We start from the raw sequence: 57,671 nt of genomic DNA, 5'->3' as shown, positions 1-57,671 counted from the left end.
TGTCGAAGGTTTAGCCCAAAAAATTGTCGATGGCGATGTGCCCCAAAAATTATTGGACAAAGAAGTCATTCGTTTAGATGTGGTTTCACTTGTTCAAGGAACTGGTATTCGCGGACAATTTGAAGAACGGATGCAAAAATTGATTGAAGAAATCACTGAAGCTGAAAATGTCATTTTATTTATTGATGAAGTCCATGAAATTGTGGGTGCTGGTGCTGCTGGTGATGGCAATATGGATGCTGGCAATATTTTAAAACCAGCCTTAGCACGTGGTGAATTACAATTAGTCGGTGCCACAACTTTAAATGAGTACCGTATTATTGAAAAAGACGCTGCCTTAGAACGTCGGATGCAACCAGTCCAAGTAGATGAGCCAACCGTTGCCGAAACCATAACGATTTTACATGGTTTGCAAAAACGTTATGAAGATTATCATCATGTTAAATATACAGATGAAGCGATTAACGCAGCAGCAAACTTATCCAACCGTTACATTCAAGATCGCTTTTTACCAGATAAAGCGATTGACTTGTTAGATGAATCTGGTTCAAAAATGAATCTAACTATTCAACTCGTCGATCCAAAAACAATTGATAAAAAATTAGCAGAAGCGGAACAACAAAAACAACAAGCTTCCGCAGAAGAAGATTTTGAAAAAGCGGCTTACTATCGTGATCAAATCAATAAATTACAAGCAATGAAAGAAAAACAAATCAGCGATGAAGAAACACCCGTCATCACTGAAAAAGATATTGAAGCCATTGTGGAACAAAAAACTGGCATTCCTGTCGGTGACTTAAAAGAAAAAGAACAAACCCAATTGAAAAATTTAGCTGTTGACTTAAAAGCTCATGTTGTCGGACAAGATGATGCCGTCGATAAAGTAGCTAAAGCGATTCGTCGCAATCGTGTAGGCCTAGGCAAACAAAACCGCCCAATTGGTTCCTTCTTATTTGTAGGGCCAACAGGCGTTGGTAAAACAGAATTAGCAAAACAATTAGCCTTTGAGCTATTCGGTTCAGAAGATTCGATGGTTCGTTTTGATATGAGTGAGTATATGGAAAAACACAGTGTTTCTAAACTGATTGGTTCTCCTCCAGGCTATGTTGGGTATGACGAAGCTGGACAACTCACAGAAAAAGTCCGTCGTAATCCTTATAGTTTAATTTTATTGGATGAAATTGAAAAAGCACATCCTGATGTTTTACACATGTTTTTACAAATTCTCGACGATGGTCGTTTAACAGATGCACAAGGTCGTACAGTCAGCTTTAAAGATACCATCATTATCATGACAAGTAATGCTGGAACAGGAGCTGTGGAAGCTAACGTTGGCTTTGGCGCTGCCCGTGAAGGTGTGACTAAATCTGTTTTAGGTCAATTGAACAACTTCTTCACCCCCGAATTCCTTAACCGTTTCGATGGTATTATCGAATTCAAAGCATTAAGCAAAGAAAACCTGATGAACATTGTCAGCTTGATGTTAGAAGAAGTAAATGGCTTATTAGCTAAACAAAAATTACACATTGAGGTTCCAACAGAAGTCAAAGAGAAACTCGTTGATTTAGGCTATGATCCTGCAATGGGCGCTCGTCCTTTACGTCGAACAATTCAAGAACAAATTGAAGACGGCATTGCTGAATACTATCTAGATCATCCTGAAAATCATCAATTAGTCGCAGCGTTAGATAACGAAGGTAAAATTATCGTAACTGGCGCACAAGAAGTGACTAAAACAGAAACTTCAACATCTGACCAAGCAGAATAATCAAAAATCCGCACGCATTAATAACAATGCGTGCGGATTTTTTTATGCTTTTCACTTTTTATTTTCATCAAAAAAAACTATAATAGAAGAAAGATATTCGTATACTTGTTCCTCATAGAAAAAATTCAATCTGGAACTCCTGTACATAATTGGAAACGCTCTTTTGCAGCACACAACTATAATGAGGTGATAAAATGAAATTAGTGAATGTGACCAATAGCTACAAACAATTAGTAAATAAACAATTGGAAAACACGGATGCTTACTTTGTAAAAGTCTACTCAGCAGGAAACACGACCGCTGTCTATTCAGAAGCAGCTCACCATGTGGAAGTTCTGATTATGAATAAAAATCGTCGCATTCGTCCGACAGAAGTAAAAGAAATTTTAGCAAAACTGTTAAAACGATTACCTAAAGAGGCTTATGACCCAGATGAAATTTCTATCATTGAATTAAACCATGTGACCGAAGTGTCTGTTCCATTAAAAGTTTCCCTCATGGAAAACTAAAAAAAAACTGCCGAAGTTTCCCCACTTCGGCAGTTTTTTCAATTTATTGTGACGTTATTTTTTTTACAAGACTTTGATAATTTTCCGACCAGGCTTCCTCATTTGTCGGACTGACTAATTTATTTTCCTCGATTGCTTTTTTTCTTAAGTCATCTACTTCTTTTTTGAAATTTTCCCCCGATTTTTGAGCATAATCTTTTGAAAAATATTTTGATTGGCGAGAATAAGCCTTCAGTTTCGCATCTTTAATCTCTTCTTCTGTATCTGCAAAATATTCATCATAACGAAGATCGGTTATTTTCCCTGAATCTTTTAACGTAATAACCGTTAAACGTCCAGAAAGCCCCTCCCCAAAATCTTCTGTTAGACTTGTATAATGTTCTTTTGAGGGTTCTTTGATTTCCTTGGCTAAAGCCCTAGCAGCAGGAAGATAGCCATTATTAGCGCTATTGGATTGACCTTTGGCTGTCTGGAAGGCGCCATCTAGACGATTTTCAGTAACCATTTGATTTTCTAAAAAAGTCATCGTATTAACAACGGTCACTAACGATTGATCAGTTCGGGCGTTGTTCGCTTGAAAATTTGCATAGCCGGATAAACGTTTTGTCACTCCTGCCCATTCTTCAGAATAATAGTTTTTAGGTCCACGTTCATCAAATTCCACTAACTGAATTTGTTGATCCTTAACAACGACATCAATTAAAGCCGTATAGCCGCCATCAAACACGACTTCATGATGATAATAATCTCCTTGAACTTCCCCGATTTCTGGACGACCTGACCAATACATCTTCTGGGCTTTTTCTTCTGGACTAATTACTGATTGTCCATTATTAGCTTCTACTGTAGCGCCAGAAACAGCATCAACTTCAAAGGTATGTCCATTACGCTCATAACTCACTTTGGCAGCACTCTCTTTCGATTGATTATTCGTGTTTGCCTGCTCCTCCTGCTTTACAGAAGTGTCATTAGTGGCTTCCGAGGCACCACTCGTTACTTGGCCTGCTTCTGCTTCAGTACTTTCTTTCATTTTTTCAGTTCGTTGATCTGGTTGGCACCCCATTAAAATAAGCATTGAACAAAATAACCCGACAACTATCTTTTTAGTTTTCATTTTTCCTCCTTTTAAAGCTCATTGAATTACCATCCAATTCTAATATAAGTAGGATAAAAAGTATAGCTAAGCAATCGTTTTTTCTTCATATGGCGATAAACTTAACTGCCCAGATAAATACTCACCTAGATAGATTTCCTGTAATCTTTGGAATCCTTGTTCTTGGATTTGCGTTAATAGCCAGTGCTCATCCTTTTTGATTAACTCTAGGACATCCATGTTGGCTTGACCGTCCACAATAATCGGGTAACGAATACTTTCATCGCCATATTCGACGATTGTTAATTGACCATTTTGTTCTAAAACCGCCCGTTTAACAAGCTGGACTTCATAAATACCATTTGCTCGTAATTTAAACATCAGATCATTTGCAGAAATACCATTTTTCAAACATTCCTTCACCACAACCTGTCCATCCTTGATTAAAGTAATGGGTTTACCATCCACAATTTGCTTCACATAGCGATTGTGTTCTTTTGCAAATTTTAAAATTAAGACTAATAATGTCCACAAAATTAACACTAATACAAATTGGAGCACCGTAATTGAATCATTATAAATAACACCACCAATAATGCCCCCCAATACATAGTTTTGCACTTGGTCCATAGCCGATGTGGGCGCCAAATTCCCTTTTCCCATCAAATTAATTTGGACAATTAAACAAATAATACCTAAAGCAAATTTAATAATAATTGGACTATAAAACTGCATTAATTTTCCCTCACTTTACTTTATGATTTCAATCGTTGGTGTTAATAAATACGTTTCTTGTAATGTATAAGACTGCTGATCCGTACTTAAACTCATTTTATAAAAGACTTCGTCAATTTTAACTATGGTTCCGTCAGCCAATTGTGTACCATTGACATAAACTTTTTCTGGAGAAACCTTTTTTTCCTGTGCCACTTGTTCGACAAAATGTACCATTTGTGAAGATTGTGAATGCTGATTTTGGTTCAGTTGATAATTGGAATATTGAACCCCTAAAACAAATAATAATGATAAAAAAATAATAATACTTAATTCACGATATTTCGTTTGAATTTGATGTCGCACATAAAAACTAAACACAATGACTAGCCCGATTAACAAAGCAAAAATAAAAAAATACTTTAAGTAATCATTTAAATTAGATTGGCTTTTTAAATACTCGATGCCATAAAAATTCATGTTCTTGTCCACTCCTTGATAGGTTCGTTATAGTAAGTATTCTATCTCAAAAAAACAATCACGCCTACTTTAATACCTTATAACAAGAAAAAGCTCAGCGCAATCATCTTGAGAATGATTGCGCCGAGCTTCAATCTTCTAAAGATTCAGCTACCGATTGATTACAAATTAATTTTACATCAAACTTTTCAGTTCAACATCTGGATATTTATCCGCAAACCAGCGTTCCGCAAATTGGTTTTCAAATAAGAACAATGGTTGATCGAAACGGTCCCGTGCCAAAATATTTCGGCTAGAGCTCATGCGTTCATCTAAATCTTCTGGATTAATCCAGCGGGCAATTTTAGAACCCATTGGCGTCATTACTACTTCAGCATTGTATTCATTAGACATTCGGTATTGGAAAACTTCAAACTGCAATTGACCTACTGCGCCAATGATATATTCTTCTGTTAAATATGTTTTGTATAATTGAATGGCTCCTTCTTGAACCAGTTGGTAAATTCCTTTATGGAAAGATTTTTGTTTCATCACGTTTTTGGCAGTCACTTTCATGAATAATTCAGGGGTAAATGACGGCAACTCTTCATATTGAACATTCATTTTCCCTTCATACAAAGTATCGCCAATTTGGTAATTTCCTGTGTCATACACACCGATAATATCGCCTGCAACAGCTTCTGTGACGTTTTCGCGGGCATCCGCCATAAATTGTGTCACGTTACTTAATTTGACTTTTTTGCCTGTTCTACCTAAAGTCACGTCCATGCCTCTTTCAAAAACACCTGAACAAATTCGAACAAAGGCAATTCGATCACGATGGGCTGGGTTCATATTCGCTTGAATTTTAAAGACAAAGCCTGAAAATTCTTTTTCGTAAGGACTTACTTCGCCACCCTCTTCTGTTTTATGCGCATGTGGCGCAGGCGCAAATTGTAAGAAGGTTTCTAAAAATGTTTGAACCCCAAAGTTTGTCAAAGCAGAACCGAAGAAGACTGGCGTTTGATCACCACGAGCGATTTTTTCCTCGCTAAATTCATCGCCTGCTTCTACCAACAACTCAACATCTTCCAACACTTGTTGATAAACGCTGTTATTGTGCAATGGTAAATCGCTTGGGATATCGCCATCTTTTAAAGGAATAAAACGCTCCCCGCCATTATTTTCTGGACGATATAATTCCACACGTTCATTATAAATATCGTATAGACCTTCTAGGCCTTTTCCCATACCAATTGGCCAGTTCATTGGATAAGATTCAATATCCAATAGTTCTTCCAATTCTTCTAAAAGTTCCAATGGTTCCCGTCCGTCACGGTCCAATTTGTTAATAAAAGTAAAAATTGGAATACCACGTTTTTTAACAACTTGGAAAAGTTTTTTCGTTTGTGCTTCAATCCCTTTGGCACTGTCAATAACCATCACAGCACTATCCACGGCCATTAAGGTCCGATACGTATCCTCTGAGAAATCCTCATGCCCTGGGGTGTCTAAGATATTAATCCGTTTGTCTTGATAGTCAAATTGCATCACAGAACTCGTTACCGAAATTCCCCGTTGTTTTTCAATTTCCATCCAGTCAGATTTGGCAAAGTTCCCTGTTTTTTTCCCTTTGACTGTTCCAGCTTGGCGGATGGCGCCCCCAAATAATAATAATTGTTCAGTAATCGTTGTTTTCCCAGCATCCGGATGGGAAATAATCGCAAACGTACGGCGACTATCGACTGCTTCTTTTTGATTGATCGTCATAAAAATCTCCTTATCACTTGTGATGTTTATTTATTTATTTTCTTCAGCATAATTTTTGATTAACCTTTGCTAGTATATCATGTCAAGCCTTGAGAATAAAGAGCTGCTGTTGGCTGTTTTTTAAAAGGAAAACCTGCGACATTAGTCAAAACGACTGATGTCACAGGTTATTTTTAACGTCTTGGTTCGTCATCTTCCATTTCTTTACGGAAAAAACGACGATTTTCTTCTGGTTCTTCATCGACAGTTTCTTCATCGTAGAAATGAACGCGTAAGACTAGCAAACGTGTGCCTTCCATTTCTTCAGCAGTTAACTTAATATTGCCCACTTCAAAAGAAGGTTTTTCCCCTTCATCAGGAATGGTTCCTAATGCTGTAATTAAGTAACCTGCCATTGTATCAACATCGCTCATGTGTAAATCTGTTTCAAATACTTCATTAAATTCGTCAATTAACATGCGTCCTTGAACCAAATATTCATTGTCAGCCACTTGTGTATATAAATTTTCTACTTCATCTGTTTCATCGTCAATTTCACCAACGATTTCTTCTAGTAAATCTTCCAGTGTTGCTAAACCGACAACACCGCCATATTCATCTAGTAAAATCGCCATTTGGTTTTGTGTTCGTTTTAACTCATAAAGTAAATCATCAATAAAAATGGTTTCTGGGACAAATAATGGTTCTTGGATAATCGCGCCTAATTCAATGTTTTCAAAGCCTAAATTACGTGCAGCTTTTAGTAACGTTTTGGTATGTAAAATACCAACAATTTTATCTTTGTCTTCACTATAAACAGGAATCCGAGAATAATTTTCTCCTAAAATTAAATTGATGTTTTCTTGGACATCATCTTGGATATCAACCATGAATGCGTCTGTCCGAGGAACCATTACTTCTCGTGCCACTTTTGTATCTAATGAAAAGACACCTTGTAACATTTCTAGTTCTTCGTTTTCCAAAACACCTTCTGTTTCAAGCATGTAGCGCATTTCATCTCGTGTCATCTTCGAATCGGCATCATCGAAAGTCATTGGTGTGATTTTGGATAATAAATCGGTCGAAGCCGATAGCAACCAAACGAAGGGACGCGCGATAACTCCTAAAAAGCGGACTGCACCAGAAGTCAATTGAGCGACTTCTTCTGATTTATTCATGGCAATTCGTTTAGGATATAATTCACCAAATACAATAGAAACGTACGTTAACAACGCTAAGATAATGATACTGGCAAGACTCTTAGCTGCGGCGCCGCCACCTAATACAGGGGCCAAACGACTAGATAAAGTCTCTGCTAATGAAGCACCAGATAGGATATTAACCAAAGTAATCCCTACTTGGATTGTGGATAAAAAGTTATTGGGGTCTTGCAATACCTTAAGCAATTTTTGAGCTTTTGCGTCGCCGTCTTCCGCTTTTTGTTCCACACGATTCTTGTTAACAGATACGACTGCAATTTCCGCCGCTGCCAAAAAGGCATTGATAAACGTCAACACGACTAATAATAGAAGTTGCGCAATTAGCGACTGACTCTCAGGGTCAGCATTATTCATAATGTTCTCTCTCTCCTTAATTGTTGATAATTCCGAGGCTGTACTTTCGTACTCTTTTAACGTTCTTCCTCTTTTTATGGTTAGGCTTAGAAACAGACACAATCAGTATTATGACAGGTTATTTTCTATCCTAATCCATAAAATCATAGCACGAAAGATTAGCGGATTCAATCATTAACCGTTATTTTCTTTCGTATTTGTTTCATTCCCTAAAAGAACGGCATTGGTAACTTTTTCACTACGACCCGCTTTGACCATATCAATAACATAGTAGATAATGGTCCGGCAGATTGCGTAAAATGGAACGCCAAGGAAAATACCTAGCAAACCTGCTAAATTTCCTGCCACCAATAAAATTAAAATAATCGTTAACGGATGGATTTTTAGAGATTTTCCGATAACGTTTGGATAAATAATATTTCCGTCCAATTGTTGAACCACTAGCACCACTAAACAACATAAGGCTGCTTTGACGGGTTCATTAAAGATGGTCACTAAGACAGCGGGCGCTAATCCTAGATAAGGGCCTAGATAGGGAATCAAATTCGTAAAGCCGGCAATGACACCAAATAAAAAGGCATAACGAACGCCAAGCAATGAATACCCAATAATCGTAAATGTACCGACAAATAAACATTCAATCGCTTGTCCACTAATATAACTGGATAAGGTTTGGTTCAATTGTCCTAAAAGATCCACAATATCATCTTTTCTTTTTTCAGGTAAAAAACGTTGAATCGCTGGTACTAGCTTGTCTCCATCTTTTAACATATAAAATAAAATAAATGGCGCAGTGACCAAAACAATGGTGGTTGACGCCACCGTTGATACGATTGAACCTAAGCTACTTGATAAACTACTTAAAAATTGTTGGATAATATTTGCATAAGAAATATCCATTTTTTCAATATAGCTTGTTAAATCAATTTGTTTAAAAATAGGTAACTCCGCAATCTCATAAATCCAGGTCTCCACTTGTTTAAAGAAATCAGGCATACTTGATGCTAAACTAGCTAGCTGATCTGCCAACTTAGGGATAATTGTTAATAAGATCAGAACTAATGCGATGATTAGTAATAAAAATACCAGTAAGACGGCATAAATTCGTTTCATTTTCGTCTTCATTAGTAGATTGACCACAGGATTTAGTAAATAATACAAAAAGCCTGCTACTAAGACTGGGGCAAACAACGTTGAAAAGAATGTCCCAATCGGTGCAAATAAGAAATTAATTTTCGAAGCAATAAATAATAGCATGGCCACGACAAGTAATTCAACTGACCAGAAAAATAATTTCGATTCTTTAAATCGATTAATCACAGCGGCTCCTCCTTTATTTTTATTCAATTGTTGCTGTTTTATTTTATCACACCTTCCCCCCTCAGTCATTGAGAATACTTCATTGCTAGAACTTTTTCGTGGTATAATAAAATAGAAACAGATTCTGAACTTGGGGGTTTTTCTATGCATGTAGCTCAAACAAAAGATACCATGAGTGATCTTTATTTAGATGCTGTCCGGCTTCGTCAACGCGTATTCGTAGCGGAACAAGGGGTACCAGAAGAGATGGAAATCGATGAATATGAAGCACATTGTATTCACTTTGTTTTGTACACGAACCATGTAGCTGTCGCAACTTGTCGCTTGCTTCCACTAGAAAATGGCGTTATGAAATTACAACGAATGGCCGTTGAAAAAGCTTACCGTGGCGCCGACTATGGACGAGTGATTATGGAAGCGGCGGAAAATTTTGCCAAAGAACAAGGCTACCACAAGATTACTCTAGGAGCACAAGTCACCGCTGTAGGCTTCTATGAACGTTTAGGTTATCAAAAAACAGGAGCACCTTTTATGGATGCTGGCATTGAACACTACGAAATGAATAAAGAACTATAACACCAATTAAATCGGAAAATTTAGAGCTTGGAGCATTAGCCATTTTGGCTAATGCTCCAAGCTCCTTTTGTGGGCTGTTTACATCGGCTATTTTTTTGATAGCTGTTGATAACGTTGATACCAGATATCTACATACTCGGGCGAGAAGGGGCCTTTTTCGTTATTAATCCAATCCACTAAAGTCTTGACATTTTCTTTTAAAATGAAGTCAATATCTTCTGGATAATCCATTAGTTTGCTATGAAATTCATATTCATCAACGTCTAGTAAACGTTTTTCACCATCTGGAAAAACCTTGATATCTAAATCATAATCAATATACTTCAACGCTTCGTCATCTAAAACATATGGCGAAGCCAGATTGCAGTAATACGAAACCCCCTTTTCTCTAATCATTGCTATTATATTGAACCAATATTTCTTGTGAAAATAAACAATGGCTGGTTCACGAGTCACCCACCGACGTCCGTCGGATTCCGTTACTAACGTGTGATCGTTCACACCAATTAAAGAATACTCGCTCGTTTTTAGTACCATCGTATCACGCCACGTTCGATGTAAATGTCCGTCATGTTTATAACTCTGAATGGTTACAAACTCGCCTTCTTTAGGAATTCCCATAATACCCCAACTTTCCCCAAATAAAGTAAAGCACTGTTACTTTTTGGGTGTTCATACATCGATATCAAAATAATTATATCATATCTTTTGAGTTTGCGTACATTGAGTTCACTTAAAGAAGACGATTTCTGAAAAAATTTAATTCAGATGACCAAATAGTTTAAATTCAGTATATATTTTCAGCTTAATTACTGTATTTTTTCAAAGACTGATACTGCGCTCTCTCTTAAAACCTGATTCAATTCTTCAACATTTGTTTTACCAGTTGTTTCAAGCCACGCAACGGCTGCTTCAGAACCTTGTTGAACAAATGGAAGCACGCCGTCTGCCCAAGTTGCGCGACCACATAAGACTCCATTAAACGAGGAACCTGCTTTTTTTGCAAATTTCAATGTTTCCTGAAACATCGTAGCACTAACCCCTGCACTCAAGAAAATAAATGGAAGTTGTGTTGCTTCACTTTGCATGTTGAAAAAGGCCTGCGCTTCATCTTGGCTATAAAGACTTTCAGTGCCAAAACCTTCTACAAAATTCATGTTCACAGGGACTTCTACTTTTAAAACATCAACATTATAGCGATCCTTTGAAAATTCTTTCATCGCTTCAATTACTTTGTGCGGTTTTACTTTAGCGTATTCTTTTGAAGCACTATCCGAATTGTTTGCATCATAAGAGACAATTTCTAAAAAGAATGGAATTTCTTCGGCTAAACACTCTGAACCAATCCGTTCTATATAAGCTTTCTTTCGTTCATTGATTGCTTCACTTTCGTCAACATCGTAATAAAGTAAAAATTTACACGCGTCTGCGCCCGCTTCTTTTAAACGCTTAACCGACCAAACATCAAGACTATCGGGTAACCGTCCTGGTGTCGAAGCATCGTAGCCCGTTTTTTCATACGCAAGTAACAAACCTGAAGTCTGTGCTCGATTTTCAGCAGCAGCTAGGCCATATTCTGGATCCAACAAAATTGCTGAAGTCTCTGGTGTTAAGCAACGAGATACTAATACTTTAAAGTCACTGATTTCTTGCGCAGTCACCTCTTTGTATTTTCCCATCATGCGTTTTAAGGCCCCACGTTGATCAATGGCTAGTGCGCCAATAATCCCTTGATCATCTACCAGATTTTCTAAATGTTTACGTTTTTGTTCACTAATTTTTTTCATTCTGTTCCCTCTCCTAATTGATTATTTAGTAACGTAGCAATTTCAGCTGGCGAACTTGCTTGTTTCAGTCCAGAAGTAACTTCTTCTCTTAATAGGAGGCGCGCAACGGAAGAGAGTAATTTCAAATGTGTCGTGCCAGCTTCGGCATCTGGAATAAACAGCGCAATCACAAACTCCGTTAATTGGTTGTCAAGGCTCTGCCACTCAACACCTTGGTCCAAGGTAACGATGATAATGGCCGCTTGTTGAATCGTTGCTGCTTTTGCATGAGGTATCGCAAATCCATTCATCATCCCCGTTGTTCCTTCTTGTTCTCGCTCGTTCAGTTTATCGAAAACTTCCTGTGCGTCCTGAGCAACTTCCAATTCTGTTGATTTTTTTGCTAAAAAGTGAAAAACATCCTCTTGCGTTTGTAACTGTTGATTTAAAAAAATATGATTTTCTTTAATAAAAGCCATTCCATCCACTCCTAATTCCTGTTATTTCATTTTTTTGATAACGATTGCTCTTGTTTGGCGATTCTACTTTTTTGTACAAAACCTAGCAATAAACCGCCTACCAATGAACCAGCTAAAATTGCCAGAACCCATTGAACAGCGTGAGTAACAACTGGTAAAACAAGAAATCCTCCATGAGGTGCTGGCACTTGTACCCCAAACATATACGTTAGGACTGCCGCAATTGAAGATCCGAGCATCATAATTGGTAAAACCTTCAAGGGGTCTTTTGCCGCAAACGGAATAGCGCCTTCTGTAATATGTGTGGAGCCTAAAATAAAGTTCACTAGCCCCGCATTGCGTTCATTTGTGTCAAAGTATTTTCCAAAGAATAATGTAGCAAAGCCTGTAATTAAAGGTGGCGCTATGCAGGCAGCAGAAACTCCTGCCATAAAAGAAGTATTTCCTTGAGCTAAGAGTGCCGTCCCAGTAACATAGGCCGCTTTATTAACTGGACCTCCCATATCAAAGGCACACATACAACCCACAATTATTCCTAAAACCAACGGACTGGAGTTTTGGAAACTAGCTAAAAAGCTCATCATTCCTTCGTTAACAGCTTTCATCGGATCTGCTAGTAAAGACATAGTGATACCAATAACTGCAACGCCAATGACTGGATAAAGGAAAATTGCTTTTAAACCATCTAATGATTTAGGCAAACCTTTAAATACTCTTTGTAATAAAAGAATGAAATACCCAGCAAGAAAACCAGATAATATCCCTCCTAAAAAGCCAGTGCCACCAGTGTTAGCAATCAAACCACCGACAAAGCCCACAACCAAACCAGGTCGTTTGGCAATCCCCTCTGCGATATACGCAGATAAGATTGGCACCATCATGCCCATTGAGGCATCACCAATACTTTTTAACATAGCAGCGGTAGCATTATACTGACTACTTTCTGGATCAAATGAATAAATGCCCCAAATAGCAAAAGAAAGAGCAATTAAAACGCCGCCTGCTACTACAAACGGCAACATGTGAGAGACGCCATTCATTAAGTTTTTATAAATACTATGTCCAACATTTCCTGAAGAAATCTGTGTTTCCTGTTCAAGTTCATCCACTGCTTGGTTTTCGGCCGCAATCGATCCTTTGCCTGCGAGTGCTTCTTCAATTAAGCGATCTGCTTCTTTAATCCCCACACTGACAGGGACATCAATGATTCGTTTCCCAGCAAAACGTTCTGCTTGAACGTCTTTGTCGGCGGCAATAATGACTGCCTCCGCTCCTTGGATTTCTGCAGGTGTTAACTCGTTTTCTATACCAATCTGACCATGTGTTTCAACCTTAATCGTAATACCTTTACGTTTCGCAGCTTGTTCCAATGCCTCCTGTGCCATATACGTGTGCGCTATTCCCGTCGGACAACCTGTAGCAGCTATTAATTGATACGTAGCCATCTGTTTATTCCTCCTCTTGAATCTTTATTTGTTGCTCTAACTCCTGAACATCTGAAAAATCTGTCAATCCTTTGCGAAATGCTGTTGAACTACCTGCTGCAATACTTCTTTTTAAATTTTTTTCCAATGAAAGTCCTTGATGCCAGCCAGCTAAAAAGGTACCTAACATTGCATCCCCTGAACAAGCTGTATTCACAACCATTCCAGTTGGTGAATTACCTGAAAGAACCTTTTCATTATTCATAAATAAAGCCCCTTCACTACCTAAAGAAAGTAAAATATTTTTGGCTCCCCGCTTCAGTAATTCTTGTCCGTAAAAAATGTAATCGTCCTTAGTCTGCACTTCTGTATGAAACCACTCTTGAAGTTCTTCTTCATTTGGTTTCAATAAAAATGGTTGATAAGGCAAACAATCTAAAATTTCTTCATAACTACTGTCTAAAATTAAGAACACCTGCTTTTCAAAACAAATTCGGCTAATTTCAATCAAAATACTTGGCGAAACCCCTTGTGGTAAACTTCCTGATACGCACAAATAATCCCCTTTACGTAACTCTGAAATTTTTTTCAAAAAACGTTGTACATGTTCTTCAGATAATTTTGGTCCTTTATTGACTAATTTGTATTCCTTTTGATCTTGGGTAACTTTTGTAAACACATTGATTCTCGTTGTGCCAGCGACTTCGATAAAATCAGTGGTTATCTCTTTTTCTTTTAAATAATCCTCGACATAGTTCCCAGTGAAACCAGCTTTGACTCCCAAAGCGGTATTATCAATCCCTAACATCTTTAAAATTAGGGAAACATTGACTCCTTTCCCGTTTGCTTGAATATCATCTTCCTTCGTGCGATTCACGACAAAAGGAACTAGCTCTTCTGTTTCGATAAATAAATCAATGGCTAAATTTAATGTACATGTATAAATAGTCACTGTAGTTCCTCCTTTCTCCTCTTTATTATGTCTCAAAATACCATGTAAAGGTTTTCATTCTTTCGCAAAAATATAGAAAACATTTACAATTTCATAATTTCTCTAGCTTTTTTATTTTTTTTCATTAAAAATAGGCTTATAAATGTTTTTTTAGTGAAAGAAAGAAGGGCTAGCCATTATGGAACAAAAATTGAGTGAGTCAGAGCAATATCTCTGGCATTTTATCGAAACACATATTTTAGAAATCCCTGATTATTCCATTGTAAAATTAAGCGAACGAGCCAACGTATCAACTGCGACGATTGTAAGAACCATGAAAAAGAAAGGCTATGAAGGTTTCACATCCTTCAAGCATCATTTGAAAGATAAAGAAAACCAAAATATAAATTTTTCAGCATTAGAAAAAGTAGACCGAGGAATTCGGACGGCCATTTTAAAGAATGAAGAAGAAGTAACTCGCACGATTAACATGATTGAAATTGGTAATATCGAAGATGCGATCCAAAAAATCAAAGCTTCTCGACGGATTATTATCTTTGCTAGAGGTTTTTCAGAATTAATTGCTCAGGAAATGATGGTTAAGTTTCAATTGGCTGGCAAATACTGTGAACTGCATACGGACCCAGAAATTATTAAAAATATTAGTAAAAAGTTATCAAAAAAAGATGTGGCTCTTTTTGTTTCTTTAAACGGAGAAACCCAAGAATTAGTTGTCGCTGGTAAAAACTGTTACGACTCAGAAATTGGGACTATCCTTTTAACTGCAAGCAAACACTCTAGTTTAATGAAATATATTGAAATTCCGTTCGTAGGCTTCAAATCAGAAGGCTCCTTTTTCCCCGATTATGAAGTGCGTTCACGGTTACCACTATCCATTCTGGCAAGAATTTTATTGGACGCCTATGCTTTAAGAACGACAACTTAGGCTTTCTTAAATAATAAAAAACAAGCATTCCTTCACTTAAAATAAAGGAATGCTTGTTTTTATTTTGCAACAAAACGTGCTTCTACTCGATAAATTCGTTGACCACGACTAGAAAATTTTTCTTCGTATTCTGTCATAATGTTGCCTTCAAACTCGCTATTATGCAAATCTAGCCACACACGTTCAATAATCATGCCATATTTAGAAAAGCTACTTAATGAGTATTCGAAGAGCCCTTGATTATCCGTTTTAAAATGAATTTCTCCATTTGGTTTTAAAATAATTTCATCTGTCGCTAAAAAGTTTTTATACGTTAAACGACGTTTTTCATGTTTTTTCTTTGGCCAAGGATCTGAAAAATTTAAATAGATTAAATCTACTTCATTTTCAGCAAAATATTCTGTTAATGCTTCGCCGTCTACTCGCAATAACTGTAGATTAGGTAACGGCTCGGCCACTAGCTTATCTAATGCAATCGATAAAATACTTAATTGCATATCGATACCAATATAATTAATTTCAGGATGTGCTTTAGCCATTTCATAAATAAAACGACCTTTACCTGAACCAATTTCAATGTGGATGGGATGATTATTGCCAAAACGTTCTTGCCATTTCCCTTGCCATTTTTCAGGACCTTCTACCACATATTGTGGATATTTTGCCATATATTCTGCTGCTCCGGGTCTATTTCTTACACGCATATTTAAAATTCCTTTCTTTTAAAAACAGACTGGTGAAATTCGCCAGCCTGTGTGGATGTTAAATGAATTAGTTTAACTACTAAACATTCGTTTTAATTGTAAAATTTCTGCAGTCATTGCTCTTCTTTCGCCTTCTTGATGATGACGAACAATCTCTTGTAAAAAGCTAAATAAACCATACCAATAAATTCGTTGAACCGTACTTTCATTCGGGATTAAACCATAAGATAGTAACCATTGATTCCAACCGGAACGAGGCACATAATGACTCAAAATCATTCCTAAATCTACCGCTGGGTCCGCGACCATCACAGAATCCCAATCTACTAAATAGAGATAATTATTCGAGACTAACCAATTCCGATGATTCACATCGCCGTGGACAGCCACATAGCTAGTTTCTGGATATTCTGGTAAATGATTGTATAAATAAGTGATTACTTCTTTTAAATAACTGTTTCGTTTTAATTCTTTAGGTAGTTGACGCTTATACTCTTTCAACATTGTTAGCGGGGTACAAACTTCGCCACCAATTTTTTTCAACATGTCTTTCAGCAAATTGGAATGATGCAATTGGTATAACACGTCAATCACGTCATTGCGTTTGCCAATTTCGTCCGCATGTAATAAACGTCCTTCCAGCCATTCTTGGGCTGTTAGTACGTCGCCATTCGCTGTCCGCTTTGTCCAAATCATCTTCGGGGCTAACCCTTCTTTAGACAATGCTGCAAGAAGTGGAGAAGTGTTTCGTTTAATGAACACTTTCTCTGTTTCTTTTATTCCCATGTATGTTTGACCAGTTGCGCCCTTTATCGGCTGCAGACGCCAGTCTTTATCCAACTGAAATTCCATGGAAATTATCTCCTATCTCAACACAATTTTATTGCAATTTTTACAGCAATTACCATTTTAGTCGCCAAACCTTGCTTCGTCAAGCTTCTATGTGGTTCTTTTGTAAATTTTGCTGGGTTTTCTCATCTTTATAACTTATTCAAGCGCATTGGAACATACATTTTAGTGAAAATCACAACTTCTACAATTAAGGCACCCAGAATGAGCAAGCTATTTTGCAAACTGCCTAAACGAAGGCAGACAATCCCACCAAAAATAATGGCCGCAACAGATAATGCGCCACCAATTAACCGGCGAATCGCTGCTTGTTTTTTTTCTATTGAAATTGGATATAGCTGTGTCATCACCATATAATCAAATTGCGTGTACATGGGAATCAACTGGAACCCGATTAAATAGACAAACAATAAAGCAACTACCAACGCAATCCAGAATTCTTGTAAAAAGAAGAGTAGCACGCCACCAACCAAAATCAAACGAAACAATAAGCCGCTATATTCGCTACCTCGTAAAAAGCTCCGAATGAATAAGTAAGCATACGTGTTCTCAGATGTTTTTTTGACTACTCCGAGGAGAGGATCTAAGTATTTACGGCGTTTCACTGTACTACTCACTTCAGGAATATCTGTAAACAGCTGAATGAATTTATAAATTCTATGCATTCTGTTTTGTTCTTTTTGGATCATTTTTTCCCAATCCAAGAAACTCTGTTTCATCTTATTTTGCCAAATACTCGATAAACAAACGGCCAGGATGATGCCACCAATCACACCAACCCAAGGCGTCCAGTAAATGGCTCCCGTCATAATCAAGAGACTACTGATCAACCAAACGAACCACCAACTACGGTAAGTGGTTGACGAAAGATGATAGAGCCCATAGCTTTGTAAACTAAGATGTGTATAAATCATACAAACTAGCATGACCAAAAATAAAAAGAAGGTTTGAAACGACCAACCCGTTGTAACTACAATCAACGGCATCAATAGGCCACTTCCTAGAAAGCTGACCACAATCGGTAAAAGTAAAGAGTAGCGCAGCGCCCGTTTCAGATAAGCAGCGAATTGTTTTTCTTTTGGTAATAAAAAAACCTTGTCTGGCTCTTCTGTCAAAGTAGCCAACTTACCAACTTGAATGAGTAGCAGCCAGCCCAACAGAATTAACGGTCTGCCCCAAACAAAATCACGAGGTAATTCTTTTAACAACTGGGAATAGTACAGACCTAATCCGCCTAATAAAAACATACAGACTAAAACAAAATGATCATTTAAAATATAGCGCAAGTACTTGGACATTTTTTTGAAATGCCGTGACAAACGTTGACTAAAAAATTCGCCCATGTTACCCCACCTTTTCTTCCTTCGTCAAGGCAAGATAAATATCATCTAAAGAAGACTCTGGTAAATTAAATTCTGCACGTAATTCAGCCATTGTACCGTTTGCCCGTAACTTCCCTTCGTGTAGCACCACAAAGCGATCACAATATTTTTCAGCTGTTGCTAAAATATGCGTGGACATTAAAATCGCTGCCCCTTGCTTACGCATCGTATCCATTAATTCTAATAAAGCATGAATTGCTAAAGGATCTAAGCCTAGAAAAGGTTCATCAATAATATATAAACTCGGTTCAATTAAGAATGCACAAAGTACCATGACTTTTTGTTTCATGCCTTTTGAAAAATTAGCAGGAAACCATTCCAATTTATTGTCTAAGCGGAACGTTTTTAGTAATGGTTCTGCTCGTTTGAACGCTTCTTCTAATGGAATATCATAAGCCAAGGCCGTTACTTCGATATGCTCTTTCAATGTTAATTCTTCATATAAAGAAGGTGTTTCCGGAATATACCCGATTTTTTTACGATATTCTTCAGGGGCTTGTTGCAATGTTTCCCCGTCAATCATAATTTTGCCTTTTTGCGGCGTAAGTAACCCAATAATATTTTTGATGGTGGTACTTTTCCCCGCACCATTCAAGCCGATTAAACCAACCATTTCACCAGACTTGACATCAAAATTAATATCTTTTAAGACAGGAATATGGCCGTAACCTCCTGTTAAATGTTCAATTGTTAAGCTCATTTCTTTTGCCTCCAACCTTTTCTCTCTACCATTATTAAACCCTAAGCGAACCAAGAATTCAAAAATTACTCCCTTAATTAAATGGATTTTTTTCTTTCTCTTATTATACACGAAATGAAACGAACTTTTTAGCGAACTCACGTACTTTTTCATCCACAGAGAAATCAACTTGTGGTAAAGTAAAGGAAAGAACCTAGAGAAAAGAGGAATTTTTCATGAATGATTGTATTTTTTGTAAAATTATCAACGGCGAAATCCCAAGTTATAAAGTCTATGAAGACGAGAAAGTCTACGCGTTTTTAGACATCACACAAGTGACCAAAGGACATACCTTAATGATTCCAAAACAACACGTTGCTGATATTTTTGAATATAATGACCTTTTAGCAAGTGACGTCTTTGCTCGTATTCCTAAAGTAGCACGAGCATTAGAAAAAGCTTTTCCAGAAATGGAAGGATTAAACATTTTAAATAACAATAAGGAAGTGGCTTATCAATCCGTTTTCCATTCCCACGTTCATTTGATTCCCCGTTATTCAAAAGAAGATGATTTCTCTATTCATTTTGGCAACCATCAAGAGGACTATTCCGCCGAAGCGATGCAAGAAATTGCTGAGACCATTGCAAAGCAGGTGAACTAAATGAAAAAATTTATTAAAGGCCTCTTTTTTGGCGCAGCTGCCGGTACCATTGGCGGTTTGTTGGCTGCTCCAAGAAGCGGGAAAGAAACACGTCAGCATTTAATCAATGAGCTAGAGGACTATCGTTCACTGAAAAATCAAGTCACGAATGACTGGGATCAGGTGCAACGAAACTTGGGAGTTGTCGAAGAAAACGTTCCACTGGCAACTGAATTTTCAAAAGACCTGCAACAAGAAATCACTGATTTCAAATTCCAAGCGGAACCTCGGATTGCTCAAATTAAAGAACAAATTGCCAAAATTACAGCTGAATTACCTGACACACAAACCAACAAGCAAAAGTAAAGTCTTTGATGTTAATTATTTCTTTTGTTATTAAAAAAATAAAAAGTGTGACGTAAATACGAATTTTGTTTGAAACTATGCCTGAGACTCTTTCTTTTTCAAAATGAGGTATGGTATAGTTATAACAGAAATAAAACTAAAAAAAACAGGAGTGCATAAGAGAATGAAGAAAAAACTAATCTTAGCTGCAGCGGGCGCAATGGCCGTTTTTAGTTTAGCAGCGTGTTCAAGCGGTTCAAAAGATATCGCAACAATGAAAGGTTCAACAATTACTGTTGATGATTTTTATAACCAAATTAAAGAACAAAGCACTAGCCAACAAGCGTTTAGCCAAATGGTTATTTATAAAGTCTTTGAAGAAAAATATGGCGACAAAGTAACTGACAAAGCCATTCAAAAGAAATTTGATGACGCTAAAAAACAAGTGGAAGCGCAAGGCGGAAAATTCTCTGATGCACTAACACAAGCTGGTTTAACTGAAAAATCATTCAAGAAACAATTAAAACAAGCCGAAGCAATGCAAGTAGGTTTGAAAGATCATTTGAAAATTACAGATGAAGACTTAAAAACAGCTTGGGCAAGCTTCCATCCAGAAGTAGAAGCACAAATTATCCAAGTTGCTTCAGAAGATGATGCCAAAGCTGTCAAGAAAGAAATCACTGACGGCGGCGATTTCGCAAAAATTGCCAAAGACAAATCAACCGATGCTGCAACGAAAAAAGACGGCGGTAAAATTAAATTTGATTCACAATCAACAACTGTTCCTGCCGAAGTTAAAGAAGCTGCCTTCAAACTAAAAGACGGCGAAGTATCAGAACCAATTGCTGCAACAAACGCACAAACGTACCAAACAACTTACTATGTAGTGAAAATGACGAAAAACAAAGCAAAAGGCAATGACATGAAACCTTATGAAAAAGAGATCAAGAAAATTGCTGAAGATACAAAATTAGCCGATCAAACATTCCAAGCAAAAGTTATTAGTGACGAATTAAAAGCGGCCAATGTGAAAATTAAAGATGATGCCTTCAAGAATGCTTTAGCAGGCTACATGCAAACTGAATCTTCAAGCGCTTCTTCAGAGAAAAAAGAATCAAAATCAAGTGATTCTAAAACAAGCGATACCAAAACAAGCGACTCTGAAAAAGCAACAGATTCTTCAAGCAAAACAACAGAATCTTCTTCTAAATAAGCATAAAAAAGAGAGTGGTCGATTGACCACTCCCTTTTTTTATTTATCTTTTGGAACATAGAAACTGCGGTTATCTAAACCAAAGATTCGTTCCGTATACTCCCCAGGCTGTGTTTGACGAATTGCCCCTAGCATCATTTGAATGGACGCATCCATGGTATCAATTTGATGTAAGATTTCCGCTTCCATAATTCTTGGTCGCACAGGTGAGCCATATTCCAACAATCCATGGTGGGCTAAGACCATGTGCCGAAGAACGACAACGTCTTCTTCTCGATCATCAATTTTCAAAGCCAAACACGCCTTGGTAATTTCCTCATCCACCAAAACTAAATGACCAATTAAGTTCCCTGCCACCGTATATTCTGTCGTAATAGCACCAGATAATTCTAAAACTTTTCCTAAGTCATGTAAAATAATCCCCGCGTATAATAGTGACGTGTTAATTTCAGGATATTCCTTAGCAATTGCTTTGCCTAGGCGTAACATTGAGACAGTGTGGTAAGCTAAGCCATTCGCAAAAGCATGATGGTTCCGTTTGGCTGCAGGAAATTCATAAAATTCTTGTTGGTATTTCGTCATGAGATAGCGCACAATACGATTCCAATGAGCATTGGTAATTTCAAAAATTACTTGATTGATTTCCTCGACCATCTCTTCTTTTTTCAAAGGCGCTCGTTCCATATATAAACTTGGCTGGCTTGGTTCCTCTGCTGTCGCTAAACGCATGTGTAAAATTTTTACTTGGGGTTTATTTTGATAAACTTCTCGTTTCCCATTCAGTAAAACAACGTTCCCCGCAGTAAATCGTGTAATTTCATCCTCAGAGGCGTCCCAATATTTTCCGTCAATCGTGCCAGATGTGTCTTGAAAGGTAAAGGCAATAAACTTTTTCCCATTTTTAGCTACACGTACATCGGCATTTTTAATTAGAACAAATGATTCAAAAAGTTCTTCTACTGTTAATTCACGTAATTTTTTCACTTGACGCTTCCTCCTTCTAACGCAATTACTCTTTGTTTTAAGTCCTGATAATAGCTTACCATTTCTTGGTCAGAAGAAAAACAAATGACTTGCTGTTTTTGACCAAACTTAGTAAATAATTCAGCTAATTGGGCTTTTCTTTGATGATCATAATGTAACCAGCCATCATCAATGATAATTGGACAAATCAGTTGCTCGCCTTGGACTGCTAAAAAGGCAAAACGAACAGCCATCATCAATTGATCTTTAGTGCCAGTTGATAATTCATGTAAATAAAACATTTCTTGTTCTTTCGTCACCGCAACTAGTTGACCTTCGGCTACTTGGATTGATTGATAACGCTGATTTGTTAAAAGTGCAAAGTAGCTTGATGCATACTGTAATAAGCTGGGCAATTGTTGTTCCGAAAGCTCTGTTAATAGGTCCATTAACAGTTGCCCCGCCAGTTGATACCCAGACCAACGTTGAGCTAGTTCTTTGATTTCCGCTTTTAAAATTGCTTGTCGTTGATACAACTCATCTAAGGTACCATCCGTCATTAATTGTTGTTTTTCATAAATCAGCGCTTGATACTGTTCTTGTATTTTATCTAACTTGCTTTCTTCCAGTGCTTGTTGCTGCGCCAGTTGTAGAGAACGGGCTTTTAACGTTGCTTCTGTTACTGCTTCTGGAAACAGATTGCCTAATTGTGTCGCTAATTCTTGTCCACGACCAACTTGGGCTTGCTGAGTGGTCAGCTGTTGAATCCTACTTGGAACATCAGCGATTGATAGAATCCGATAACGAATTAGTAAAGGCTGAATTCGTGTTAACGCTTCTTGCTGTTTAGTTTTCAACTCTCGTAACTGCTGTTTGAGATAGCCATCTGCTTGATACTCCTGAGCAAAGCGAACTTTCTCCATTTCTTCAGCAAACCCTTCTAAAAAGTGTAACTTTTCGGAAAGGCTCTTTCCTTGCAAGGGTAAATGCGTCATCAATGGGAAGATTTGTTCTTCAAATACTTGGCGTTTTTGTTGATTTTCCTTCAATTGACTCATGAGTTCTTCATTTGTTTGAACAAGCAATAAATAGCGCGTAATCAATTCCCGCTGATTCATTAAAGTATCAATTTGTTGCATTTTTCCTAATTGATGGACTTGGGCTTGCTCCGCTACTGCTTGTTCAAGTTGTTCCACTTGCAGTTGTGCCTCACGTTCTTGATTCAGCGCTTGTTGGAACTGTTCATTTAAATAATCTAGTTGCGAAAGTTTCGTCTGCCATTCTTCTTTCACTTCATCAGAGGAAGCTTCTTTTCTAGTGGCGTAGCTAAGCACTTCTTTCGCGATAAAACTAACTCCCACGAGAACTAGGCCCCATTTTAAAGGGCTTGGCAAAAAGAAACCGAGTAATGCAAGGATACTTCCTAGCAATAACCAAAGTGGTTGACTTGTTTTCTGCGCTTTTTGGGCACGCGTCGCTTCACCAAAAAATGCGGCATGCGCTTTTTCAAAATCCGTTAACTGGTCTTCCAGATTTTCAATTTGAGAAGCCAAGAATGCTTTCTGTTCTTGTCCTTTTTGAAGAGCTTGCGTATACGCAACTTGTTGTTGGCGCCACTTTTGAACGGTTTCGTTGTCATAAAAAAGCTGTGGTGGTCGTTCAGGCGACCATGACCATTCGTTCTCTAAAAGGACCATTTCTTGACGATTTTGCTCAAAGGTTTGGGTCATCCATTCCGATTCCGTCATCAATTGTTGCATATCATAGCGTTGATTCAACAATTGTTGAATCAATGCTTCTTGTTCTAGGTAAAAAGCATACCCTTCTGGAACATCGAGCGCTTCTGACTGAAGAGATAACTCTTTGGTCAAACGTTGTCGTTCTTTGTCTAGGTACATATATTCTTGAAAGGTTTCTTCTAATTGAACTTGGTCTTCTTTTACTAAAACAACGTTCTCTGTTTCTTCAGGTAGCGACTGCCATTCTTCGTACAAGGGAAAGTGACGTTGCTGTTCCGCAACCTGTAACAAGTCCTGTTGCGTTTCTTTTAATTGCTGTTGCAGTGTCACTCGCTGTTGTTCTGTTTCGCGAATCGTTTCTTCTAATTGTTGAAAAGTTTGTTGCTGCGCTTCTTTCTCTTGAATTTGCTCTTTTAGTTCTTGATAAGCCGCCAACTTCTGATTGAGTAATGGCTGCTGCCCTTTGCCTTTAAAGATTTTTTGTGCTTCTTTAAAGTACGCATTTCGGTAAGTCAAAAGTTGTTGACTACCAGAAACACCAATGGCTAACAAGGATGTTTGCAGTTCCTCTTCTGTCAACTTGTCACTCGTAATTAATTGTTCTTGTTGGAAAGTAAAAATCTCTTGAAATAACTTTTTCGTTAGCGGATGTAACATTTGCTGTAAGGTTTTTTCATCCCCCATTTGTTGTTGATAATAAATGATTGCTTGCCCTTTATTTTTTTCTTTAAAACGCTCGACTTGAACTTCCCCAAACACAGGATGTGCCAACCACAAACGACCACCATACGAACCACCATTTTTAGGTACGTAATCGCGTTTTCTTTTGCCCTTTGTGGGAAAACCAAACAGCATTGCTTGAATGAATTGATACAATGTGGACTTGCCAACTTCATTTGCGCCGTACAGCAATTGATTACCAGATTCAAATGTAATTTTCTGTTGTTGCCATTTTCCAAAGCCCACAATCTCTACTGCAAGTAATTTCATAGTGGGTCCTCCTGAATAGTAAAGTCTTCATTAATTTGCTCATGTGCTAGGCGCAAGCTCTCTAATCGCCACTGCTCATCCATTGAAAAAATTCCAGCAAATTCTGGATAACGTAACAATTCCTTGGTGGTATCTTCAAAAATAACTGGATCTAAGTATGTTTTTTCTAATGCCGTTAATAAGTTGGGACTAGCGGATAAATAGATCGGTTCTTTCGTTGGTTCCTCTGCTTGCAATATTAGGCGATAAACAAAAAAATCACCTTGCGTTTTTTGTAAAAGCTGCTGCTGTAAGTAGCTTAATAGTTCACCATTGACAATGGCTTGCACCACGGTCACATCCAAATGTTGCGTTTCTTTCAGTGTCAACGCCATCAATTGCTGTTGCTGATGCGCATGCCACTTCGTCAGCAAACTGGTTTCAAGATAAGACAAAACGCTTTGGGTGTCACGACATTGCGCAAGAGATACTTCTTCATTCGTCCAATCTATTTCTGCGACTTTTTCAAATTGAACAGTCGCTTGATTTTGGGAAAGTGTGACCACTGCAACCCCTTGTAAAGACTGTTCTTTTTTCGTGTGTCCTTGAGGTGTTCCAGGATAAACAATTAGCGGTTGTTCACTAACAATTTGCGGCTGATGAATGTGGCCCAATGCCCAATAATTATAGCCAGTGGCTTTTAAATCCTTCCATGTAAACGGAGCATAATTTTGTTGCGCTTTCCGACTGGTGTCTCCATGATAAATCCCAATATGAATATCAGATTCTGCTTGTTTGATAGGAAATTCTAGTGCTTTATTTTCATCAATCCAGGGATGCTCATAACTAAACCCTGAAACAGCCACTTGTTCGCCCGCTTTCGTTTCAAAATACAGTGTCTCAACCATTTCTTTTTCAAATAAAAAAACATTGTCTGGAAAAGAAAACCAATAGCGGTCTTTTTTATAGTAATCATGATTCCCAAATGTTAGAATCACAGGGATTTCTGCTTGTTTCAACTGTTCTAATGCAGCCATCAATTGGGCTTGCATTGAAATAGAGGTCTGACTTTGATGAAACGTATCTCCTGCAAAAATAACCAAGTCCACCGCTTCTCGAATGGCAACTGTTACGATATTCATTAACAATTGTTGATTAGCTTCTCTTAAGCGCTTCGCTAAGGCTGTCGGGATCCCAGTTAACCCTTCAAAAGACCGATCCATGTGTAAATCAGCTGTATGCAATAGTTTCATCGTTTCCCCTCCTTTTCTCCTCCCTTTATCATATCATTTTCTGCCAGCTTGGTCAGTAAAAACATACGAAAATTTGTTCGTTTTTTTATTTTCAGTAAAAGAAAAACTCTGACAAATTGTCTTATAGACAACTTGTCAGAGTTCAATTACGTAAATTAATCGTTATACATATCACGCACAGGAGTCATGATAATTCGGTTTAAATCATTGACAACTAAGCTAAACGCTTGTTCTTTTTGCATTAATTCGTTGATAACTGCTGTTTCTTGCACTTTCGTTGCAATGCTTTGTGCTTTTTCAGCATCTTCATCCGTGAATTCTTCGCCGCGCATTTGTTTTTCTTGAAGTCCTTGTTGGAATCCTTGGAATTCTTTAAACAATGTGTAAGCTGCTTCGTCTGCTTTTACTTCTTCATACGCTGCTTGTAATGCTTTAAATTCGTCTAACTCACGTAGTTCACGTTCAATCTGATTGGCTGTATCATAAATGTTACTCAATGGAATCCCTCTTTTCTCAATAGTTTCATCTTTATTGTACCATTTCTCTTAGGTTTTCCCAACTAATTTCCTAATAAGCCTCCGAAAATTCCTTCAATCTTGTCTTTGACTTTTTTCGCGCCGTCTTTAATTTGTCCCCCAACTTCATTCAATGTATCTCCGAAATTGCTAGCGCCGTCTTGAACAGAATTTCCAAAGTCTTTTAAGTTATCCCGCCAATTAGAATTGGCACCACCAGTTAAACTATCGTTGCTATCAACAACTTTCCCACCTGTGGCATAAGCATCCGCGACAGGAAATTGTGCTTGTTTGACTTGTGGCAAGATGCCACTGGCTTGACTGTTGAACACCTGAGAAGCATATGTGGCGCTACTACCTTCCAGATAATGGGTTTTACTGGTTTCTTGGAAGCCTAGCCAAGTAGCAATGACAACTTCTGGTGTATAACCAATCACCCACTGATCGTTCGTTTTACTACTATCGAAGTTGGTTTCTGTCGTACCTGTTTTACCAGCCATTACGTAGCCTGCTGGTTGTGCGTTGACCCCGCTCCCAGAACTAAAGACCCCTAGTAACATACTTGTAATCCCGTCTGCAACATCTTTGGTAATGACTTGTTCTTTCTTGACTTTAGTATTATCAACTACAATTGCGCCAGTTGAGTCGACGATTTTTGTAATTAAATGCGTTTCAGTTTTATAGCCTTCATTGGCAAAGGCACTATAAGCTCCCGCCATAGTTAGTGGCGAAACACCCGTTTGTAATCCTCCAAGGGCTAAACCATAGTACCGATCTTTTTCTGATAACGGAATGCCAAATTTCTCTGTTTTTTCATAGCCTTTATCTAAACCAATTTGATGTAATAACCACACCGCTGGTAAATTTAAGCTTTCTCCTAAGGCTTGGTACATAGGAACTTCTCCACTGTACGTTCGGCTATAGTTTTGCGCTGGATAATAATCTTGTGGTTTATCTTCTAAAACAGAGTCTGGTTTATAGCCAGCCTCTAAAGCTGGTGTATAGACAGAAATTGGTTTTAAGGACGAGCCTGGTGAACGTTTTGTTTGCGTTGCAAAGTTAAAGCCTCGATAAACGTGTTCTCCTCGACCGCCCACCAGTGCTTGCACGCCGCCGGTTTTCGGATCAATGGCTACAGAGCCACTTTGAACCATGGCACCATCTTCTGCATTGGGTGGAAATAGTGCATCATTTTTATAAGTTGCATCCATCGCATCTTGATACCCCTGATTTAAAGAAGTGTAAATCTTGTAGCCTTTATTTAAAATATCTTCTTCTTTAAATTTATAACGATTGACCGCTTCATCAATTACCGCATCAAAATAATATGGATATTTGTAACTATTTTCGTCGCCAACATAGGTGTCATTTAATAGACTCGCTAAGTTAACACTCGCTTCTTGATTGGCTTCTTCTTGAGACAGTTTTTTATTGTCGACCATAAGTTGTAAAACGGTATTCCGTCGCGCTGTGGCATTGTCAATGTAATCAATTGGGTTATAGATTCCTGGCCCTTTTAACATGCCCGCTAGCGTTGCGGCTTCCCCCACTGTAACTTGGGACGCATCCACGCCAAAGTATTTACGAGCTGCATCTTGCACGCCCCAGACACCATTACCAAAATAAGAATTATTTAAATACATTGCCAAGATATCTTTTTTCGAATATTTCTTTTCGATTTCAATCGCTAAGAATAATTCTCTGGCTTTCCTATCTAACGTTTGCTCTTGCGTTAAGTAAGCATTTTTGGCTAATTGCTGCGTAATTGTACTTCCGCCACCACCGCCACCGATTTTCCCAAAGGTCAATTTTCCAACAACCGCACGGGCAATCCCTTTGATGGAATACCCTTTATGTTGATAAAACCCGCGATCTTCAGTTGAAATAACCGCATCTTGAATATAAGGAGAAATATTATCCAGTTCCACAAAAGTCCCTTTTTGCCCGAATAATTTTCCGACTTCCTCTCCTGATTCATCATAAACACGTGTTGATTCACTTAGCCCCGATTTTAGGGTCTCAACGTTTGCGGACTTGGCTAAGTAAAATAAATAAATACTGGCACCTAAAGCGACTACCAAACCAATTAACAAGAAAATTTTATTGATTTGATACTTTTTCCAAATCCGCTTTCTGGCTTGATGGAATTGTATTAAATAAGGCTTTATCCACGTCCAAAAATGACGTAATCCGACACCGACTTTACTAAAAAATTGTTTAAGATTGTCCATAGTACTCCCTCTATTTACGTTTCTTGGCTAAGTCTACCATATTCTTGTGGGTACGACCTAGGTCTAAAGCATGAAAAATTCTTGAAAAACAATTTCAATGATCTTTTCGCTGTAGCAAAGGAAATGTGGCCTTCGCTAGAGGTAAATAATTGCTTACGTTTAGAAACGAGTCTTTATTTAGCCTCTATTCTATCATGCTTTTCTTCGTTTTTTATGTAAATTTGTTTAAGAATCTCTCAAGGAACTGCCTTTCTAACAAATTTCAGCTTTTTTTCCGTTCTGACTTGACCTTTTGAGTAGCTTTGTTACACTAAATAGCGAATCAGTGAAAGGTGGGATTTGGTGGAATATTCAATGAGATTACCTGAAAATTTTTCAACAATGACTGTAAAAGAACTATTAGAAAATGAGTGGCTAGTCCCTCGAAAAGTGCGCCATTTTTTACGCACGCGAAAAAATGTCAAAATCAACGGAGAAACAGCTGCTTTTCATTTTCCAGTCCAAGCTGGCGATTGTGTCACCTTAACGTTTGAAGAAACCGATTATGTGCGTCCCACTATTCATTTGGGGGAAGCAACGCGTGTGAAGGTTTTATATGAAGACGAACATTTAATGATTGTAAATAAACCTTATGGCATTAAAACCCATCCAAATCAGCCACAGGAAACAGACACCTTGTTAAATCATGTTGCTGCCTATTTAGCTGAGAAAAATCAGGTCCCTTATGTCGTTCATCGATTAGATAAAGAAACCAGTGGTGCGATTGTCTTTGCTAAAAATCCTTTTGTCTTACCTATTTTAGGGCGTTTATTAGAAACAAAACAAATTTACCGTCAATATCAAGCGATTGTAGCTGGTCACTTTAACCAAAAAGAACAGACAATCAATCAGCCGATTGGTCGTGATCGACATGATCGCCGGAAACGACGGATTGATCCTCAAAAAGGGGATTCAGCGATTACACATGTCCAAGTGGTCCAAGCTCTTTCTAACAATCAAACCGCAGTTACCTGTGTTTTAGAAACAGGTCGGACGCACCAAATTCGGGTCCATTTAGCTAGCGAAGGGCATCCAATTATTGGTGATCCGTTATACAACCCAAAATCGCAGGCAGCTCGTTTAATGCTCCATGCTTCACAACTTCATTTACTCCATCCGTTTACAAAAAAACAAATCGTTGTGACTGCAGCGCCTGGCCTATGGTAAAAAAACAGAAGAAATCGGACGGTAACCGCCGATTTCTTCTGTTTTTTTATTTTACCGCACATTCACTGCTGAGAACGGCATATCTGCGTTTGCTCAGTGTCTTGGTGTTAAACAGTTCCTGAGCTAACTCTCAGCCTTAATCATTTGTAGCCACTCTTTTTGTAAAATTCCGTAATTGTAGATATCCAGCCATTGGCCATCTTGAAATAACGCTTCTCTATCAATTCCTTCTTTTTTGAAGCCTACTTTTTCATAAACATGAATCGCTTTTTGATTGTTACTATTGACAGCTAATCTGATTTTGTGCAAGCCCAATTCATAAAAAGCAAATTTACAAATTAAAGACACCGCCTCAAAGCCATATCCTTGACCACGTTGCTCTTTTTGTAAAATAGCAATCCCTAAATTGGCCCCTCTATTTTTCAACTGTACATCAGACAACGAGACCCAACCAATAAATTTCTCTGTCGTATTTTCTAAAATAGCAAATAGAAATCGATCATCTTCTCCTTTATTAATCGTGAAATCTTTCCATTCTTCAAGCCCCCACGGATGTAAAGCATCCCAGCTCAAATGCCGAAGCAATTCATTATCCCATTGCTGTTTTGCAATATGTTCGATATATTCTTCTCTAAAATGAGAAAAGCCAATGTGTTTTCCTTTTAAGACATTTTCCATAAGAACACCTTTAATTTCCTAAATTATTTTCTATTTGCTGACTATCTATTTCCTCGTATTTTTGTAAAAAAGTGGCAATTTTTTCGATGACACACGCATTTTTATCGCTTTGGTCATTCTCTACCTGAAGAACAAGCAACGGTTCATGCAGACTTAAGCGTAGCAAAAACCACCCACTGCCATATTGACCAGACACGTTTCCCCGAACACCTTCTTGGTTTTCACGGTCCACAGCAAAGTCTGCTTGATTTTCTACAAACAATTCAAAGTCTCGCAAGACTTGTTGCCCATAACAAGTCACATCCTCCGCAGTAATTTTGAAGCGAAATTCGTTGGTTTCTGCCGGTTGCTTCAATGTAGCAATCAGATCACCTAACGTTTGATTGTTTTGTTTCAATTCTGGTAACAACATTAAAATTTTTGCCACGACATATGCACCATCATCCAGATTGTAGTTTTCTTGAAACGCTGCATGACCACTGGTTTCAATGGCTAACGGTGTCTGAAAGCCCCCATGATTCAATTCAATCATTTTATTAATGACATTTCGGTAACCAGAAATATAACGAATCTGTTGGCCGCCTTTTTCTTCAATAAATGTTTTTAAATGACTTGAGGTTGGCGAATTTGTCACAATATAACTACCAGGCGCTTCTTTTAAAACGATTGCCGCTAAAACAGCAATTAAATTATTTCGGTTTAGTACCTCACCTGATTGGTCCACCACGGCCGAACGATCTACATCTGTATCAAAAATAATGCCCAAATCTGCTTGATTAGCTAAAACAGCTGTTTGAATACTTTTCATTGCTTCAGAATTATCTGGATTAGGTACATGATTAGGAAAATGCCCATCTGGTTCTAAAAACTGTGATCCCGTCGTATCAGCGCCCAAAACTTGAAGAACCTGCTCTGCAAAGAAGCCCCCAGCCCCATTACCCGCATCAACGATAATTCGAAAGCCCTGTAAAGGTTTCTCTTCTGGCGAATGAATTCCTTGGCGAATTTTTGCCACCAAATGCTCCGCATAAATTGGCAGTAACTCTTGCTTCATCAGTGTGCCATTTTCATTGGCCGTCAGCGGATCAGTATGAGATAAAATATACCGAATATCTTCTTTCTCTGCTCCACCTTCTGCTGTGAAGAACTTCAAACCATTAAAGTAATAAGGCAAATGGCTAGCTGTAATCATAATCGCTGCATCACATTGAAGCGTTGGAAATTGAGTAGCCATAAACATAGCAGGCGTCGTAGCTAAACCAACGTCAATCACCTGAATACCTAATGAAAGAAACGTATCTACTAATGCTTGCTTAATCGGCTCCGCCGTTAGACGACTATCATGTCCGATTGCAATTGTCAGGCGCTGTTGTGCCTTTCGTGGCAGCTGTTTTTTGTCCTGTAACCAACGAACCACGCCCACCGCAATCTTGGCTACTGCTGTTACGGTTAATGTTGCAGTTTGCTCTTCCGTATCCAAAGCAATTCCCCGAATATCCGAACCATTTTGTAGCGCTTTCAATTCTACCAAGAAAAAAACTCCCTTCTATTGATGCTTTCAATTTTAAAAAATCATATTTTCGATGCGTTCGATAAAGTGTTCCGCATCCTCTTCTGAACGTGTAATCACAATAATCGTATCCGCACCAGCCACTGTACCAGCCACTTCTGGATAAGCTACTTCATCTAAAAAGTTACTCACCACATCGGCATTCCCCATCTCTGTATGCAAGATGACAATAAATTGTACTCGCTCCATTCGAACAACTGAATCTTTTACTGATTCTCGTAATTTCTCTTCACTGCTTGTGCCTTGTGCTTGAGAAAAAATTGCATATTTGACACGACCATCTGCACCATGTGTTTTAACAATACTCATTTCACGGATATCTCTTGAAACAGTCGCTTGAGTGGCTCGGACGCCAAGTTCTTCCAAACGAGTGATTAATTCATCTTGTGTTTCAATTTCTTGTTGCATAATTAATTGTTTAATCAAACGTTGGCGTTCTGCTTTTTTCATATAGACCACTCCTCTCCATTCATTTCTTTTATTATATCCAAAAATGAGTAAAAATACAGGTACTTTTCACATTAAACTCTTTATTTATCTGAAAAAGGCTGGATAAATGTTTATATACCAGTCTTTTTCAGTAAAAAATACTTATTTAAGAAGATTCTTTTCTTTTAAATAGTCTTTCGCCACTATGCTAGGATCTTGCCCCTCCACATTGACTTGATAATTCATTTCACTCATTTCTTCTTCGCTAATTTTTCCTGCCAATTTATTCAATATTTCTGCTAATTCTGGATATTTTTCCAACGTTGCTGTTTTAATAAGTGGTGCTCCTTGATAAGGCGGAAATAGCGCTTGATCATCTTCTAACGTTACTAAATCGTATTGTCTCAATTCACTATCCGTTGAATAGGCATCAATCACATTTACCTCACCATTATTAATCGCTTGATAGCGTAACGCCGGTTCCATCGATTGGACATTCAGATTTAAATGATATTTTTCTTGTAATCCCTTATAACCATCTTGCCGATCAATAAATTCTAACGTAAAACCTGCTTTCAACTGATTGCTAATTTTCTGTAAATCACTAATCGTTTTTAATTGATGCGCTTTTGCAAATGAGCGCTTAACTGCGACGGCATACGTATTTTCATAGCGCATCGGTTTCAACAAAGTAAGGTTTTCTTGTTTTTTCAAGCCAGCGCGTGCCGCTTCATAGACTACTTGAGGTTGATTGTCTAGCTGAGGAGGATTTTTTAAAAAGGTTTCGATCACTGTTCCTGTAAATTCCGGATAAAGATCGATTTCATCTGATTTCAAGGCATTATATAAAAAAGTAGTCTTGCCAAAGTTTGGCTTTAACGTCACCTGAATGTCGCTATTTTCTTCAATTAAGGCTTTATACATATTAATAATAATATCTGGTTCCGCTCCTAATTTGCCAGCAATTGTCAGCTGCTTTTCCTTTGAAGAAGTTTGTTGATTCCAGAAAAATGAACCACCTAACAAAAGGCCTAAAATAGTACCGCCAATGATTAGTCGCCGCCCATTCGCTTTTTCCAACCAATGAATTCCATAATTAAATAAGACTGCTAGTGCAGCCGATGAAATGGCTCCAATAAAAATCAACGATAAATTATTTCGATCAATTCCTAATAAAATGAAGGTCCCTAAACCACCTGCTCCAATTAACGCCGCCAACGTGGCCGTACCAATAATTAAAACGGTAGCCGTTCGAATCCCAGAAATAATAAATGGTAACGCCATTTGCAACTCAAACTTAAACAGTTTTTCTTTTTTACTCATCCCAAATGCTTCTGCGGCTTCTTCTAACGAAGGATCAATTTCCGTCAAACCAGTATAGGTGTTTTGTAAAATTGGGAATAAGGCATAAATCACTAGCGCAACAATTGCCGGTGGTCGACCAATACCAATTAACGGAATCAGTAAGCCTAGCAAGGCTAAAGAAGGGATGGTTTGGAAAATCCCAGTCACTTGTAACAGACTTTCCGCTAACTTACGATGACTCGTTAAATAAATGGCTAGGGGAATTGCAATCAACGCAGCGAATAATAACGAAATAAAGGACAATTGCATATGCTCGATTAACGCTTGCAGATATTCTTCTTTTCGAGCGAAAAAAGTTTCAATCAGTGCTTGCATCTACTGTCCCTCGCTTTCCAACAGCTGTTCCATAAAACGAGTAATCGTTTTTGAGGTGATACACCCTAAAACTTGTTGTTTTTCTACTAAATTTGCTTTCTCTTGTGCATTAATGAGTTGGACAATCTCTTTTAAATTGGTTTCCATGAAAACAGTCGGCACTGGCTCAATCGTCTCATCTGCGGCTTCTAAAAATGCATTCAAGTCAGCGCCACAATAGTTCGCTAGTTCTGGCGAAGATTGTTTGAAAAATTGACCGACAAAATTATTTTTCGGATGTTTTTGAATGGCTTCTGGCGTATCGACTTGAATAATTTTGCCAGCGTCCATAATACAGATGCGCTCCCCTAACAATAAAGCTTCATTCATATCATGGGTCACAAAAACAATGGTACTCGCTAATTCCTGATGAAGTTCTTTCACCAAACGTTGAAGATGATGTCTTGAAATCGGATCTAGCGCGCTAAAAGGTTCATCCATTAAAATCACTTCTGGTTCGGCTGCAATGGCGCGTAAAATCCCGATACGTTGTTGTTCGCCTCCTGAAAGCGCTGCTGGCTTACGATGCAGATATTCCTCAGGATCCAGCTGAACTTTTTTCAATAGTTCAATGGTTCGCTCTCTGCGTTGCTCTTTGGGCCATTTTTTCATTTCAGGAATCAACTCAATATTTTCCGCCACGGTTAAGTTAGGAAATAAGGCAATTTGCTGAAGAACATAGCCAATTTTTAGTCGTAATTCACGTAAAGGGTAGTTGGTTACCGCTTGTTCATTGAGAGCCACTTCACCTGTCGTTGGCTCAATGAGCCGATTAATCATTTTCAAAGTCGTCGTTTTTCCACTACCACTCGGCCCTACTAATACAAAAAATTCGCCTTGTTGGATTGTTAAATTCACATCGGACAAAACGGCATTTTCTTGATATACTTTTGAAACATTTTGAAATTTTATCATTTATTTTCACCGCATCTTTCACTTCTTAATAAACAAAATCTTTGGAGGATCGTCACTCTTTCAGTATAATTTAAGACTAACATCCTGCCTAATTTTTTGTTTTAAGCGCAAGTATGTGGGGGCTCATTTAACGGCTGCCGGTTCGTATCTACAATTATCTACTCAATGAATGGAAAAATTGTCCTCTTCTGCCTTAAACAAAAGTGAACTGTTTTCTACTAAAAGGAGTGATCGTTATGGAAAACGACAAGCGAATTTATAAATGGGACAACGTGAAACTTTTTTTAATTTTCTTAGTGATTTTTGGGCATATTTTAGATCGTGAAGCTGCTCCTTCACGACTCATGGAAACGATCAACTTTTGGATCTATTCATTCCATATGTCAGCCTTTATTTTTGTCTCTGGACTCTTTAGTAAACATGCCATTAAACAACGAAAATATCTCCGTTTACTTTCCTTTGTTTGGCTTTATCTCTTAGCGAAGTTGTTGATTACACTTGCTAATTTCGCCTTTGCAAATAAAATGAATTTTGATTTACTGAACGAAACGGGCGTTCCTTGGTACTTACTTTCCTTAGCAAGTTTCTACTTAATTACCATCTTTCTTCAGCGCGTTCAGCCGAAAATCATGTTGCCCATCATCATTGTTATCGGCTGCGCCTCAGGCTATTTGCCTGTGGAAGGTTTCTTGTCTTTAGGACGGACTCTGGGCTTCTTTCCTTTCTTTTATTGTGGCTACTTAATGGATATTCAAAAGCTACAAACCTTTTTAGATCATCGCAAAGTCAAATGGGCAGCGATAGGCATAATTTTAAGCTCCTTTTTATTTGTAAATAGTCAATGGTCATTGGCAACGAAATTTTGGGGCTTCTTAACTGGTTGGGCTTCCTACGCTGAAATTAGTCCGGCCTTTGAATACAGTAGTTTCATTCAGCTGTTCTTTTACGTTGCTGCAGCATTGGTGTCTCTTTCTTGGTTTGCATTATTGCCTAAACGAAAGTTACCTTTAAGCGCCCTCGGAAAAGATACCCTCTACCCTTATCTCTTGCATATGCCCTTAATTATTCTGTTGGAAAGTGGTTTACAATTAGACACACTCTTTAAAGAATGGTTTACTTTCCGAATCCTGGCACTTTTCTTCTTAGCCCTCTTCATTTTAGCTATTACGAATATGCCTGTGGTGAAACGGGGAGTGGATTATCTTTTTAATCCACAATCAATAATGATTCCCAAGAAAATATACAAATAAAGAGCATAGAAAATTAATCCGCTTTCTATGTTTCATGAATCTCATTAAGCATCTTTAACCACATTGAAAGGTCTATCTTTCAATGTGGTTAACTTAACTTTAATTGGGTCCTCAGTTTTACTTTTTTGTATCATCAAATAGTACAACAAAAGCATGAAATATTAATAAAACAGGGAGTGTCATTTTCAATAAATTGGGGATTAGTTCTTGATTTATAGATAATCGTATTCTCTATTCGTAAAGTAATAAATAACGTGACTCTAAAATTAAATAATTTCGTAATCGCATCACTTGCTCTAGCAAAGCTTCAATTTATTAATTATATTTTTTATATAATAACCATATTTATACATATTAACGATATTTTTACATCAATCATATCGTATCTGCGAAAACTAAACAACATGACTCTAAAACACTAAATGCCACCTCGTCTGGCACCATAGCGTTTTGGTACCATTCTAAACAACATGACTCTAAAACGCCTTTGCAACGGCGATTGTGACAGGATTGGTTTTGGTACCATTCTAAACAACATGACTCTAAAACAAAATTTTTGAAGCCCTTCCGTGTCAAAAGGTTTTGGTACCATTCTAAACAACATGACTCTAAAACCGAAGATCCGGTAAAACCAGTGCCACCACCGTTTTGGTACCATTCTAAACAACATGACTCTAAAACCTCGGAGAATTATTTTTTCTCCAAAGTTCCGTACTCGCATCACTTATCCATAGCTAGATTTCAGTTTAGAATGAACCACTAATCAATAACAATTTAAGCTTTTTCATAACTCAAATAAAAGTTTTCGTCCAAAATATATTGGAATCTGTTCTGGACCACCCTTTGTTCTAAAAACAAGACATCCACATTATTTAAAGAGATATATTCTACCACTTGTTGCACTTCATCCTCTGTCAAATACGTACACGCATTAATAAAAATCAATAATTTTTTCTTTGATAAATAACGATGTAATTGTGTAATTTCCATAACTTTTTCAAAAATCGTATCACTCGTTGTTTCGATTTTGATTCCAAGAGCTTTGAAAAGTTCCTGCACAGTGATGCCATCTTCTTCCAAATCCATTTCATGTTCCAACAATTCATAGCCAATTAATTGACTAATTGTTCCAGTTAACTTCTCAATCATTGATTTGACTTCTGGTTTATCATTTAATTGTGCTTCTAAATCCCCATAGATTAATTTCAGCGTGGCAGCCGAATTAACGTCATAGCCTAAAATATCCGTAACAACAAATAATTCCGTTGGTTTCAGCCCTTTTTGTTGCGCATCAAATAGTTTTAACTCATTTTCCCCATCATATTGATAAATTAACTTCACTAGATGGGCAAAGGTTTGAACGTCTTTAATCGTTAAAAAGGTGGCTTTTTCAATTTCAATGGGTTCTTCCAATAAAGAAAAATTAACTCTCATCTATTCTTCTCCTAAAAAGACAATCCGTTCATCTGAATTAGCAACTCGATTGTCTTGTTCTCCATGCAAATAAATCATTCGAGAAAATTGTTTTTCTGTTACATTTAATAGTGTAATTAGTCCTCTTTGCGGATTATTCTGCTTTAAGCGAGCCAACATTGCTTTATTAGCAGTATCATTCAACAAAATTTTGCTGTAAACCGAAAATTGATGCATAATAAATCCTTCATTAATCAAAAATTTCCGGAACTTCCGATACGCTTTCCGGTCACTGGCTGTGTCCGTTGGCATATCAAACATTAATAATAGACGCATATATCGATAACTCATATCCCAAACTCTGGAACTCCTTCCTCCTCTTGATTCAGAACTTTTACTACATGTTTTGTATAATCGGTAGCAATATTGGTTAAAAACATTTGTTTTTTCTTGTACATATACGTATTCATAAACAAAGCAAATAACTTACGTTTCATTATCGGAAATGCTTCTTTTCTATTCTCATAAATGATTTGATCTACCAATGGACGAAAAGGCTCCATAAGATCACTTGCTAAGTTAAAGTCATTAAATTGGTTGGCATGTTTTAGTCCTAGTTGTGTAAAACAACCTGTCTGGACTAACTCTCGAGCAAAAATACTTAATAACAACGTATAACCATAATTTAAACCAGCATTAATGTCATTTTCTTGTTCACGTTTAAAATCATTGCCGAAGAGAGTATTAAAGTAACTTATAGCTGCATGACCTTCTCGATTGGCTGGATCAAACAGACGTAATTCAGCGCGCATAGCTAACAAAGCAGCAGCCTTTTGGCTATAGTCTCGTTGCGCTAAGTGTAAACTCTGATTGGTGATTTTTTGTGCAATGATCGCTGTCCAAACTTGACCTTTTCGTTCTTCCGTCCAAGCCAACTGGCGTGTCAATTGCAAGCTACTATCATGCCGTCCATAAAAGGGCAAAATTTTACCAATTGGTAAACGCTTATCATCGCAAAATAACACTAATATTTTTTCATCAATTAATCGTTTTAATAGCATCGTGGTTAACGAAATGTCCGTTGTTTCCAACAACAAAACATCAATCTCAGACAAATGAATTAATTCTTGGTGATCAATTGCTTTAAAAACAAGATGATTGTTTTTATAGGATAATTTTGAATGCTTGTTAACCACTACCGTTCGCCAGCCCATCTAGTCGACAACCTTTCTGCGTGTTTCATACAGGCCCGTAGGCGATTGGTAAATGATAGTGGCATCAAAAATTTCTTTGATTGACGTGTAGCGTGCTCGCTCAATGTCTTTTTGGAAAAATTTAAATGTACTTGGTGCGCCCATCGCATTAAACTGCATAAGTTGGATAAAGGATGCCGCAATCTCTTTCACATCTGCTGTTTGATTTGCTTCAAAAAGTTTCACAATTTGCTGGACTTTTGACTTGGCTAATGTATGCACTTCAGCAAAGTCAACCACTCTCTCTAAAATCTCTTGAAATTCTGGTTGATGTTGTTCTACATAAGCCAAACTTTCTGATTGATTTGGTAACAAACATTGTTTCGCATGGTACAGTAATGTAAGTAAATGTTCAGGTAAAACCATCTGGTTCCCTTTTTGCGCTTCTTTAGCGCTGGCTAATAAGCGCCGGCGCCCCTCTGGAAATTCATACAGTGTATACTTAGGCAATTTCATTAATACACGAGGCCGCAAGAAGCCTTTCTCCTCTAAAAAAAGAATAGGATTTTGTTCAAACCTTGTTTTTTCCATAATCGTAATGCCCAGTATCTCCTGTTTAATAAGAGGTTTTTTACCTTTTTCATGCGTGAATAACACTGTATAAGCAACTACAGGACTATCAAAACCGCCATATTTTTGGGGATCCAAACCATTTTTGACAGGAATCAATTTATTCGATGGTCCTTTGGGTTTAATCGACTCTTTTGAAAAACCGCCTTTTTGCACTTCTACTTTTTTGACAATATTCATTTGATGGTAATTTAATTCTTTTTTGATAGTTTTTAAATAACTGTTACTCCAAAGAATTTCGCCATCCTTCATGAACCGTGGTTCATCTTCCGTGAAAAAGCGCAGCAAATTTGTATAAATTATAGCCTTCGCCGTGGCTTTATTTTCTTTAAAGGTCTGGAACTTAGGATATTCTCCGTAAACAAATTCTGGTGCTAAATTAGGATAAACTTTTAATAACGTGGTTGCGACCACACAGTTTAAATAAGCATCTTGTCCATGGTGATAATCATTCACTTCACGGACTTTATACAAGCCAAAAATCGAACGAACTTGGCTCGTTAAACTAGCTTTCAAGGTGATGATTTGAACTTTTTTCTCTTTTGAATTAGCATTGTAGCGTTGATTTAGGATTCCCGCAACATTTTTAGTAATTTGACGAGTTTCTACTAATTGCCGTTGGATAAAATGCGCTTTGTCTTCGAGAGTCAAGCCACCTTGCTCCCCCTTGGTCAGACGTTGGAATTTCCGTTGACTAATTAAGCCAGCAGCATATAATTTCTCCCAATAAGCTTTCATATCCTTAACAACTTCCTTGCTAGGTACATCATCGGATTTCCCTCGATTTTCAGTAGAGCCCACTAAAACTAGGTTATCCAATGAATCGTCTTTCATAAAGCTTTGTGGGATAATATGATCAATATCATAGTGAGATAAACGATGAAGCGATAATTCATCTCCCGTGTACATATCTTTACCATTTTGCATATAGTAAAGGAAAAGACGGGTATCTCGTAACTTTTCATTAGTCGTTGGTTGTTCTTTTAATAAATTGCTGCCGATTTCGGCCATTGCTTTTTCAACTATTTTCAAGCGTTGGATGGATCTTCTCTTGCCAGTGCTAGTCGTTTGATTTTCACGTGCCATTTCGACAACAATCCGCTTAGGCGCATAACCCATAATCGCGACTAGTTCATCGACAATTTTTAAACTTTGATAAATTCCTTTTTTTATTGCTGGACTACCAGCTAATTCATTGACAGTTTCACTTAATGTTTCTTCATGTTCACTGGACTGTGCTTTTTGAATAGCATTTTTAAAAGATAATTGTGAATCATTAATCAGTTGCATAAAATTGCGATTATAGTGTTTTGAGACCCCGTCATCTTTAATTAAATAGCCCAAAATTGTTTTACCCGATTCTTTATCGTAGATACCATTGATTAATTTCTTCGACAATCTTCCCCAGCCAGTGTAGTGCTTGCGTTCTAATTTTTTTAGTACTTCTGCTGAGAACTGCCCTTTGAATGTGGAAAGTTGCGTCCGAATTCGTTGCCGATCTTCAAAAATAGTTAAAATTTTTATGATATCTTCCAATTTTTCGGCATTATCTGGGTGGTCTAATTCTGCTCTTGTCAAACCACATTTCAGTAAATCCTGATACGTGCTAAAACTAGCATTAAATTGGTCTTCTTCAAGTCCACTAAGCGTGACAATCTCCGTATTATATTCGTTTCGATAGAATTGAATGATATCCTTTTTCTTAACTTTTCGACGCGTCTTAAACAGATAATCAAAGATTTTTTCTTTTTCCTTACCTGAAAAATTGGCTTTGATTCCTCGATCATCCGTATAAGAAATCTTGGTCAATTCATTAAATACCATAAACTTTTCATATAATAAACTATGTTTCGGTAAAACTTTTTCAGAAGGTAAATACGTATCAAAATTGGTCATTCGTTCAATAAAGGCTGTCGCTGATTGGTCCAAATCAACGGTTTCTTGAAGGTTCCAAGGACGAATTGGTTCCTCACTTTGACGTTTTAACCAAGCGAAGGTACTTTCATCTCCTTTTGATAATGGTCCGACATAATAAGGAATTCGAAATGTAACCAGTTGTTCAATTTTTTCTTGATTTTCTTTTAAAAATGGATAATAGGCCGCTTGACGATGAATGATTGCTTGTAACTCAGCCAAATGAATTTGATGAGGAATCACCCCATTATCAAAGGTCCGTTGCTTTCTTAAAAAGTTTTCTTGAGCAATTTTTTCTAAAAAATATTCTGCTCCAGCAATATCTTGAATGATTTTCTTAACATACTGGTAAAATTTAAGCTGTGAAACCTTACCTGCGTGTGCAATGTAGCCTGCATAGCCGTCTTTCTGTTCATTTTTAAAGAGATTATCATATTCGTCTGGACAATTTTCACGAATAAATCGTTTGAAATTTTTTAAATCTTCTTGATGTTCTGTAAAACGGACAATCATGCTAGAAGATAATTTCGTGTGACTTTTTTTATCCGAATCTGCTAAAATCGTTGATAATTCAACTGCATCGTACACATTTTTAGCAGCTAAAAACACGTCACTATATTCATCCCCAACCTTTGCTAAAATGCCTTCTAAATCTTCTTCATAGCTTTCACTAGCGTAGGTTATTTTGGCTTCTTCTTCCAAACCAAAAACTTTTTTAAAGTCAGCTTTATTCCCTACCATTAGCTTTAAGAACTGACCAAATAAGCCATTAGCTTTTTCTTGAGGAAATTGTTGTAAGACTTTTTCAGATTTTTTAGTCCGAGAAGCTTTTTCAGTCAACTCTTCCTCAATCAAGACAGATTCAGGTAAAGGCGAACTAACTAAGCGACCCTCTCCATTCACAAAGGTCTGGTTATAAATGATCATAAATTGTTGAAATTGTTCTTTAACAGAAATATTTTCTGTACTTAATTTCCCTTCAATTAAAAAATGTCCACGATATTTGACAATATGTGCCAACGCCAAATAAATTAGTCGTAAATCTGCTTGCTCAGATGAATCTGCTAATTTTTTGCGTAAATGGTAGATTGTCGGATACGTTTCATGGTAAGCTACTTCATCTTCCAACTTAGCAAAAATCGGATGTCTGTGCCACTTCTTATCTTCAGGCACTAAAAAACTCTCTTGTAAACGAGCAAAAAAGTTTTCATCCAAAGCTGTCATCGCTTCTTCAAAAAAAGCTTGTAAGTAGCGTAAACGATTCCGTCGACGACTAATTCTTCGTCGTGCCGTTCTTTTTAATCGGCGATCTTCGGCTGTATGCCCTTCTTCAAATAAACGCACACCCCAAAAATTTTTCTTGATTTTCTTTTTTTCAGTGTTTCCATAAATAGGCATTTTTTTCTTCACCAACTGATAGTCTTCTGTCATAACTGCCCAGCCGACAGAATTAGTCCCTATATCCAGACCAATAACGTAGTCTTTCTTCATTTTATTTCCACTCCTTTTTTTAAATTACTACTTGAATGATTTTTATTCTATGCTATAATTTAGTTAAGTTCTTTTGGGACTATTCTAAACAACATAGCAAGTTAAAATAAGGTTTTAACCGTAATCAACTGTAAAGTGGCGCTGTTTCGGCGCTTTTTTTTTTTTACAACCAGAAAGTAATCGCTTTCAAATTAATCAAACTGAATACCGCTACTTAAAGTTTACCATTCTTATTTTCTTAAAAAAAGGGGTATTTATAGTTTTTGCAAACTAATAGAATTATATACATAACAAAAATAACATTATCTATTTAAGAATCTCTTACCTTAATTTCTTTACTTTCCTTAAAATAACGAATCTATATTTATTGTATGGTAATATCTTTTACTATTTGTTGATGTTGTCAAACTTTACATGGCAAAAAAGGCAAAACACAGTGCGTGGTTAACTGTGTTTTGCCTTTTTAATTACGACTATTGAAACAATCCTTTAATTTTATCAAACAAACCATCGGTCGTTGTATCAGCTAACATCGCTGTAATTTTATGATAGTGTTCGCCTAATTCATCTTTATGTTCTTCAATGAATTGTTGCGCATGTTCCACGTTACCTTCTCCAATTAAATCTTTTGCTTTTTGAACTAATTCTTCTACGTTCATTTTCACACGTCCTTTGATTAAATAGTTAACAATAAGTGTTTCACTCATTGCGTTTTCTCCTATTTATCGTATCGTGGGATCCGTTGACTTGCAAGAAATTTTCAGTAAATTGACGGTTCTGATTTTGGGTTTTTAAAAGGCAAAAATTGCAAAAAAAGCTGTTTTCGAAAATCGAAAACAGCTTTTTTACTTTACTTCGCTAAACGATAAATCGCATCTGCATAAATAGCAGCTGCTCGGAATAAGTCATCTAATTCCATAAATTCGTTGGCTTGGTGCATTGTGTCTGTGTAGCCAGGGAACATTGCGCCATAGGCAACACCACGTTTTAATAAGCGGCCATAAGTACCGCCACCAATGATTTGTTCTTGGCCTTTTTCGCCTGTATGGTCTTCATAAACTTGTAGTAACGTTGCCACCAATGGATCATCAACTGGTACATAATGCGGTTCTTGGTTGCGATCTCCTTGTGTTGCAGTGACCGTTTCACCGACTGTTGCTTGAACTTTTGCTTGTAATTCTTCTGCTGAAGTTCCTTTTGGATAGCGGAAGTTTAATGTTACTAAGCTATTTTCAGGATTTTCTGGATCAAAGTTAACAATCCCAGCGTTCATTGTCAATTTACCCATTTTTTCGTCTTCAAAAGCCACACCTAATTTTTCGCCATAAAAATCTTCATGGATAAATTCAGCAATGGTATTAATAAAGCTGTATGCGCCTTCTGCAAAGCTGTAATCATTTAAGAAAGTTGCCAAGAAAGTCGCTGCGTTAATTCCAGATTGTGGGCTAGCACCGTGAGCACCTTTACCAACTACATGGAAAGTCACTGTTTTATCTGAAAGTTCTGCGTTACCTGAAAGTTTTGCTTCTTGTTTGATGAATGTTTCAAAGCTAGCAGCTAGTGAAGCCGCTTCGTCTGCTGAAGCAGCCGTTACAACAGCATCTGCTGTTCCCGGAACCATGTTTTCACGTAAACCAGATTTGAAGCTTTCTAATTTATAATCAGCGCCGTTACCGCCTCGGAAAGTTAAACGAATAGTCACATTTCCTTTTTCCCCATTGATAATTGGGAACTCAGCATCTGGTGAGAAACCAAAGTCTGGCGCTTCTTCATGTTGGAAATAGTAATCCATATCGCCCCAGCCGCTTTCTTCGTCACTTCCTACTACGAAACGGATTTTTTTAGACACGGGTAAGCCTAATTCTTTGATAATTTTCATTGCGTAATAAGCAGCCATACTTGGGCCTTTATCATCGCTCGCGCCACGTGCATAAATTTTGCCATCTTTAATGACTGGTTCATAAGGATCTGTTTCCCAACCATCACCAGCAGGAACAACGTCCATATGACCAAAAATTCCTAATGTTTCGTCGCCTTCGCCATATTCAATATGTCCAGCGTAATTGTCGACATTTTTCACCGTAAAGCCATCACGTTCACCATAAGCTAACATGTGTTTTAAGCCAGCAACTGGTCCAGGTCCAAAGGGCGCTTCAGGTGTTGCTTGTGCATCATCACGTTCACTGTTGATCCGTAATAAGTTTTGTAAATCTTCTAATAAGTCGTCTTTACGTGCTTCGACTTCTTTTGTCCAATCAATTGTCATTTGTTGTCACTCCTATTCATAAAGTTCTACATAGTCAATCATACCATTTTATGCAGAAAAAGAAAGAAACCCGACACTATTTTTCGAGAAATTTTTTATCTTTTCCGCAGAAAGGGCTGGGTTTTTGTTTATTTTAATTGAGGTATGATTGTTTAGGTTGTAGTTGTTGCAATTCGGTTTCTGTTAAGGGCCGATATTCCCCTAGTTCTAACGTTTCATCCAACCATAGTTCGCCCATTCGTAATCGTTTTAAATACGTCACAGGTTTGCCTACAGTGGCTAACATCCGTTTGACTTGATGGAATTTTCCCTCTTGAATCACTAAACGGACTACGGAAGTCCCTTCTTCCTCATTGATCGTCTCAATGACTAAACGACTTGGTTTAACCATTTCTTCATCTTTCAAGGCAAATCCTTGCGCAAACAGTTGACAATCTTCCGCTGTCACAAGTCCCTCAACTTCAGCTAAATATTCTTTATCCACATGCTTTTTGGGTGATAATAATTGATGCGCTAACTGGCCATCATTTGTTAATAGAAGCAAGCCTTCAGTATCTTTATCCAAGCGACCAACTGGGAACAAGTCGGCACGGTAATCCTGATCAGTTAACAAGTCAATTACCGTTTCATCTCGCTGATCTTCCGTCGCAGAAATGACACCTTGTGGTTTATGCAACATGTAATAAAAGAATTTTTGATACGTAAGAATTTCTCCCATCAAGGCAATTTGATCTGTTTCTTCATTTACTTGTGTTTTGGCTTCTTTTACGACGTCACCATTCACCGTAACGACTTTTTTCTTTAACAATTGTTTGATTTCTTTACGACTACCGATACCAACATCGGCTAAAAATTTATCTAAACGCATCGTCATTCCTCTTTCCTTTAAAAAAATAGCTTGGGACATAAATCGAATCGATCGATGTCTCAAGCCTTGTCTCTTAAGAGAATCTGCTGAAAGGAGTTCAATCAGCTATTATTTAATATTGAATTTTGCACGTAATTTTGCGGCATTTTTCCCTAATAAACGATCAGCTAAGCGAATCTTCAAGACCGAATAGCCATAAAAAGCGCCTCCTGCAGCAGCCACAATTACAACGATAATGAAGGCTTGGAAACGTCTAGTTGGATCTAAAAATAGATACAAGAACTGACGGAAAATCAAAGCGATAATCATCATGATGACTGTAATACAGAACATTAACAATGTTCGCCGTAAGGTTAATTTGTAATTAAAACGTGTCACTTGACGAATTCTTCTTAGAATCAATACGCAAGAAACCGTAAAGCCAATCATCGTTGCTAATAACGGACCGTAAACTTCAAATAAACGGATTGCGGGGAATTGCACGATTAATTTCACTGCTAAACCAATTCCTAAATAACGCATTGCGTCACGATTTTCATACATCCCCATCAACATATTTGACACTAACATATACAAGCCCAAGAATAAACTAGCGTAACAAGCTTGCACTAATAAAGAAGTACCTAAAGCATCTGGCATGTAAAAAACAGTGTATAGTGGTTGCGCTAAAACAATCATACCGAACGTTGCTGGCAACATTACAAACACAAAAAGTTGTAAATTATTACTAATCAAACGCGCTAACTCACGGTGATTTTTTAAGGTGACCGCTTCTGTAATCAACGGTAATCCAGTAGCCGAAATCGAAGTCGCTAAAGCCACGACAATCATGGTTAATTTGTCCGGATTGGCATTAAAAATACCGAAAAGCTCTCGTAATTGGGTATCTGAATAATCCGTAAACAAACGCATAAAGTTTGAGAAAGTAAACTGATCGACAAGTTTAAAGACAGTCACCCCTGAGCCGACTACAATAAAAGGAATCGCCTCTTTAAAAGTTTCAATCAATAACTCTTTTGGAGCAATTTCATGTTCATTGGCGCTGTGTTCTTCTAAATAATCAAATAATGGTTTTTGTTTGTACATGTAATAACCTAAAACCGCAAAACTTGCGAGCATCCCAATAAATGCCGCAAAAGTGGCTTGGGTCACCGCTGTAACGTAATTACCTTCAAAGACTTTCATGATAATAAAAGCAGTTAATAACATGTAAAAAACTCGTGCTACTTGTTCAACAATTTGTGATAAAGCAAAGGGCATCATTTCTTGATTTCCTTGGAAATAACCGCGAATGACACTCATGCTTGGGAAAACTAAAACGGCTAAACTTAATGAACGCATTGTTGGAACTAATTCAGGACCTCCGCCAGACAAAGCTGCTAATGCCGGAGATGCCAAATACATCACAATAGCAAAAACCACACCTAAGCCACCCATTAGTTGTAAGGCACGATAAAAAAGCTGTCGACTAATTTTATATTCGTTCAATGAATTATAATGCGAGGTCTGCTTGGCAATCGCACCTGGAATTCCGGCGGTAGAGATCATTAGGAATAAGGCATAAATCGTATACCCCATTGAAAACAAACTGTTCGCTTCGTTTCCGTGCTCGCCCATCCAAGCGTACCAGGGGATGATGTAAATCGCCCCTAACATGCGGGAGATAATATTACTAGCTGTCATCCAAGCTGAGCCTTTGACCATTTTTTCTTGGTTCGTCAGGATTGGTTGATCAACTGAATTTGGTTGATTGATCATTTTGTCCTCCAATATTCTTTGAGTATGCTTTCTTTATTTTAATTGTTCATCTTGGGATATGCAACGACTTTCTCGAAGAATTATCCTATTTTAACATTTCTCATGGATTTTCTCACGCTAACGAGATGGTTTTTTTAAAAGAAAAATAATGCTATAATGACATCAGTTTTGAAATTTCGTTGAAACGTTTGGAGGCAAAAAAAGTGACGATTTCATTATTCGCAATTCGCGATTGCTTAGAAAAAGAAGATTTATTAAAAGAATTTATTTCACCAGAAGGCTGGCACTTGACTCTTTCCGACACGTTAGGTCAACGAGAAGTAACGGCTCTTTCTTACGATTCGAGAGACGTAACAGCAGAAACACTCTTTTTTTGTAAAGGATTAAACTTTAAAGAAATCTATTTAGAAAATGCTGTAAAAGACGGCCTAGAAATCTATGTTTCTGAGGTGCCTTATGAGGTTCCGGCACAACTAGGAATTATCGTGACTGACATAAAAAAAGCAATGGCTGTGTTAAGCATGGCTTTTTATGATTATCCACAAAATAAATTAAAACTGATTGGTTTTACTGGAACCAAAGGTAAAACAACAGCGGCTTATTTCACCAAATATATTTTAGATGTTGCTACACAACAAAAAACAGCCTTGCTTTCTACCATGAATTCGACATTAGATGGCAAAACATTCTTTAAATCTGCATTGACTACACCCGAATCTTTGGACTTGTATCGAATGATGGCAACCGCTGTTGCTAACGGGATGACTCATTTTATTATGGAAGTTTCTTCCCAAGCCTACAAAACTAATCGTGTCTACAAGTTATTTTTTGATGTCGGCATTTTTTTAAACATTACCCCCGACCATATCAGTCCAATTGAACATCCAACCTTTGACGATTACTTTTATTGCAAACGTCAATTGATTACACATTCTAAAGTCATTGTGTTGAATCACGAAGCTGATTATTTTCCATTACTTAAAGAAACTGCACAACAGCAAAAAGTCCCAGCCATTGTCTATGGCAGTCAGCCGGCTCCAGAAGTAGACTATTCATTCGCTGTTTCTTCAGAGGATTCCTTACGTTTTATCGTTGAAAGTCCTGCAGATGCGTTAGGATTGGCCGGCTCTTATCACCTTCGTTTAGGTGGTGATTTTAACAAAGGTAATGCGTTAAGTGCGGCGATTGCTAGTGTCCTTGTGGGAGCTTCAAAAGAAGAGTGTCAACAAGGAATCGCAGCAACCACCGTCCCTGGCCGGATGGAATCTTTAACGAATACCAACGGTGCAACCGTCTATGTTGATTACGCTCATAATTATGACAGTTTGAAGAATCTTTTAACCTTTGTCCGTGAAGAACATCCTGACGGCCGCTTAATCGTTCTTGTCGGTAGCACGGGAGACAAAGCGATTTCTCGCCGCAAAGACTTTGGTACGGTTCTTTCTGAATTGGCTGATGTTGCAGTCCTAACAACCGATGACCCAGCCAGTGAAAATCCAGCAAAAATTTGCCAAGAAATCCAAGCCCATATTACCAAAGAAATGCCTGTTTACACCGTTTTAGATCGTGGCGAAGCAATTGCTCACGCATTATCTTTAAGCACAACGGCTGATGATGCGATTGTCTTAGCTGGTAAAGGCGCCGACCTTTATCAAAAAGTAAACGGCGTAGATGAACCTTACGCAGGAGACTTTGCCCTTGCGGAAGCTTTCATTAATAAAAAGAACTAAATTATTTAAACACACATAAAAAAACAAGCTGCAACCACTTATCAGCAAAGGTTGCAGCTTGTTTTTTAAAGAACTTCTTTTATTTTCGTTACTTCTTCTTCTGATAAGCCATGACCGCCATCCACTAGTAAAAAGTCGACTGGAAAATGTTTCTTTAATTGGTTAGCTAAAGAAAGAACTTGTCCCGGAATACTCAACTCATCCTGAGCCCCTGTTGTGACAATCACTTTTGTCGCAAACTCACCAGATACATATTGATAGCCTAAATTGCTTGGATGCAGTAAAATAACAGTGTTAGCAATAGTCGGGTTCTTTTCTAACAGGCCTAAAATAAAATTGGCACCGTTAGAGTACCCTATAAAAATAACTTCATCGTATAACTTTTGCGGTTGCCAAACTTCTTCTAGAAACGCCGTCACTCGCTCATCAAAGTTAGCACGAGGTAATGCTCCATTGACTAATGGCGCAAAAAAGCGTCGCTGTTCGCCTACACCTTCTGTCCCTAAGTAACTTAGAACACTCGCTTCTGGATAAAGGGTTGCGATGGTGGTTAATAATTGATATTCATTGCCACCAGTACCATGGAAAGCAACAACTAATTGATTAGGTTTCGACCCTTTTTGAAAAAATTGTTTCATTTAATAAACCTCCAAGAAAGGAATTTTACTATGTATGCACAAATTCATCACATCTCTATTTTAAATCGATTGATAAAGCCTACATTTGACTTCTATCATAATACACTGGGATTAAAATTACTAATGAAAACGATCAACCAAGATGACCACACCATGTATCACTTGTTTTTCTCAGATAATGAGCAACGAACAGGTACCGAATTAACTTTTTTTGAATTGAATGATGGCCAAGATCAATCCTTTGGTACAAATACAATTGAACGAACTATTTTAAAAGTACCAACGCGCGCCTCTTTGGATTTTTGGGCAGAACGTCTTGAGCAAGCGGGTATCTGCCACTATGGTGTGGAAACATTTAACCAACACCCAATTTTGCGTTTTGAAGCGCCCGATAATACGCAAATGGCGCTTGTTCCGTTACGTGAATTTGAAAATGCGGAAGATTATTTTCCAGCTGAGCATTCTGAAATTCCAGTAGAACATGCAATTTTAGGCATTGATGCAATTCAATTACGCGTCCAATATGCCGCAGCTACCAAACAACCTTTAGTGGATTATTTACATTGGCATGAAAAAGAAACAGTACCTTTTTTTGAAACTGCGCATGAAGTAACCGTTCTGGAAAATCATCATCCACAGTTTTATCAAGAGGTACACATCATTGATGACCGTACCAATCCGCTTGCCATTGAAGGAATTGGTGGCGTTCATCACGTCGCCTTTGGGGTGGAAGATACGCAAGAATTAACGCAAGTTGACAGCCTGTTGGATGAAAAGAATTTTACAAACTCAGGGATTAAAGACCGTGAATTTTTCAAATCATTGTATTTTAGAGAACCGAACCACTTGTTATTTGAAGTAGCCACACAAAAAGGCCTGCTAGATGCCGAAGCCTACGAAAATCAAAGTCCAAACTTTGATGAAATCCCCCTTTATTTGCCTCACTTTTTGGCAGATCAAAGAGAACGAATCGAAGCGATTTTAGCACAACAACGCCATGAGTAAACAAAAATAGCGGTTAGGACCGCTATTTTTGTTTTTTAATATCCTATTATTGCCCTTTTTTGAAAAAAAGGAGTACACTAATAGTAGATGAACTGCGCAAGGAGGTGAGTACATGTTATCTAAGGAAGAAGTTCTACACTTATTGAACGAAGCAAAAAAAGAAGTCGATCGTTTAGAAACAAACCGCCAAGAAGATTTAGGTAATTCAATCAACTATATTGAAAATGAATTACAGCTCCAACGTGTCTTATCTCAAGTGGAAGCTTATGAAAAAGTACTTGGTTAATTGATTACGCATTAAATGAGAGAGGAGCAACCAGATTCAGGTGAATGAATCTGGTTGCTCCTCTCTCATTTTTTACTAGACTAATTCGTAAGCAAGTTCTCGTGCAATAATTTTTGCGGTTGTTTCAGCGATTTCTCCAGTAAAGCCAATGCATTGTTCCATATGCTCAGGTGAGCCCATCGTCATTTTACTTGTCAAAATACTGCAGCAAACCACTCGATGCTTTTGTCGAAAACTTTGATGCAATTCGTTGGCTAAAGTCATCGTTTTATTTACTTGTTCTCCTTTGGCTTCTGTCCGACCAAAAAAGTAGCCCAGACACATAACCCCGCCTGAAAGAGCACCACAAATACACTTCGCTCCTCCAACACCTACAGGAAACCCAGAAGCCATGGCCACAGCTTCAATGGGAATCTCCGCATCAAAGTGTTGCCGAATGGTCGCCACAATCGCTTCCGAGCAATAAAAATCACCGTTACGATAATAGGCTTCCGCTTCTTCCCTGATTGCTTGTAAACAAATTCTCTTTTTCAAAATGCCCTCCATTCTGTATCCGCTTTCATTTTATGAATAAAAGGACGCCAAGCATCCCTTTATTTTATAGATTTTCTGCAGAGGTAAATACTTCTGACACATCATCATCGTCTTCTAACTTGTCAACCAAGCGCTCTAATTGCGCTTTTTGTTCCTCGTTCAAGGTTAGTAAGGTTTGCGGAACCATTGTTAATTCAGCTTGTGCTAATGAATAACCTGCTTGTTCTAAAGCATCGCGAACCGCTGTAAAATCTTCTGGTGCTGTGTAAATTTCAAATACTTCTGGTGATGTTTCTAAATCCTCGCCGCCTGCTTCCAAAACGACTTCTAGCATGTCGTCTTCCTCAATTGCATGATCTTCTCTCTTAATGACAATATAGCCTTTACGATCAAACATATAATTCACCGAACCCGTTTCACCTAAAGAGCCACCATTTCGAGTAAACGCGACGCGAACATTGGTGGCCGTTCGGTTGCGGTTATCTGTTAGTGCATGAACTAAAACTGCCACGCCACCTGGCCCGTATCCTTCATAAGTTACCTCGTCATAATGTTCCCCTTCACCAGCACTACTGGCTTTTTTTATGGCGCGCGCAATATTATCATTGGGCATATTGGCTGACTTAGCTTTATCGACTGCTAAACGTAAAGCAGGATTCATTGCGGGGTCAGGGCCACCTGCTTTTGTCGCCATATAGATTTCCCTTGAAACTTTTTGGAAAATTTTCCCACGTTTGGCATCTTGCGCATTTTTACGCCCTTGAATGTTGCTCCATTTGCTGTGTCCTGACATCCTTGATTCCTCCTGACTTTTCGTTACTATTCTCCTTTATTCTACTCTTCTTTTCAGTTAGGAACAAGCGCTACCAAAAAAAGACCCTCGCTTATCCATCTTTCTGACGAATAAACGAAGCTCTTCTAAATTAGCGTCTTCTTTTTTTATTTTTCTTCAAACCATGAACCACTAAACAAATAACGATGGCTGTCAAAGCACCCATGGCATCCAACATAACATCTTGAAAAAGAGGGGTCCTTCCGCCTGTGATCATTTGATGAAATTCATCTAAACCTGCATAGCCAGTAGCAGCTAGCCAGGAAACAACAGCTGTTAAAAACAGACCTTTGATTCTTGGCACTAATCCAATGAACCAACTACCACCTAATAGAAAATACGTACCAAAATGGGCTCCCTTACGAATAAAAAATTCAACAAATTTACTATAACCACTAGCTTGAATGCTCACTTCACTGCCAGCATATTGAAAAGAAATGTTTTTTAATTGTTCTTCAAAAGGATGACTGCTCAGAAGTTTATCTAAAAGACCAACTTGTGATTGCTGTTCATACGTCTGTGATGAACTGAAAAATAAAATGGCCATAATAACAAACGCAATGACTAAATATAAATTACTATCTTTCAAATAATTTTTCATATAATCCTCTTTTCTTGGTTTCAAGTTACCCCGTGCCTGCCACGGAAAATTCTTTTTTATTATAGTCGGTTTCGAGGGAAAAAGAAACAACTTCTCTTAGGTCTTATGATATACTGAAAAGAAAAAAATGAAAGAAGGATTGGATATGACCTATTCTATTACATGGGATTTAGACAGTATTTTCCCCAATGGGAGCGAGTCCAAAGAACTTAGCCAACGAATGACTCAATTAACCGAACAGACAAAAGAGTACCATCAATTAATCACAGAATGGACACCAGAAAGTGCCCAAGGCAAAGAACAATTTGCTGAAATCTTAACGTTACAAGGGAAAATCTCAAATGGCTTTTCACAATGTAATAGTTTTTTAACTGCTTTAATTTCTGCTAATACTAATGATACCAAGGCCAAAATTTTATCAGGCGATTTATACAATCTGTTGCCAGCGATTCAATTAGCTGAAACCATTTTTACTAAAAAAATCACCGAGATTTCAGCAGAACATTGGCAAGCCCTGTTAGCCGAAGAACCGTTCAAAACAATGGCTTTTCGCTTAAATGAATTACGCCGTGATGGAAAAAAACTGCTTTCCGAACAAGAAGAAAATATCATCAATACGCTTTCTCTAGATGGGTTAAATGCTTGGAGTACACATTACGATACGATTGTTGCTTCCATTGTGATTCCTTTTGAAGAAAAAGATGGCTCTGTGACAGAACTATCTGCAGGCCAAGCCTTTAACCGCATGATGGGAGATCCTGACAAAGAGGTTCGTCAACGTTTGTTTACAGCTTGGGAGAAAGCTTGGAGTGGCAAAGCTTCAATTTTAGCAGATACCCTAAATCACTTAGATGGGTTCCGTTTATCTGATTACAAATTGCATGGCACTACAGATTATTTAGAAAATCCCTTAAACTATAATCGAATGAGTCAAGAAACATTAACGGTTATGTGGGAAACCATCCAAAAAAATAAACAACCATTCGTCGACTTTCTAACGCGCAAAGCGCAATTATTCGGCAAAGAAAAAATGGATTGGCAAGACCAAGATGCACCAATTATTTTAGGTAATTTAGAAGAAAAAACGTATTCCTTTGATCAAGCCGCTGCCTTTATTTTAGAAAATTTCCGTAAATTCAGTCCGAAAATGGCTAATTTTGCCCAAATGGCTTTTGAAAAAAGTTGGATTGAAGCTGAAGATCGTCCAGGCAAACGTCCTGGGGGTTATTGTACAGAATTACCTGAAACACAAGAGTCGCGGATTTTCATGACCTTTGGCAATTCAATCAACGAAGTAGCTACTTTAGCCCATGAATTAGGTCACGCTTTCCATAGTAGCGTGATGTGGGATTTACCTTCATTGAATCGAGAGTATGCCATGAACGTAGCAGAAACAGCTAGTACCTTTGCAGAATTGATTGTTGCTGACGCCACCTTAAAAGAGGCCAAATCAGACGTTGAAAAGATTAACCTTTTAGACACAAAAATGCAAAATGCCATTGCCATGTTTATGAACATTCATGCGCGTTTTATCTTTGAAAATAATTTTTATCAAGCGCGCCAAAAAGGTTTAGTAGCGGAAGAAGATATTACTGAATTAATGTTAGCGGCGCAAAAAGAAAGCTACAAAGATAGTCTTGGCAGTTATCATCCTCATTTCTGGGCGAGCAAATTGCACTTCTTTATTGATGATGTGCCTTTCTATAATTTCCCATATACTTTTGGCTATCTATTCAGCATGGGTATCTATGCGTATGCTAATCAACAAGGCAGCTCTTTTGAAGACCAATACATTGCGTTATTAAGAGACACTGCTTCGATGACAAGCGAAGAATTAGCGAAAAAACATTTAAATGTTGACTTAACAAAACCTGATTTCTGGCAAGCCGGCATTGATCAAGTCCTAAAAGATGTGGAACAATTCATGACTTTAACTGAAAGCTATGTAAACTAAGCAAAAAAGAAGCAGTAACCAACATCAGGTTACTGCTTCTCTTTTTTTCAAATAGTTTCGATACGCAAAGTAGCCCACAAGCATTAGTCCAAACGTAACAAATTCAACTACGGGCATGGCTAGCCAAACACCGGTTAATCCTAGTAATTTCACCAAAATAAATAAAACTGGCACAATTAAAAAGAACCCACGCAAAGAGGAAATCATTAGCGCCATTTTCGGTTTACGAACTGCCGAAAAGTAATAAATCCCCATAAAATTCAATCCTGTAAACAAGAAGGAAATCGCATATAAGCGGATGGCTGTCCTAGCAATTTGCGCCAACTGGTCGTTCCCTTCGCTATTAAAGACCTCAATAATTTGTCCCGTAAACACTTGACTGATTAAAAAGAACAGGAAGCCGGCGACCAAGTACGTAATAAAGCTAAGTTTAACAAATTTACGCAACACCTTCGTTTCCCCTAAACCATAGTATCGGCTGAGTAATAGTTGCGCCCCTTGCCCAATCCCTGTAAAAATGGCAATCACAATAATATTGAGATTGGCAACAATCGCATAAGCTGAAATCGCCACATGACCAACTAAGTTTAACAAAACAATATTAAATAAAAACATGACAAAGGCCGAAGAAAATTCATTTAAAAAGGAAGAAAAACCAATCGACATAATTTCTCGAACATCCTGAAATTTCACTTTAAACTTTTCAAAACGTAAAACTCGTTGCGGCGACCACTTATGCAACGTAATCAGGATTAAGCTTGTTAACGGTGACATCACCGTTGCAATGGCCGCGCCTGCCATGCCCCACCCAAATTGATAAATAAAGACATAATCCAAAATAATATTGACAATTCCCCCACTGACAAAAGCAATCGTTGCCAAACGAGGATTATGGTCATTTCTTAAAAAAGTAATCAGGCAATTGTTTAAAATAAATAATAATGAACAGCTAAGGTAAATCATATAATATTCCTTTGCCAAACCAAACAAGACACCGGTCCCCTGAAGTCCCCGAATAATTTGATCGGAAAAAATCAAGCTCGCTAAAGTAAAGAGACTCCCTATAACGAAAACTAACCCAATCGTTAAACTAAAATACTGATTGGCTTTTTTGATTTCTTTTTGCGCAACCGTTGTCGAAAACAACGTAGCGCCGCCAACGCCAAACATCCAACCTAATCCATTAATAATATTAACGAGTGGTAAGACAATGTTAAGCCCCGCCAACGCCTCGGTGCCGATCCCATTTGCAATGAAAAATGTGTCCGCCAAAATAAAAATTGATTGCGCCGCCATACTTAAAATTCCTAACAGAACATTTTTATAAAACAACGCAGTAAAATGGTTTTGCTGTGTTTGCTCCATACCCAAATCTCCTTCTAACAAAAAAAGGACTCATTCTTTTTGCTTCAAGGCTTACGCAAAAATCAGAATCCTTCAATTATTCAACCCAGCGATTAAATAATCTGTCTATTTATTGATACTTCTAGGGTAGCATTCTCTCTTCGAAAAAACAACCATCCTTCTATTTTTCTCATTTTAAACTTTCTTAAGCAGTTGCAGTTGTTTTTGAACCACTTGCCAATCTTCTTTCACGACTTCTTTTAAACGATAATTATAAAAGACAGCCGCTGGATGGAAGAGTGGAATGATTTGATAGGTTTTCTGCGTCCAATGATAGTTTTGTGATTGCTCATCAAATGTTTGAATGGGCGACTGAATGACCGTTCCGTGCACTGCAGTGATTGTTGGCTTTGGTCCTAAAAGTCGTTGCAACCCAATATTCCCCAGTGTCAAAATTAGTTCAGGTTGGCAAACAGCGATTTCCCAATCAAGCAAAGGCGCAAAAATTTTGATTTCTTCTTTGGTTGGCGTTCGATTAGGAAATTTGGTTACTCTTTCTCCCGTTTTTGCAATCTGCTTCGTTTTTACAGAAAAAGGCCGACTCCTAACCGCACTGGTGATATACACCGTTTCACGACTTAAGCCAACTTGTTGTA

The 57,671-nt window shown here is 37.7% G+C and carries 52 protein-coding genes (2 of these 52 cut by a window edge); 13 read left to right on the top strand and 39 right to left on the bottom strand.

The annotated features are described in order from the left end of the window. Together IGL90_RS02305 and IGL90_RS02300 are read left to right on the top strand one after the other, a co-directional pair. On the top strand, nt 1-1,768 hold the 3' portion of the coding sequence (locus IGL90_RS02305) for an ATP-dependent Clp protease ATP-binding subunit (protein WP_002386935.1). The gene continues 473 nt to the left of window position 1, outside the view; only the last 1,768 of its 2,241 coding nucleotides appear in the window; its start codon lies beyond the left edge, outside the window; its stop codon occupies nt 1,766-1,768. 194 nt (nt 1,769-1,962) lie between these two features. Continuing rightward, nucleotides 1,963-2,277: a DUF1827 family protein gene (locus tag IGL90_RS02300; protein WP_002355547.1), complete on the top strand. Its 315-nt coding sequence runs from the start codon at nt 1,963-1,965 to the stop codon at nt 2,275-2,277. 43 nt (nt 2,278-2,320) lie between these two features. Here IGL90_RS02300 and IGL90_RS02295 read toward each other — a convergent pair whose 3' ends face one another. The 6 genes from IGL90_RS02295 to IGL90_RS02270 all read right to left on the bottom strand — a co-directional run bounded on the left by IGL90_RS02295 (nt 2,321) and on the right by IGL90_RS02270 (nt 9,255). After that, complete coding sequence (locus IGL90_RS02295; protein WP_048737375.1) at nt 2,321-3,391, bottom strand: hypothetical protein; 1,071 nt, start codon at nt 3,389-3,391, stop codon at nt 2,321-2,323. Between the two features lie 66 nt (nt 3,392-3,457). Then, complete coding sequence (locus IGL90_RS02290) at nt 3,458-4,105, bottom strand: DUF421 domain-containing protein (RefSeq protein WP_002368017.1); 648 nt, start codon at nt 4,103-4,105, stop codon at nt 3,458-3,460. 15 nt (nt 4,106-4,120) lie between these two features. Continuing rightward, nucleotides 4,121-4,564 (bottom strand): DUF3290 domain-containing protein, encoded by a 444-nt coding sequence (locus tag IGL90_RS02285; protein WP_002355544.1) that lies wholly within the window; start codon nt 4,562-4,564, stop codon nt 4,121-4,123. Between the two features lie 174 nt (nt 4,565-4,738). Continuing rightward, nucleotides 4,739-6,313, bottom strand: a complete 1,575-nt coding sequence (locus IGL90_RS02280; RefSeq protein ID WP_002355543.1) for a peptide chain release factor 3 — start codon at nt 6,311-6,313, stop codon at nt 4,739-4,741. Between the two features lie 173 nt (nt 6,314-6,486). Further along, nucleotides 6,487-7,866, bottom strand: a complete 1,380-nt coding sequence (locus tag IGL90_RS02275) for a hemolysin family protein (RefSeq protein WP_002363168.1) — start codon at nt 7,864-7,866, stop codon at nt 6,487-6,489. A 174-nt stretch (nt 7,867-8,040) separates the two neighbouring features. Continuing rightward, complete coding sequence (locus IGL90_RS02270; protein ID WP_002384914.1) at nt 8,041-9,255, bottom strand: AI-2E family transporter; 1,215 nt, start codon at nt 9,253-9,255, stop codon at nt 8,041-8,043. 75 nt (nt 9,256-9,330) lie between these two features. On the opposite strand from IGL90_RS02270, the gene IGL90_RS02265 reads away from it, so the two are divergent. Continuing rightward, nucleotides 9,331-9,762, top strand: a complete 432-nt coding sequence (locus IGL90_RS02265) for a GNAT family N-acetyltransferase (RefSeq protein WP_002355539.1) — start codon at nt 9,331-9,333, stop codon at nt 9,760-9,762. A gap of 87 nt (nt 9,763-9,849) precedes the next feature. Here IGL90_RS02265 and bph read toward each other — a convergent pair whose 3' ends face one another. The 5 genes from bph to pfkB form a co-directional block, all read right to left on the bottom strand. Further along, complete coding sequence (gene bph, locus IGL90_RS02260; protein WP_002355538.1) at nt 9,850-10,383, bottom strand: biofilm phosphatase Bph; 534 nt, start codon at nt 10,381-10,383, stop codon at nt 9,850-9,852. 188 nt (nt 10,384-10,571) lie between these two features. Then, nucleotides 10,572-11,549: a tagatose-bisphosphate aldolase gene (lacD, locus tag IGL90_RS02255; RefSeq protein ID WP_002364816.1), complete on the bottom strand. Its 978-nt coding sequence runs from the start codon at nt 11,547-11,549 to the stop codon at nt 10,572-10,574. Then, a complete protein-coding gene (locus IGL90_RS02250) occupies nt 11,546-12,007 on the bottom strand; it encodes a fructose PTS transporter subunit IIA (RefSeq protein ID WP_002358680.1) in 462 nt (153 codons plus the stop codon). Before IGL90_RS02250 ends, lacD begins: the two co-directional genes overlap by 4 nt. A gap of 26 nt (nt 12,008-12,033) precedes the next feature. Further along, nucleotides 12,034-13,452 carry a PTS fructose transporter subunit IIC gene (locus IGL90_RS02245; RefSeq protein WP_002355535.1) on the bottom strand — a complete coding sequence of 473 codons (1,419 nt, stop codon included), beginning with the start codon at nt 13,450-13,452 and terminating at the stop codon, nt 12,034-12,036. Nucleotides 13,453-13,456: 4 nt separating this feature from the next. Further along, the gene (gene pfkB / locus IGL90_RS02240; RefSeq protein WP_002355534.1) at nt 13,457-14,383 is read right to left on the bottom strand and encodes a 1-phosphofructokinase; all 927 of its coding nucleotides are present in this window, start codon (nt 14,381-14,383) and stop codon (nt 13,457-13,459) included. A 178-nt stretch (nt 14,384-14,561) separates the two neighbouring features. On the opposite strand from pfkB, the gene IGL90_RS02235 reads away from it, so the two are divergent. Next, nucleotides 14,562-15,308 carry a MurR/RpiR family transcriptional regulator gene (locus tag IGL90_RS02235; RefSeq protein WP_002363162.1) on the top strand — a complete coding sequence of 249 codons (747 nt, stop codon included), beginning with the start codon at nt 14,562-14,564 and terminating at the stop codon, nt 15,306-15,308. A 59-nt stretch (nt 15,309-15,367) separates the two neighbouring features. On the opposite strand, the gene trmB is transcribed toward IGL90_RS02235, so the two are convergent. The 4 genes from trmB to IGL90_RS02215 form a co-directional block, all read right to left on the bottom strand. Then, a complete protein-coding gene (gene trmB, locus IGL90_RS02230) occupies nt 15,368-16,012 on the bottom strand; it encodes a tRNA (guanosine(46)-N7)-methyltransferase TrmB (RefSeq protein ID WP_002355532.1) in 645 nt (214 codons plus the stop codon). A 72-nt stretch (nt 16,013-16,084) separates the two neighbouring features. Continuing rightward, nucleotides 16,085-16,864 carry a phosphotransferase family protein gene (locus IGL90_RS02225; RefSeq protein WP_002355531.1) on the bottom strand — a complete coding sequence of 260 codons (780 nt, stop codon included), beginning with the start codon at nt 16,862-16,864 and terminating at the stop codon, nt 16,085-16,087. Nucleotides 16,865-16,992: 128 nt separating this feature from the next. Continuing rightward, complete coding sequence (locus IGL90_RS02220; RefSeq protein ID WP_065420465.1) at nt 16,993-18,204, bottom strand: ABC transporter permease; 1,212 nt, start codon at nt 18,202-18,204, stop codon at nt 16,993-16,995. Between the two features lies 1 nt (nt 18,205). Continuing rightward, nucleotides 18,206-18,943, bottom strand: coding sequence for an ABC transporter ATP-binding protein (locus IGL90_RS02215; protein ID WP_002363160.1), 738 nt, complete (start codon nt 18,941-18,943; stop codon nt 18,206-18,208). A 215-nt stretch (nt 18,944-19,158) separates the two neighbouring features. Between IGL90_RS02215 and IGL90_RS02210 the strand changes: the two genes are divergently transcribed. The 3 genes from IGL90_RS02210 to IGL90_RS02200 all read left to right on the top strand — a co-directional run bounded on the left by IGL90_RS02210 (nt 19,159) and on the right by IGL90_RS02200 (nt 21,121). Further along, nucleotides 19,159-19,584, top strand: coding sequence for an HIT family protein (locus IGL90_RS02210; RefSeq protein ID WP_002398134.1), 426 nt, complete (start codon nt 19,159-19,161; stop codon nt 19,582-19,584). After that, nucleotides 19,585-19,929: a YtxH domain-containing protein gene (locus tag IGL90_RS02205; RefSeq protein ID WP_002398135.1), complete on the top strand. Its 345-nt coding sequence runs from the start codon at nt 19,585-19,587 to the stop codon at nt 19,927-19,929. It abuts the gene before it with no gap. A 163-nt stretch (nt 19,930-20,092) separates the two neighbouring features. Next, on the top strand, nt 20,093-21,121 hold the full coding sequence (locus tag IGL90_RS02200) for a peptidylprolyl isomerase (RefSeq protein WP_010716801.1): 1,029 nt from the start codon (nt 20,093-20,095) through the stop codon (nt 21,119-21,121). A 39-nt stretch (nt 21,122-21,160) separates the two neighbouring features. Here the strand turns inward: IGL90_RS02200 and IGL90_RS02195 are convergent, their stop codons facing one another. The 5 genes from IGL90_RS02195 to IGL90_RS02175 all read right to left on the bottom strand — a co-directional run bounded on the left by IGL90_RS02195 (nt 21,161) and on the right by IGL90_RS02175 (nt 28,791). Then, nucleotides 21,161-22,105, bottom strand: a complete 945-nt coding sequence (locus IGL90_RS02195) for a 3'-5' exoribonuclease YhaM family protein (RefSeq protein WP_002355522.1) — start codon at nt 22,103-22,105, stop codon at nt 21,161-21,163. Further along, nucleotides 22,102-24,813 (bottom strand): ATP-binding protein, encoded by a 2,712-nt coding sequence (locus IGL90_RS02190; protein ID WP_010777410.1) that lies wholly within the window; start codon nt 24,811-24,813, stop codon nt 22,102-22,104. Before IGL90_RS02190 ends, IGL90_RS02195 begins: the two co-directional genes overlap by 4 nt. Then, on the bottom strand, nt 24,810-26,045 hold the full coding sequence (locus tag IGL90_RS02185) for a DNA repair exonuclease (protein WP_002364822.1): 1,236 nt from the start codon (nt 26,043-26,045) through the stop codon (nt 24,810-24,812). Before IGL90_RS02185 ends, IGL90_RS02190 begins: the two co-directional genes overlap by 4 nt. 155 nt (nt 26,046-26,200) lie before the next feature. Then, nucleotides 26,201-26,542: a YlbF family regulator gene (locus IGL90_RS02180; RefSeq protein ID WP_002355518.1), complete on the bottom strand. Its 342-nt coding sequence runs from the start codon at nt 26,540-26,542 to the stop codon at nt 26,201-26,203. Nucleotides 26,543-26,604: 62 nt separating this feature from the next. Beyond that, the gene (locus IGL90_RS02175) at nt 26,605-28,791 is read right to left on the bottom strand and encodes a PBP1A family penicillin-binding protein (protein ID WP_002378020.1); all 2,187 of its coding nucleotides are present in this window, start codon (nt 28,789-28,791) and stop codon (nt 26,605-26,607) included. 342 nt (nt 28,792-29,133) lie between these two features. On the opposite strand from IGL90_RS02175, the gene IGL90_RS02170 reads away from it, so the two are divergent. Beyond that, on the top strand, nt 29,134-29,997 hold the full coding sequence (locus tag IGL90_RS02170) for an RluA family pseudouridine synthase (protein WP_002364824.1): 864 nt from the start codon (nt 29,134-29,136) through the stop codon (nt 29,995-29,997). Between the two features lie 123 nt (nt 29,998-30,120). Here the strand turns inward: IGL90_RS02170 and IGL90_RS02165 are convergent, their stop codons facing one another. The 5 genes from IGL90_RS02165 to IGL90_RS02145 all read right to left on the bottom strand — a co-directional run bounded on the left by IGL90_RS02165 (nt 30,121) and on the right by IGL90_RS02145 (nt 35,308). Continuing rightward, on the bottom strand, nt 30,121-30,675 hold the full coding sequence (locus IGL90_RS02165) for a GNAT family N-acetyltransferase (RefSeq protein WP_002361240.1): 555 nt from the start codon (nt 30,673-30,675) through the stop codon (nt 30,121-30,123). Between the two features lie 10 nt (nt 30,676-30,685). After that, on the bottom strand, nt 30,686-32,206 hold the full coding sequence (locus IGL90_RS02160) for a phosphoglucomutase (RefSeq protein WP_048737382.1): 1,521 nt from the start codon (nt 32,204-32,206) through the stop codon (nt 30,686-30,688). Nucleotides 32,207-32,239: 33 nt separating this feature from the next. Then, the gene (gene argR, locus IGL90_RS02155; RefSeq protein WP_002355509.1) at nt 32,240-32,695 is read right to left on the bottom strand and encodes an arginine repressor; all 456 of its coding nucleotides are present in this window, start codon (nt 32,693-32,695) and stop codon (nt 32,240-32,242) included. 141 nt (nt 32,696-32,836) lie between these two features. Continuing rightward, nucleotides 32,837-34,354, bottom strand: a complete 1,518-nt coding sequence (locus IGL90_RS02150) for an ABC transporter permease/substrate-binding protein (RefSeq protein ID WP_002375918.1) — start codon at nt 34,352-34,354, stop codon at nt 32,837-32,839. Further along, complete coding sequence (locus tag IGL90_RS02145) at nt 34,355-35,308, bottom strand: ABC transporter ATP-binding protein (protein ID WP_048737384.1); 954 nt, start codon at nt 35,306-35,308, stop codon at nt 34,355-34,357. Nucleotides 35,309-35,544: 236 nt separating this feature from the next. Here IGL90_RS02145 and IGL90_RS02140 point away from each other — a divergent pair, with 236 nt between their 5' ends. Further along, nucleotides 35,545-36,558 carry an acyltransferase family protein gene (locus IGL90_RS02140; protein WP_048737385.1) on the top strand — a complete coding sequence of 338 codons (1,014 nt, stop codon included), beginning with the start codon at nt 35,545-35,547 and terminating at the stop codon, nt 36,556-36,558. Between the two features lie 774 nt (nt 36,559-37,332). On the opposite strand, the gene csn2 is transcribed toward IGL90_RS02140, so the two are convergent. The 8 genes from csn2 to IGL90_RS02100 form a co-directional block, all read right to left on the bottom strand. Beyond that, nucleotides 37,333-37,992, bottom strand: coding sequence for a type II-A CRISPR-associated protein Csn2 (gene csn2, locus IGL90_RS02135; protein WP_048737387.1), 660 nt, complete (start codon nt 37,990-37,992; stop codon nt 37,333-37,335). Continuing rightward, the gene (cas2, locus tag IGL90_RS02130) at nt 37,993-38,322 is read right to left on the bottom strand and encodes a CRISPR-associated endonuclease Cas2 (RefSeq protein ID WP_002364833.1); all 330 of its coding nucleotides are present in this window, start codon (nt 38,320-38,322) and stop codon (nt 37,993-37,995) included. After that, a complete protein-coding gene (gene cas1, locus IGL90_RS02125; RefSeq protein ID WP_048737388.1) occupies nt 38,319-39,185 on the bottom strand; it encodes a type II CRISPR-associated endonuclease Cas1 in 867 nt (288 codons plus the stop codon). Before cas1 ends, cas2 begins: the two co-directional genes overlap by 4 nt. Next, nucleotides 39,186-43,199, bottom strand: a complete 4,014-nt coding sequence (gene cas9, locus IGL90_RS02120; RefSeq protein WP_048737389.1) for a type II CRISPR RNA-guided endonuclease Cas9 — start codon at nt 43,197-43,199, stop codon at nt 39,186-39,188. Nucleotides 43,200-43,672: 473 nt separating this feature from the next. Next, nucleotides 43,673-43,906, bottom strand: coding sequence for a hypothetical protein (locus IGL90_RS02115; RefSeq protein WP_002355504.1), 234 nt, complete (start codon nt 43,904-43,906; stop codon nt 43,673-43,675). Between the two features lie 143 nt (nt 43,907-44,049). Beyond that, the gene (gene pepV / locus IGL90_RS02110; protein WP_048737391.1) at nt 44,050-45,465 is read right to left on the bottom strand and encodes a dipeptidase PepV; all 1,416 of its coding nucleotides are present in this window, start codon (nt 45,463-45,465) and stop codon (nt 44,050-44,052) included. Between the two features lie 133 nt (nt 45,466-45,598). Further along, entirely contained in the window at nt 45,599-46,333 is a 735-nt protein-coding gene (locus IGL90_RS02105; protein ID WP_048737392.1) for a pseudouridine synthase, read from the bottom strand. A gap of 108 nt (nt 46,334-46,441) precedes the next feature. Continuing rightward, a complete protein-coding gene (locus IGL90_RS02100) occupies nt 46,442-48,091 on the bottom strand; it encodes a putative polysaccharide biosynthesis protein (RefSeq protein ID WP_002364837.1) in 1,650 nt (549 codons plus the stop codon). A gap of 203 nt (nt 48,092-48,294) precedes the next feature. Here IGL90_RS02100 and IGL90_RS02095 point away from each other — a divergent pair, with 203 nt between their 5' ends. Next, nucleotides 48,295-49,821 carry a UDP-N-acetylmuramoyl-L-alanyl-D-glutamate--L-lysine ligase gene (locus IGL90_RS02095; protein ID WP_082153297.1) on the top strand — a complete coding sequence of 509 codons (1,527 nt, stop codon included), beginning with the start codon at nt 48,295-48,297 and terminating at the stop codon, nt 49,819-49,821. A gap of 65 nt (nt 49,822-49,886) precedes the next feature. Here the strand turns inward: IGL90_RS02095 and IGL90_RS02090 are convergent, their stop codons facing one another. After that, the gene (locus tag IGL90_RS02090; protein ID WP_002358653.1) at nt 49,887-50,459 is read right to left on the bottom strand and encodes an alpha/beta hydrolase; all 573 of its coding nucleotides are present in this window, start codon (nt 50,457-50,459) and stop codon (nt 49,887-49,889) included. Between the two features lie 30 nt (nt 50,460-50,489). Here IGL90_RS02090 and IGL90_RS02085 point away from each other — a divergent pair, with 30 nt between their 5' ends. Next, nucleotides 50,490-51,464 carry a ring-cleaving dioxygenase gene (locus tag IGL90_RS02085; RefSeq protein WP_048737395.1) on the top strand — a complete coding sequence of 325 codons (975 nt, stop codon included), beginning with the start codon at nt 50,490-50,492 and terminating at the stop codon, nt 51,462-51,464. 112 nt (nt 51,465-51,576) lie between these two features. Then, complete coding sequence (locus IGL90_RS02080) at nt 51,577-51,750, top strand: hypothetical protein (RefSeq protein ID WP_002355495.1); 174 nt, start codon at nt 51,577-51,579, stop codon at nt 51,748-51,750. A gap of 75 nt (nt 51,751-51,825) precedes the next feature. Here IGL90_RS02080 and IGL90_RS02075 read toward each other — a convergent pair whose 3' ends face one another. The 3 genes from IGL90_RS02075 to IGL90_RS02065 form a co-directional block, all read right to left on the bottom strand. Beyond that, nucleotides 51,826-52,296: a C-GCAxxG-C-C family protein gene (locus IGL90_RS02075; protein WP_025189908.1), complete on the bottom strand. Its 471-nt coding sequence runs from the start codon at nt 52,294-52,296 to the stop codon at nt 51,826-51,828. Between the two features lie 52 nt (nt 52,297-52,348). Then, nucleotides 52,349-53,077 carry a YebC/PmpR family DNA-binding transcriptional regulator gene (locus IGL90_RS02070; protein ID WP_048737397.1) on the bottom strand — a complete coding sequence of 243 codons (729 nt, stop codon included), beginning with the start codon at nt 53,075-53,077 and terminating at the stop codon, nt 52,349-52,351. 130 nt (nt 53,078-53,207) lie between these two features. Next, on the bottom strand, nt 53,208-53,717 hold the full coding sequence (locus tag IGL90_RS02065) for a VanZ family protein (protein WP_002366143.1): 510 nt from the start codon (nt 53,715-53,717) through the stop codon (nt 53,208-53,210). A 127-nt stretch (nt 53,718-53,844) separates the two neighbouring features. On the opposite strand from IGL90_RS02065, the gene IGL90_RS02060 reads away from it, so the two are divergent. Further along, a complete protein-coding gene (locus IGL90_RS02060; protein WP_161796737.1) occupies nt 53,845-55,671 on the top strand; it encodes a M3 family oligoendopeptidase in 1,827 nt (608 codons plus the stop codon). A gap of 24 nt (nt 55,672-55,695) precedes the next feature. Here IGL90_RS02060 and IGL90_RS02055 read toward each other — a convergent pair whose 3' ends face one another. After that, nucleotides 55,696-57,036: an MATE family efflux transporter gene (locus IGL90_RS02055; protein ID WP_048737400.1), complete on the bottom strand. Its 1,341-nt coding sequence runs from the start codon at nt 57,034-57,036 to the stop codon at nt 55,696-55,698. A gap of 174 nt (nt 57,037-57,210) precedes the next feature. Further along, nucleotides 57,211-57,671, bottom strand: the 3' portion of a protein-coding gene (locus tag IGL90_RS02050; RefSeq protein WP_002355481.1) for a uracil-DNA glycosylase. It continues 190 nt past the right edge of the window; only the last 461 of its 651 coding nucleotides appear in the window; its start codon lies off the right edge, out of view — the gene reads right to left on this strand; the stop codon is at nt 57,211-57,213.

The sequence above is a fragment of the Enterococcus sp. DIV1307a genome (assembly GCF_050537425.1).
In the GTDB taxonomy this organism is placed as follows: domain Bacteria; phylum Bacillota; class Bacilli; order Lactobacillales; family Enterococcaceae; genus Enterococcus; species Enterococcus faecalis.
This window is presented reverse-complemented; position numbering and strand designations above follow the sequence as displayed.

Bases quoted from the DNA above. Each gene is read 5' to 3' on its own strand.
- IGL90_RS02060 (WP_161796737.1), top strand. From the start codon at position 53,845: ATGAAAGAAGGATTGGATATGACCTATTCTATTACATGGGATTTAGAC.
- IGL90_RS02225 (WP_002355531.1), bottom strand. From the start codon at position 16,864: ATGGAATTTCAGTTGGATAAAGACTGGCGTCTGCAGCCGATAAAGGGC.
- cas1 (WP_048737388.1), bottom strand. From the start codon at position 39,185: ATGGGCTGGCGAACGGTAGTGGTTAACAAGCATTCAAAATTATCCTAT.
- IGL90_RS02265 (WP_002355539.1), top strand. From the start codon at position 9,331: ATGCATGTAGCTCAAACAAAAGATACCATGAGTGATCTTTATTTAGAT.
- IGL90_RS02175 (WP_002378020.1), bottom strand. From the start codon at position 28,791: ATGGACAATCTTAAACAATTTTTTAGTAAAGTCGGTGTCGGATTACGT.
- pepV (WP_048737391.1), bottom strand. From the start codon at position 45,465: ATGACAATTGATTGGACAAAAGAAGTCGAAGCACGTAAAGACGACTTA.
- cas2 (WP_002364833.1), bottom strand. From the start codon at position 38,322: ATGAGTTATCGATATATGCGTCTATTATTAATGTTTGATATGCCAACG.
- IGL90_RS02165 (WP_002361240.1), bottom strand. From the start codon at position 30,675: ATGGAAAATGTCTTAAAAGGAAAACACATTGGCTTTTCTCATTTTAGA.
- IGL90_RS02290 (WP_002368017.1), bottom strand. From the start codon at position 4,105: ATGCAGTTTTATAGTCCAATTATTATTAAATTTGCTTTAGGTATTATT.
- IGL90_RS02250 (WP_002358680.1), bottom strand. From the start codon at position 12,007: ATGGCTTTTATTAAAGAAAATCATATTTTTTTAAATCAACAGTTACAA.
- bph (WP_002355538.1), bottom strand. From the start codon at position 10,383: ATGGGAATTCCTAAAGAAGGCGAGTTTGTAACCATTCAGAGTTATAAA.
- IGL90_RS02090 (WP_002358653.1), bottom strand. From the start codon at position 50,459: ATGAAACAATTTTTTCAAAAAGGGTCGAAACCTAATCAATTAGTTGTT.
- IGL90_RS02280 (WP_002355543.1), bottom strand. From the start codon at position 6,313: ATGACGATCAATCAAAAAGAAGCAGTCGATAGTCGCCGTACGTTTGCG.
- IGL90_RS02205 (WP_002398135.1), top strand. From the start codon at position 19,585: ATGAAAAAATTTATTAAAGGCCTCTTTTTTGGCGCAGCTGCCGGTACC.
- IGL90_RS02275 (WP_002363168.1), bottom strand. From the start codon at position 7,866: ATGAATAATGCTGACCCTGAGAGTCAGTCGCTAATTGCGCAACTTCTA.
- IGL90_RS02235 (WP_002363162.1), top strand. From the start codon at position 14,562: ATGGAACAAAAATTGAGTGAGTCAGAGCAATATCTCTGGCATTTTATC.
- IGL90_RS02220 (WP_065420465.1), bottom strand. From the start codon at position 18,204: ATGGGCGAATTTTTTAGTCAACGTTTGTCACGGCATTTCAAAAAAATG.
- argR (WP_002355509.1), bottom strand. From the start codon at position 32,695: ATGAAAAAAGCAGAACGCCAACGTTTGATTAAACAATTAATTATGCAA.
- IGL90_RS02100 (WP_002364837.1), bottom strand. From the start codon at position 48,091: ATGATCAATCAACCAAATTCAGTTGATCAACCAATCCTGACGAACCAA.
- cas9 (WP_048737389.1), bottom strand. From the start codon at position 43,199: ATGAAGAAAGACTACGTTATTGGTCTGGATATAGGGACTAATTCTGTC.
- IGL90_RS02085 (WP_048737395.1), top strand. From the start codon at position 50,490: ATGTATGCACAAATTCATCACATCTCTATTTTAAATCGATTGATAAAG.
- trmB (WP_002355532.1), bottom strand. From the start codon at position 16,012: ATGCGTGTAAGAAATAGACCCGGAGCAGCAGAATATATGGCAAAATAT.
- IGL90_RS02185 (WP_002364822.1), bottom strand. From the start codon at position 26,045: ATGAAACTATTGCATACAGCTGATTTACACATGGATCGGTCTTTTGAA.
- IGL90_RS02080 (WP_002355495.1), top strand. From the start codon at position 51,577: ATGTTATCTAAGGAAGAAGTTCTACACTTATTGAACGAAGCAAAAAAA.
- IGL90_RS02295 (WP_048737375.1), bottom strand. From the start codon at position 3,391: ATGAAAACTAAAAAGATAGTTGTCGGGTTATTTTGTTCAATGCTTATT.
- IGL90_RS02105 (WP_048737392.1), bottom strand. From the start codon at position 46,333: ATGCGTTTAGATAAATTTTTAGCCGATGTTGGTATCGGTAGTCGTAAA.
- IGL90_RS02190 (WP_010777410.1), bottom strand. From the start codon at position 24,813: ATGAAATTACTTGCAGTAGAGATTGTGGGCTTTGGAAAATGGCAACAA.
- IGL90_RS02145 (WP_048737384.1), bottom strand. From the start codon at position 35,308: ATGATAAAATTTCAAAATGTTTCAAAAGTATATCAAGAAAATGCCGTT.
- IGL90_RS02285 (WP_002355544.1), bottom strand. From the start codon at position 4,564: ATGAATTTTTATGGCATCGAGTATTTAAAAAGCCAATCTAATTTAAAT.
- IGL90_RS02115 (WP_002355504.1), bottom strand. From the start codon at position 43,906: ATGAGTGAAACACTTATTGTTAACTATTTAATCAAAGGACGTGTGAAA.
- IGL90_RS02210 (WP_002398134.1), top strand. From the start codon at position 19,159: ATGAATGATTGTATTTTTTGTAAAATTATCAACGGCGAAATCCCAAGT.
- IGL90_RS02300 (WP_002355547.1), top strand. From the start codon at position 1,963: ATGAAATTAGTGAATGTGACCAATAGCTACAAACAATTAGTAAATAAA.
- IGL90_RS02140 (WP_048737385.1), top strand. From the start codon at position 35,545: ATGGAAAACGACAAGCGAATTTATAAATGGGACAACGTGAAACTTTTT.
- IGL90_RS02200 (WP_010716801.1), top strand. From the start codon at position 20,093: ATGAAGAAAAAACTAATCTTAGCTGCAGCGGGCGCAATGGCCGTTTTT.
- IGL90_RS02215 (WP_002363160.1), bottom strand. From the start codon at position 18,943: ATGAGCTTAACAATTGAACATTTAACAGGAGGTTACGGCCATATTCCT.
- IGL90_RS02075 (WP_025189908.1), bottom strand. From the start codon at position 52,296: ATGGAGGGCATTTTGAAAAAGAGAATTTGTTTACAAGCAATCAGGGAA.
- csn2 (WP_048737387.1), bottom strand. From the start codon at position 37,992: ATGAGAGTTAATTTTTCTTTATTGGAAGAACCCATTGAAATTGAAAAA.
- IGL90_RS02055 (WP_048737400.1), bottom strand. From the start codon at position 57,036: ATGGAGCAAACACAGCAAAACCATTTTACTGCGTTGTTTTATAAAAAT.
- IGL90_RS02245 (WP_002355535.1), bottom strand. From the start codon at position 13,452: ATGGCTACGTATCAATTAATAGCTGCTACAGGTTGTCCGACGGGAATA.
- IGL90_RS02150 (WP_002375918.1), bottom strand. From the start codon at position 34,354: ATGCAAGCACTGATTGAAACTTTTTTCGCTCGAAAAGAAGAATATCTG.
- IGL90_RS02270 (WP_002384914.1), bottom strand. From the start codon at position 9,255: ATGACTGAGGGGGGAAGGTGTGATAAAATAAAACAGCAACAATTGAAT.
- IGL90_RS02065 (WP_002366143.1), bottom strand. From the start codon at position 53,717: ATGAAAAATTATTTGAAAGATAGTAATTTATATTTAGTCATTGCGTTT.
- IGL90_RS02070 (WP_048737397.1), bottom strand. From the start codon at position 53,077: ATGTCAGGACACAGCAAATGGAGCAACATTCAAGGGCGTAAAAATGCG.
- lacD (WP_002364816.1), bottom strand. From the start codon at position 11,549: ATGAAAAAAATTAGTGAACAAAAACGTAAACATTTAGAAAATCTGGTA.